This window comes from Bradyrhizobium sp. JR4.3 (genome assembly GCF_040547695.1).
In the GTDB taxonomy this organism is placed as follows: domain Bacteria; phylum Pseudomonadota; class Alphaproteobacteria; order Rhizobiales; family Xanthobacteraceae; genus Bradyrhizobium; species Bradyrhizobium canariense.
Genome location: NZ_JBEPQF010000017.1, coordinates 113,658 through 171,328 on the forward strand (window position 1 = coordinate 113,658; position 57,671 = coordinate 171,328).

42 protein-coding genes (2 of these 42 cut by a window edge) are annotated in these 57,671 nt (G+C 64.5%); 20 read left to right on the forward strand and 22 right to left on the reverse strand.

The window, feature by feature from the left end:
* Together ABIB91_RS25275 and ABIB91_RS25280 are read right to left on the reverse strand one after the other, a co-directional pair.
* Positions 1-684, reverse strand: partial view of a PrkA family serine protein kinase gene (locus ABIB91_RS25275; RefSeq protein WP_007595704.1) — the 5' end (the start) only. The gene continues 1,260 nt to the left of window position 1, outside the view; the window shows 684 of its 1,944 coding nt (coding positions 1-684); its start codon is at positions 682-684; its stop codon lies beyond the left edge, outside the window.
* Positions 685-983: 299 nt separating this feature from the next.
* Positions 984-1,613 (reverse strand): hypothetical protein, encoded by a 630-nt coding sequence (locus tag ABIB91_RS25280; protein WP_007595706.1) that lies wholly within the window; start codon positions 1,611-1,613, stop codon positions 984-986.
* 330 nt (positions 1,614-1,943) lie between these two features.
* Here ABIB91_RS25280 and ABIB91_RS25285 point away from each other — a divergent pair, with 330 nt between their 5' ends.
* The 6 genes from ABIB91_RS25285 to ABIB91_RS25310 are packed head-to-tail and all read left to right on the forward strand — an operon-like array spanning position 1,944 to position 9,447.
* On the forward strand, positions 1,944-4,793 hold the full coding sequence (locus tag ABIB91_RS25285) for a bifunctional transaldolase/phosoglucose isomerase (RefSeq protein WP_354168253.1): 2,850 nt from the start codon (positions 1,944-1,946) through the stop codon (positions 4,791-4,793).
* 13 nt (positions 4,794-4,806) lie between these two features.
* Entirely contained in the window at positions 4,807-5,805 is a 999-nt protein-coding gene (gene gnd, locus ABIB91_RS25290) for a phosphogluconate dehydrogenase (NAD(+)-dependent, decarboxylating) (RefSeq protein ID WP_219685521.1), read from the forward strand.
* Between the two features lie 28 nt (positions 5,806-5,833).
* A complete protein-coding gene (zwf, locus tag ABIB91_RS25295; RefSeq protein ID WP_219685522.1) occupies positions 5,834-7,345 on the forward strand; it encodes a glucose-6-phosphate dehydrogenase in 1,512 nt (503 codons plus the stop codon).
* A 5-nt stretch (positions 7,346-7,350) separates the two neighbouring features.
* A complete protein-coding gene (gene pgl, locus ABIB91_RS25300) occupies positions 7,351-8,094 on the forward strand; it encodes a 6-phosphogluconolactonase (protein WP_354127279.1) in 744 nt (247 codons plus the stop codon).
* Positions 8,081-8,611: a gluconokinase gene (locus ABIB91_RS25305; protein ID WP_354168256.1), complete on the forward strand. Its 531-nt coding sequence runs from the start codon at positions 8,081-8,083 to the stop codon at positions 8,609-8,611. The genes pgl and ABIB91_RS25305 overlap by 14 nt, the downstream gene beginning before the upstream one ends.
* Before the next feature lie 23 nt (positions 8,612-8,634).
* A complete protein-coding gene (locus tag ABIB91_RS25310) occupies positions 8,635-9,447 on the forward strand; it encodes an HAD family hydrolase (protein ID WP_354168258.1) in 813 nt (270 codons plus the stop codon).
* 312 nt (positions 9,448-9,759) lie between these two features.
* On the opposite strand, the gene ABIB91_RS25315 is transcribed toward ABIB91_RS25310, so the two are convergent.
* A complete protein-coding gene (locus tag ABIB91_RS25315) occupies positions 9,760-11,559 on the reverse strand; it encodes a glycoside hydrolase family 15 protein (RefSeq protein ID WP_354168260.1) in 1,800 nt (599 codons plus the stop codon).
* Between the two features lie 43 nt (positions 11,560-11,602).
* Positions 11,603-13,564 carry a 4-alpha-glucanotransferase gene (gene malQ / locus ABIB91_RS25320; protein ID WP_354168262.1) on the reverse strand — a complete coding sequence of 654 codons (1,962 nt, stop codon included), beginning with the start codon at positions 13,562-13,564 and terminating at the stop codon, positions 11,603-11,605.
* A gap of 204 nt (positions 13,565-13,768) precedes the next feature.
* Between malQ and ABIB91_RS25325 the strand changes: the two genes are divergently transcribed.
* Genes ABIB91_RS25325 through treY form a run of 6 tightly spaced genes read left to right on the forward strand, consistent with a single transcriptional unit; the run spans position 13,769 to position 27,772 of the window.
* Complete coding sequence (locus ABIB91_RS25325) at positions 13,769-15,715, forward strand: maltotransferase domain-containing protein (RefSeq protein WP_354168264.1); 1,947 nt, start codon at positions 13,769-13,771, stop codon at positions 15,713-15,715.
* 11 nt (positions 15,716-15,726) lie between these two features.
* Positions 15,727-19,020, forward strand: a complete 3,294-nt coding sequence (gene treS / locus ABIB91_RS25330; protein WP_354168266.1) for a maltose alpha-D-glucosyltransferase — start codon at positions 15,727-15,729, stop codon at positions 19,018-19,020.
* Positions 19,013-21,151 (forward strand): 1,4-alpha-glucan branching protein GlgB, encoded by a 2,139-nt coding sequence (gene glgB / locus ABIB91_RS25335; RefSeq protein ID WP_354168268.1) that lies wholly within the window; start codon positions 19,013-19,015, stop codon positions 21,149-21,151. Before treS ends, glgB begins: the two co-directional genes overlap by 8 nt.
* Before the next feature lie 3 nt (positions 21,152-21,154).
* Positions 21,155-23,233 (forward strand): glycogen debranching protein GlgX, encoded by a 2,079-nt coding sequence (gene glgX / locus ABIB91_RS25340; protein WP_007595729.1) that lies wholly within the window; start codon positions 21,155-21,157, stop codon positions 23,231-23,233.
* On the forward strand, positions 23,230-24,984 hold the full coding sequence (gene treZ / locus ABIB91_RS25345) for a malto-oligosyltrehalose trehalohydrolase (RefSeq protein ID WP_354168270.1): 1,755 nt from the start codon (positions 23,230-23,232) through the stop codon (positions 24,982-24,984). Before glgX ends, treZ begins: the two co-directional genes overlap by 4 nt.
* 1 nt (position 24,985) lies before the next feature.
* A complete protein-coding gene (gene treY / locus ABIB91_RS25350) occupies positions 24,986-27,772 on the forward strand; it encodes a malto-oligosyltrehalose synthase (RefSeq protein ID WP_354168272.1) in 2,787 nt (928 codons plus the stop codon).
* 3 nt (positions 27,773-27,775) lie between these two features.
* Here treY and ABIB91_RS25355 read toward each other — a convergent pair whose 3' ends face one another.
* Positions 27,776-28,093, reverse strand: coding sequence for a polyhydroxyalkanoic acid system family protein (locus tag ABIB91_RS25355; protein WP_007613819.1), 318 nt, complete (start codon positions 28,091-28,093; stop codon positions 27,776-27,778).
* Between the two features lie 184 nt (positions 28,094-28,277).
* On the opposite strand from ABIB91_RS25355, the gene ABIB91_RS25360 reads away from it, so the two are divergent.
* Positions 28,278-28,442, forward strand: a complete 165-nt coding sequence (locus tag ABIB91_RS25360) for a DUF3309 family protein (RefSeq protein WP_007595743.1) — start codon at positions 28,278-28,280, stop codon at positions 28,440-28,442.
* A gap of 94 nt (positions 28,443-28,536) precedes the next feature.
* Here the strand turns inward: ABIB91_RS25360 and ligD are convergent, their stop codons facing one another.
* Positions 28,537-31,215 carry a DNA ligase D gene (gene ligD / locus ABIB91_RS25365; RefSeq protein WP_354168317.1) on the reverse strand — a complete coding sequence of 893 codons (2,679 nt, stop codon included), beginning with the start codon at positions 31,213-31,215 and terminating at the stop codon, positions 28,537-28,539.
* A 117-nt stretch (positions 31,216-31,332) separates the two neighbouring features.
* Here ligD and ku point away from each other — a divergent pair, with 117 nt between their 5' ends.
* Entirely contained in the window at positions 31,333-32,217 is an 885-nt protein-coding gene (gene ku, locus ABIB91_RS25370; RefSeq protein ID WP_354168275.1) for a non-homologous end joining protein Ku, read from the forward strand.
* Between the two features lie 143 nt (positions 32,218-32,360).
* On the opposite strand, the gene ABIB91_RS25375 is transcribed toward ku, so the two are convergent.
* The 6 genes from ABIB91_RS25375 to ABIB91_RS25400 all read right to left on the reverse strand — a co-directional run bounded on the left by ABIB91_RS25375 (position 32,361) and on the right by ABIB91_RS25400 (position 40,505).
* Positions 32,361-33,050, reverse strand: a complete 690-nt coding sequence (locus ABIB91_RS25375) for a response regulator (protein WP_354168277.1) — start codon at positions 33,048-33,050, stop codon at positions 32,361-32,363.
* Positions 33,047-35,770, reverse strand: coding sequence for a DUF4118 domain-containing protein (locus tag ABIB91_RS25380; protein WP_354168319.1), 2,724 nt, complete (start codon positions 35,768-35,770; stop codon positions 33,047-33,049). The genes ABIB91_RS25375 and ABIB91_RS25380 overlap by 4 nt, the downstream gene beginning before the upstream one ends.
* Before the next feature lie 37 nt (positions 35,771-35,807).
* Positions 35,808-36,410, reverse strand: coding sequence for a K(+)-transporting ATPase subunit C (locus ABIB91_RS25385; RefSeq protein WP_354168279.1), 603 nt, complete (start codon positions 36,408-36,410; stop codon positions 35,808-35,810).
* A 106-nt stretch (positions 36,411-36,516) separates the two neighbouring features.
* Positions 36,517-38,631: a potassium-transporting ATPase subunit KdpB gene (gene kdpB, locus ABIB91_RS25390; RefSeq protein ID WP_354168281.1), complete on the reverse strand. Its 2,115-nt coding sequence runs from the start codon at positions 38,629-38,631 to the stop codon at positions 36,517-36,519.
* A gap of 49 nt (positions 38,632-38,680) precedes the next feature.
* Positions 38,681-40,384 (reverse strand): potassium-transporting ATPase subunit KdpA, encoded by a 1,704-nt coding sequence (kdpA, locus tag ABIB91_RS25395; protein ID WP_354168283.1) that lies wholly within the window; start codon positions 40,382-40,384, stop codon positions 38,681-38,683.
* A 31-nt stretch (positions 40,385-40,415) separates the two neighbouring features.
* Positions 40,416-40,505 carry a K(+)-transporting ATPase subunit F gene (locus ABIB91_RS25400; protein WP_018454042.1) on the reverse strand — a complete coding sequence of 30 codons (90 nt, stop codon included), beginning with the start codon at positions 40,503-40,505 and terminating at the stop codon, positions 40,416-40,418.
* A 484-nt stretch (positions 40,506-40,989) separates the two neighbouring features.
* Between ABIB91_RS25400 and ABIB91_RS25405 the strand changes: the two genes are divergently transcribed.
* The 3 genes from ABIB91_RS25405 (at position 40,990) to ABIB91_RS25415 (ending at position 43,905) form a co-directional block, all read left to right on the forward strand.
* Complete coding sequence (locus ABIB91_RS25405; protein WP_354168286.1) at positions 40,990-41,457, forward strand: hypothetical protein; 468 nt, start codon at positions 40,990-40,992, stop codon at positions 41,455-41,457.
* A 192-nt stretch (positions 41,458-41,649) separates the two neighbouring features.
* Complete coding sequence (gene upp, locus ABIB91_RS25410; RefSeq protein WP_354127265.1) at positions 41,650-42,285, forward strand: uracil phosphoribosyltransferase; 636 nt, start codon at positions 41,650-41,652, stop codon at positions 42,283-42,285.
* Between the two features lie 33 nt (positions 42,286-42,318).
* Positions 42,319-43,905 carry an AMP-binding protein gene (locus tag ABIB91_RS25415; protein ID WP_354168288.1) on the forward strand — a complete coding sequence of 529 codons (1,587 nt, stop codon included), beginning with the start codon at positions 42,319-42,321 and terminating at the stop codon, positions 43,903-43,905.
* A 61-nt stretch (positions 43,906-43,966) separates the two neighbouring features.
* Here ABIB91_RS25415 and ABIB91_RS25420 read toward each other — a convergent pair whose 3' ends face one another.
* The gene (locus tag ABIB91_RS25420; protein ID WP_354168290.1) at positions 43,967-45,133 is read right to left on the reverse strand and encodes an acyl-CoA dehydrogenase family protein; all 1,167 of its coding nucleotides are present in this window, start codon (positions 45,131-45,133) and stop codon (positions 43,967-43,969) included.
* Positions 45,134-45,357: 224 nt separating this feature from the next.
* Between ABIB91_RS25420 and ABIB91_RS25425 the strand changes: the two genes are divergently transcribed.
* Together ABIB91_RS25425 and ABIB91_RS25430 are read left to right on the forward strand one after the other, a co-directional pair.
* On the forward strand, positions 45,358-45,810 hold the full coding sequence (locus ABIB91_RS25425; RefSeq protein ID WP_211399565.1) for a MaoC family dehydratase: 453 nt from the start codon (positions 45,358-45,360) through the stop codon (positions 45,808-45,810).
* Positions 45,810-46,661 (forward strand): HpcH/HpaI aldolase/citrate lyase family protein, encoded by an 852-nt coding sequence (locus ABIB91_RS25430; protein ID WP_354168293.1) that lies wholly within the window; start codon positions 45,810-45,812, stop codon positions 46,659-46,661. The genes ABIB91_RS25425 and ABIB91_RS25430 overlap by 1 nt, the downstream gene beginning before the upstream one ends.
* A gap of 99 nt (positions 46,662-46,760) precedes the next feature.
* Here the strand turns inward: ABIB91_RS25430 and ABIB91_RS25435 are convergent, their stop codons facing one another.
* Positions 46,761-47,558 carry a fumarylacetoacetate hydrolase family protein gene (locus ABIB91_RS25435; protein ID WP_354168295.1) on the reverse strand — a complete coding sequence of 266 codons (798 nt, stop codon included), beginning with the start codon at positions 47,556-47,558 and terminating at the stop codon, positions 46,761-46,763.
* Positions 47,559-47,760: 202 nt separating this feature from the next.
* Here ABIB91_RS25435 and ABIB91_RS25440 point away from each other — a divergent pair, with 202 nt between their 5' ends.
* Positions 47,761-48,660, forward strand: a complete 900-nt coding sequence (locus ABIB91_RS25440; protein WP_027519799.1) for a LysR substrate-binding domain-containing protein — start codon at positions 47,761-47,763, stop codon at positions 48,658-48,660.
* A 3-nt stretch (positions 48,661-48,663) separates the two neighbouring features.
* On the opposite strand, the gene ABIB91_RS25445 is transcribed toward ABIB91_RS25440, so the two are convergent.
* The 8 genes in view from ABIB91_RS25445 to ABIB91_RS25480 are tightly spaced (at most 55 nt apart) and all read right to left on the reverse strand, a layout consistent with a single transcriptional unit that may run on beyond the window.
* Positions 48,664-50,151, reverse strand: coding sequence for an amidase (locus tag ABIB91_RS25445; protein WP_354168297.1), 1,488 nt, complete (start codon positions 50,149-50,151; stop codon positions 48,664-48,666).
* A gap of 16 nt (positions 50,152-50,167) precedes the next feature.
* The gene (locus tag ABIB91_RS25450; RefSeq protein WP_354168299.1) at positions 50,168-50,965 is read right to left on the reverse strand and encodes an FAD binding domain-containing protein; all 798 of its coding nucleotides are present in this window, start codon (positions 50,963-50,965) and stop codon (positions 50,168-50,170) included.
* A gap of 11 nt (positions 50,966-50,976) precedes the next feature.
* The gene (locus tag ABIB91_RS25455; RefSeq protein ID WP_354168301.1) at positions 50,977-53,364 is read right to left on the reverse strand and encodes a xanthine dehydrogenase family protein molybdopterin-binding subunit; all 2,388 of its coding nucleotides are present in this window, start codon (positions 53,362-53,364) and stop codon (positions 50,977-50,979) included.
* 2 nt (positions 53,365-53,366) lie between these two features.
* Positions 53,367-53,858, reverse strand: coding sequence for a (2Fe-2S)-binding protein (locus tag ABIB91_RS25460; protein ID WP_354168303.1), 492 nt, complete (start codon positions 53,856-53,858; stop codon positions 53,367-53,369).
* Between the two features lie 21 nt (positions 53,859-53,879).
* Positions 53,880-54,986 carry an ABC transporter ATP-binding protein gene (locus ABIB91_RS25465; protein ID WP_007595769.1) on the reverse strand — a complete coding sequence of 369 codons (1,107 nt, stop codon included), beginning with the start codon at positions 54,984-54,986 and terminating at the stop codon, positions 53,880-53,882.
* 7 nt (positions 54,987-54,993) lie between these two features.
* The gene (locus ABIB91_RS25470; RefSeq protein WP_354168305.1) at positions 54,994-55,884 is read right to left on the reverse strand and encodes an ABC transporter permease; all 891 of its coding nucleotides are present in this window, start codon (positions 55,882-55,884) and stop codon (positions 54,994-54,996) included.
* On the reverse strand, positions 55,881-56,810 hold the full coding sequence (locus ABIB91_RS25475; RefSeq protein WP_354168307.1) for an ABC transporter permease: 930 nt from the start codon (positions 56,808-56,810) through the stop codon (positions 55,881-55,883). Before ABIB91_RS25475 ends, ABIB91_RS25470 begins: the two co-directional genes overlap by 4 nt.
* A gap of 55 nt (positions 56,811-56,865) precedes the next feature.
* A protein-coding gene (locus ABIB91_RS25480; RefSeq protein WP_354168309.1) for an ABC transporter substrate-binding protein crosses the window boundary here: on the reverse strand, positions 56,866-57,671 show its 3' portion. 544 nt of this gene lie beyond the right edge of the window; the window shows 806 of its 1,350 coding nt (coding positions 545-1,350); its start codon lies beyond the right edge, outside the window — the gene reads right to left on this strand; its stop codon occupies positions 56,866-56,868.

Sequence of the window (57,671 nt, forward strand, 5' to 3'; positions counted from 1 at the left end):
CAGCGAGGAGATGTCCTGGTTGTTCTCGTCACCCGGCTCGGTCTTGGCGATCCCGATCTGGCGCAGCCGCGACGGCTGGATTTTTGCGACCCGAAACTGGGAAATGTCGCCGCCGAAGGCTTCCAGCCGCTTGTAGCACCACGGGCTCATCAGGCCGGTGAGACGGCGGCGTGGAATGCCGTATTTCTCTTCCAGCATCGGGCCGAGCTGATCCGGATCGAACAGGCTGAGCGGACTTTCGAACACGGGCGAGAGCTCGTCGCCAGCCTTGAGCACGTAGATCGGATGCACTTCCATCAGCGACTTCAGCCGCTCGGCGAGCGAGGATTTGCCGCCGCCGACCGGACCGAGCAGATACAGGATCTGCTTGCGCTCTTCGAGGCCCTGCGCCGCGTGACGGAAGAAACCGACGATGCGCTCGATGGTTTCTTCCATGCCGTAGAAGCCGGCGAAGGCCGGATAGGTGCGGATCGTGCGGTTCAAAAAAATACGGCCAAGGCGTGGGTCCTTGGCCGTGTCAATCGTCTGGGGCTCACCGATCGCTGCTAGCAGTCGTTCGGCCGCGTTCGCGTATTTCATGGGATCGCTTCGACACGATTCCAGATATTCCGCCATCGACATGTCGTGTTGGCTTCTCGCCTCGAACGACTTAGCGAAAGCGTTGAATAGAGAATCGTTGTACATGATCCCTCTCCGCGTGAGTTCCGCTACACAATTGAACGAAAGCAGCGACCGGACCGTTCCTTAGCGCCACTCTCGAATCAGCGTGAGCACATGACGATCATTCGACACCCGGGCGCCTTCTCGGCGCAACGCACAACGTAGGCACAGGGTGAGTTACGAACAGGCACCTGCCTGATATTTGAGCGAATCTTTGTCTATATTGGCTCATTTCCAGAAAATGTCACTCGCTCGCAACATCCGGGCGTTACCGGGGATGCGTTCGTCCGGCCCCGCATCATAGCGGTCTGCGAACGGCGATCTTATGACGCTTGTGCGGCGAAGCCTTGCGTGCCGCGTTCATCTTCCTGCTGCAATGCGGTGCGCGGACCGCCGGCGGCGTGATAGTCGCGGCAAGCGCGCAGCAGTGTATCAAAATCGGTCGCCAGGCCCTCCGACCGGATGACGATGCGATCGTCCCTCACGGAGCGGGCCAAGCCGCGGATGCTGCAGAGCTGCCGCTGCAAGGCCGGCGTCGGCGTCAGCACGATCACCTTGCGCCCGCGGCGTTCTTCAGCCGAAATCTCCGCGATCGAGTCCCACAGCAGAAATTCATTGCCGATGCGGAGATCGCGGATGCCATAGGGGGTGACGATCACCACCGATCCCCGCTCGGCGGGGAGCATCCAGATCAGCCGACCGGTCATCACGGCGAACACCACCACGCCGGCAGAGCCGACCGTCGCGTCGTAATCGCCAAAAGCGCTCGACCAGCCCAAGGCGAGCGTTGCGCTGAGCAGCGTCATGGCGAAGCCCGCTACGACCAGCAGCCGCGTTTGGGTCGTACACGGACCGATTTCGAGATCGTGGGACGCATCGACGCATCCGGTCGACGTGACCGACTGGGGGCTGTCTGTGACAGCGAGCGCCAGACGGTCATGATGTGCTTGCATGCTTTGCCCCAGCATGGCCATTCGCGACCGAGCCACGATGCATCAGCCGGACCGGAATCCGCTGATGAGTACTCCGCGCAGCCGCTAGCGGCGAGGCGAGACAGCTGGCGTTACACAACAAGGGCCCGACCGATTCCTCACGGCCAACGACCTTTTTACGCAACTCGGCTCCCTTTACGCGGATCGCCATGATCGCGACGGAGTTACACTGGAGGATATGACGCCCATACCCTTGATTGGTTCCCTCAAGGAAGCATGTAAGCTAGAGGATAGCGCGTCAGGACCGGCGCGGAAACCCCTCGCCCGCAGGCTTGGAGATAAATTAGCATCATGAATCCCGTCAAAGAACTGGAAAAGCACGGACAAGCCGTCTGGCTGGACTTCCTGGCCCGCGGCTTCATCGCCAAGGGCGACCTGAAGCGGCTGATCGACACCGACGGCGTCAAGGGCGTCACCTCCAACCCCTCGATCTTCGAGAAAGCGATCGGCAGCTCGGACGAGTACGACGCGCCGATCGGCAAGGCGTTGAAGCGCGGCGATCGGTCGGTCGCCGACCTGTTCGAGGCCGTCGCGGTCGAGGACATCCAGAACGCCGCCAACGTGCTGCGCCCGGTCTACGACCGCCTCAAGGGTGGCGACGGCTATGTCAGCCTTGAAGTCTCGCCCTATCTGGCGATGGACACCGCCGGCACGGTCACCGAGGCGCGGCGGCTCTGGAAGGACGTCAACCGCAAGAACCTGATGGTGAAGGTGCCGGCAACGCCGGAGGGCCTGCCGGCGATCGAGACCCTGATCGGCGACGGCATCAGCATTAACATCACGCTGCTGTTCTCCAGGGACGTCTATCTGCAGGTTGCCGAGGCCTATCTCGCCGGTCTGGAGACATACGTCGCAGGTGGCGGCGACCCCTCGCACGTGGCGAGCGTGGCGAGCTTCTTCGTCAGCCGCATCGACTCGGTGGTCGACAAGCAGCTCGACGAGAAGATCGCTCGCGCCAACGATCCGTCCGAGAAGGAGCGGCTGGCCGCGCTGAAGGGCAAGGTCGCGATCGCCAATGCCAAGGTCGCCTATCAGGATTACAAGCGCCTGTTCTCGGGTCCCCGCTGGGACAAGCTCGCCGCCAAGGGCGCCAAGCCGCAGCGCATGCTGTGGGCGTCGACCGGCACCAAGAACAAGGACTACAGCGACGTCCTCTATGTCGAGGAGCTGATCGGCCCCGACACCATCAACACCGTGCCGCCGGCGACGCTCGACGCATTCCGTGACCACGGCAAGCCGCGCGACAGCCTTGAAGAAAACCTCGACGACGCCTGCCGCGTGCTGGAAGAGCTGGAGCGCTCCGGCGTCTCGCTCGATGCCATCACAGAGGAGCTCGTCAAGGACGGCGTCAAGCAGTTCGCCGACGCCGCCGACAAGCTCTATGGTGCGGTCGCCCACAAGCGCGCCACCGTGCTCGGGCCCGCGATCGACCGCCAGCTGCTCTCGCTCGGCGACGGTCTCGGCAAGGCCGTGGCCAAGAGCACCGAGGAATGGCGCGCGTCGGCCAAGATCCGTAGGCTGTGGCAGCGCGACAAATCGGTCTGGACCGGCACTGACGAGGACAAATGGCTCGGCTGGCTCGACAGCGCCGCCAAGGCCGATGTTGCCGACTATGAGGACTATGCCAGTCGCGTGAAAGGCCAGAAATTCTCCGACGCCGTCGTGCTCGGCATGGGCGGATCAAGCCTCGGGCCGGAGGTGCTGGCCGAGACCTTTGGCAAGAAACCCGGGTTCCCGAAGCTGCACGTGCTGGATTCCACCGATCCGGCGCAGGTGCGGGCGATGGAGGCCAGGATCGACATCGCCAACACCGTTTTCATCGTCTCAAGCAAGTCCGGCGGCACCACCGAACCGAATGCGATGAAGGATTATTTCCACGAGCGCGTCACGCAGGCGGTCGGGCCGAAGGTCAAGACCGGCCATCGCTTCATTGCGGTCACCGATCCCGGATCGTCGCTGGAGAAGGCGGCGAAGACGCTGAGCTATGCGCGCGTCTTCCACGGCGAGCCCTCCATCGGCGGACGCTATTCGGTGCTCTCGCCGTTTGGCCTGGTGCCGGCGGCAACCGCGGGCATCGATATCAAGACCTTCGTCAAGCATGCGCTGGCGATGGCCCGCTCCTGCGGACCGGACGTGCCGCCGGCCGAGAACCCCGGCGTGCAGCTCGGCCTTGCCATGGGCCATGCAGCGCTCGAAGGCCGCGACAAGGTGACGATCCTGTCGTCGAAGAGGATCGCCGATTTCGGCGCCTGGGCTGAGCAGCTCATCGCGGAATCGACCGGCAAGGATGGCAAGGGTCTGATCCCGATCGACGGCGAGCCGCTGGGCGAGCCCGCAGTCTACGGCAATGACCGGCTCTTCATCGACATCCGTATCGAGGGCGAAGCGGACGCCGCCCATGACTCGCAGCTTGCTGCGATCGAAGCGGCCGGTCATCCCGTCGTGCGCATCGTGATGAAGTCGATCGATCATCTCGGCCAGGAGTTCTTCCGCTTCGAGATGGCAACGGCGGTGGCGGGCAGCATCCTCGGCATCAACCCGTTCGACCAGCCGGACGTGGAAGCGGCCAAGATCAAGACCCGAGAGCTCACCGCGTCGTTCGAAAAGACCGGCGCGCTGCCGGCCGAGCAGCCGGTGGTCAGCACCGCCGAGGCCGATCTCTACACCGACGAGGCCAATGCCGCGGCCCTGCGCGCCGCCGGCGCCAACGGCGACCTCACCTCATGGCTGAAGGCGCATCTGTCGCGCTCCAACCATGGCGATTATGTCGCCCTGCTCGGCTACATCGCGCGCGACAAGGCGACGATCGACGCACTCCAGACCATGCGGCTCGAAGTGCGCGAGAAGCGACATGTCGCAACCTGCGCCGAGTTCGGACCGCGTTTCCTGCACTCGACAGGACAGGCCTACAAGGGCGGCCCCGACAGCGGCGTGTTCCTCCAGATCACCGCCGACGATGCCAGGGACCTGCCGGTGCCGGGCCAGAAGGCCAGCTTCGGCGTCATCAAGGCCGCGCAGGCGCGCGGCGACTTCGACGTGCTCACCGAGCGCGGCCGGCGCGCGCTGCGGGTCCACCTGAAGGGCGGGCTCAAGAAGGGTCTCGCGGCGCTCAATGCCGCGCTCAACGACGCACTGAACTAAGGGAATTCCTCAAATGCAACTCGGCATGATCGGCCTCGGCCGGATGGGCGGCAACATCGTTCGCCGCCTGATGCGCCACGGCCATTCGACCGTGGTCTACGACAAGGACGCCAAGGCCGTCGCCGGCCTTGCCGCAGACGGCGCGGTCGGCTCGGCGACGCTCGAAGAGTTCATTGCGAAACTGGAGCGGCCGCGCGCGGCGTGGGTGATGCTGCCGGCCGGCCACATCACCGAGACCACGATCGACACGATCGCGGGCGCGATGCAGGAAGGCGACGTCATCATCGACGGCGGCAACACGTTCTGGCAGGACGACGTCCGCCGCGGCAAGGCGCTGAAGCAGCGCGGCATCCACTATGTCGACGTCGGCACCTCCGGCGGCGTCTGGGGCCTCGACCGCGGCTATTGCATGATGATCGGCGGCGAGAAACAGGTGGTCGATCGGCTCGATCCGATCTTCGCCGCGCTCGCGCCCGGCGCCGGCGACATTTCGCGCACGGAGGGACGTGAGGGCCGCGATCCCCGCATCGAGCAGGGCTACATCCATGCCGGCCCCGTCGGCGCCGGGCATTTCGTCAAGATGATCCACAACGGTATCGAATACGGCCTGATGCAGGCCTATGCCGAAGGTTTTGACATCCTCAAGAACGCCAACATCGAGGCCTTGCCGGCGGATCATCGTTACGATTTCGATCTCGCCGATATCGCCGAAGTGTGGCGGCGTGGCAGCGTGATCCCGTCCTGGCTGCTCGATCTCACCTCGACGGCGCTCGCCGACAGCCCGGCGTTGACGGAATATTCCGGTTTCGTCGACGATTCCGGCGAAGGACGCTGGACTGTGAACGCGGCGATCGACGAGGCCGTGCCGGCCGAAGTCCTGACCGCGGCGCTGTTCGCACGTTTCCGTTCCCGCAAGGAACACACCTTCGCCGAGAAAATTCTCTCAGCGATGCGAGCCGGCTTCGGCGGCCACAAGGAGCCGAAGCAGCCGGCTGCTTCGAAGCCGAAATAGCAATTAGCAGAGCGAAGGCCAATAGTTCGTGACAAAAGACCCGCAAGCCAAGCGCAAGCCGGAAAATTGCGCCTTCGTCATCTTTGGTGTCACCGGCGACCTCACCCATCGGCTGGTGATGCCATCGCTCTACAATCTGGCGGCCGAGCATCTGTTACCGGAAAAGTTCTGCGTGGTCGGCGTCGCCCGCCGGGGCCAGTCGGACGACGAGCTGCGCGACAGCCTGTTGAAGGGCTTGCGCCAGTTCGCGACCCGGCCGGTGGATGACGACATTGCCAAGAAGCTGCTGGAATGCGTGACCTTCGTCGAAGCCGACGCAAAGGATCCGCCATCCTTTGATCGCCTGCGCGAGCATCTGGATTCCCTGGAATGCGCGCAGGACACCGGCGGCAACCGGCTGTTCTACCTGGCGACCCCGCCGGCCGCGTTCGCGCCGACCGCGCGCGAGCTCGGCCGCACCGGCATGATGAAGGAGAACGGCGCGTGGCGGCGGCTGGTGATCGAAAAGCCGTTCGGCACCGACCTCGCCTCCGCGCGCGCGCTGAATGGCGAGCTGCTGAAGATCATGGACGAGCACCAGATCTACCGGATCGATCACTATCTCGGCAAGGAGACGGTGCAGAACATCCTGGTGCTGCGCTTTGCCAACGGCATGTTCGAGCCGATCTGGAATCGCAACCATATCGACCACATCCAGATCACGGTGGAGGAAAAGCTCGGCGTCGGCCATCGCGGCGGCTTCTACGATGCCACCGGCGCGCTGCGCGACATGGTGCCGAACCATCTGTTTCAGCTGATGTCGCTGGTCGCGATGGAGCCGCCGGCGCGTTTCGACGCCCATTCCGTGCGCTCCGAGAAGGCCGAGATTCTGACCTCGATTCAGCGCCCGAGCGAAGAAGAAGCGCTGAAGAGCTCGGTGCGCGCCCAATATCTGTCGGGGCGCATCGGCGACGATGAGATCCCGGACTATCGCAAGACCGAGGACGTCAAACCCGGCAGCACCACCGAGACCTATGTCGCGCTGAAACTGATGATCGACAATTGGCGCTGGGCCGGCGTGCCGTTCTATTTGCGGACCGGCAAGGCGCTCGGCCACAAGCGCACCGAGGTCGCGATCAAGTTCAAGCAGGCGCCGCTGTCGATGTTCTCAGGCACGGCTGTCGATCGCCTCTCCCAGAACTTCCTCACGATCGGCATCGCACCGACGGAGACCATCGAGCTCCAGTTCAACGCCAAGATCCCGGGGCCGAGCGTCACTATCGACGGCGTCGAGATGAAGTTTCGCTATGGCGACTATTTCCGGGCCGATCCCTCGACCGGCTACGAGACGCTGATCTACGACTGCATGATCGGCGACAACATCCTGTTCCAGCGCGCCGACGGCATCGAAGCCGGGTGGCAGGCGGTGCAGCCGTTCCTGGACGCCTGGAAGAACGCGGGCAGCAACGGCATCGAGACCTATCAAGCCGGCAGCGACGGCCCCGCCTGCGCCGATGAATTGCTCCGCCGCGACGGCCGAAGCTGGCGTAAGTTTTCGTGACGGCGATGGCCGGACAGCCGAAGCTGATCGTCGCGGCCGACGCCGAGGCTCTCGCCCGGGCCGCGGCCGAACGGGTGATGGCGCGAATCGCGGCCAATCCCGGGCGCATCGCGATCTGCCTGACCGGCGGCTCCAGCCCGAAGAAGCTCTACCAGCTGCTGGGCAGCGAGGCCTGGCGCGAAAAAATCCCGTGGGAGCGCGTGCACTGGTTCATCGGTGACGAGCGCTTCGTGCCCGAAAGCGATCCCCTCAACAACATGGCGGTCGCGCGCGCGACCTTTCTCGATCGCAACGCGCCCTCCGGCCATGTTCACCCGATCCCGACGACGGCTGACACCCCCGATCAGAGCGCCGAGGCCTATGCGCGCGAGCTGCAGGCTTTCTACGGCGCGGAAAGCCTGGATCCGGCACGGCCGCTGTTCGACATGGTTTTGATGGGCGCAGGCCCGGACGGCCACACCGCTTCGCTGTTCCCGGGTTATCCTGCGATCGAGGAGACGAGACGCTGGGTGGTCGGCGTCCCCAAGGCCAATGTTGCCCCCTTCGTGCCGCGGGTCTCGCTCACCCTGCCCGCGCTGGCGTCCTGCCGCGAAATGCTGTTCGAGATTGCGGGGCACGACAAGCAGCCGATCTTGACGCGCCTCCTCAATGGCGAGACTCTGCCGGCTGTACGCGCGCGCTCGAATGGCGAGACCGTCTGGCTGGTCGACCAAGCCGCGCTTCCGGGGGGAATTCGTGACGGGCGTTGAAGCACCTTGTGCATTGATCGTGATGGGCGTGTCGGGTTCGGGCAAGAGTACGGTTGCAAAAGCGCTGGGCGAGCGCCTCGGCTGGCGATTCGAGGACGGAGACAGCTTTCATCCCGCCAGCAATGTCGAGAAGATGCGGGCCGGCCATCCCCTCACCGACGAGGACCGCTGGCCCTGGCTCAACGCCATTGCCGACGAGATCGCGCGGGTCTGTGACAAGGGCGAGCACGTGATCATCGCCTGCTCGGCGCTAAAGCATACTTATCGGGACGTGCTGCTGCGCGGACGCGACGACGTCCGCTTCATATTCCTGCGGGGCACGAAGGAGCTGATCGCCGCTCGCCTTGCGCAACGCAAGGGGCATTTCATGCCGCCCGGCCTGCTGACGAGCCAGTTCAACACGCTGGAGCCGCCCGAGGCTGGCGAGCACGTGATCACCGTCTCGATCGACGAATCCGTGGAAGCGATCGTGGACGGCGCGGTGCGACAGCTGAAACTGGGCGGCGCGAAACGCTGAGGCCAAACACCCAAGGGATTGTCATGACAAAAATCTCGCTCGTCGTCTCCGACGTCGACGGTACGCTGCTGACGAAGGACAAGACGCTGACCGACCGCGCGAGGTCCGCGGTGCAGCGTCTGCACCAGGCCGGCATCGGTTTCACGATTACGTCGAGCCGGCCCGCGATCGGCATGCGCTTCCTGATCGAACCGCTGGCGCTCTGGCTGCCGGTCGGCCCGTTCAATGGCTCCTCGATCGTCGATCCCGAGATGAATCCGGTCGAGCAGCATTTGATTCCGGCGAGCGCCGCCGAGCGGTCCCTGCAAATCCTCCGGGACTTCGGCGCCGACATCTGGCTGTTCACCACCGACAAATGGCTGATCGACAAGCCTGATGGCCAATACGTCGCTCACGAGCAGCACACCATCCGCTCCGATCCCACCATCGTCACGGACTTTTCACCGTATCTCGCGAGCGCCTGCAAGATCGTCGGCGCCAGCGCCGATGCGGCCGGCCTCGAAGCATGCGAGAAGGTAATGCAGCAGGCGCTCGGCAGCGAGGCCACTGCTGTGCGTTCGCAAACCTATTACCTCGACATCACCCCGCCCGGTTTCGACAAGGGCACATTCGTGCAAGCCATGGCCAAGCGCCTCGGCATTTCAACAGACGCGGTCGCCACCATCGGCGACATGCAGAACGACCTCGCGATGTTCCGCGTCAGCGGCACCTCGATCGCGATGGGCAATGCGGCCGACAACGTCAAGGACCAGGCCACCCACGTCACCGCGTCCAACGAGCAGGACGGCTTTGCGGAGGCGATGGAGATGATCTTGAAGCGGAACGGGAGCGGGTGAGACCCGACGGGACGAGACTCGACTGGCGCCGCAATGGAAGTGCGTTCCCTCCCCCCTTGTGGGCGGGGAATCGCATATGGCGTTGTTGGAGGTCTGAGCGCGCGCCTCGTCCTTCGAGACGACCGCTTCGCGGTCTCCTCAGGATGAGGCTAAGCGGCATCGGTGCGCGTTGAAACTGCTGTCGCACATTCGGTCCTCATCCTGAGGGCCCGCCAACGGCGGGCGTCTCGAAGGATGGCCACAGAGAAATTGCCCCACATTCGATTGCCCCCTCCCCCATCCGGGGGAAGGGAACGGCAAATGCTACCGACCTCACTTCGACCGCTGCATCGCGGGCTTCTCGCTGCCCTGCCTTGCCGCCGACAGATTATGCGCGGTGTTGACCAGCGCGATATGAGTCAGCGCCTGCGGGAAATTGCCGGTCTGACGCTTGGCGCCTGAATCATATTCCTCCGCCAGCAGCCCGACATCATTCGCGATCCCGACCACGCGATCGAACAAGGCTTGCGCCTTGTCGAGATCGCCCGCCAGCACATGGGCATCGGCCAGCCACAGGCTGCAGGCGAGGAAGGCGCCTTCGAGCGGCGGCTGCCCCGCAGGCACCTCGCGGGGATCGTGCCGCAGCACGAAGCCGTCAGGCATCATGTGCTTTTCCATCGCCACTATGGTGCCGCGAATGCGCGGATCCGACGCTTCCAGGAAGCCGACGGCCGGCAGCAGCAGCACGCTGGCATCGAGCAGCTTCGAGCCGTAGGACTCCACGAAGGCATTCTCCTCCGTGTCGAAGCCCCGGTTGCAGACGTCGCGATGAATGGCGTCGCGCAAGGTGCGCCAGTGCAGCAGCGGCGCCTTGAAGCCGAAGGTCTCGGCGCTCTTGATGCCGCGGTCGAAGGCGACCCAGGTCATCACCTTGGAGAAGACATAGTGCTTCGGCTCTCCGCGCCGCTCCCAGATGCCGTGATCGGGCTGGTCCCAGACTTCGGCGAGATGCTTGAGCACGGCGCATTCCAGCGCCCAGCTCTCGTCGTCGAGCTTGAGCTTGGCCATCCGCGATTGGTGGAAGGCGTCGATCAGTTCGCCGTAGACGTCGAGCTGGAGCTGCGCATGCGCGGCATTGCCGACGCGCACCGGCTGGGCGCCCTCGTAGCCGTCGAGCCAACCGGCTTCCCATTCCAGCAGTCGCCGCTGGCCCCAGATGCCGTACATGATCTGCATGTTCGACGGTGAGCCTGCAGCCGCCCGCAACAGCCAATTGTGCCAGGCCGAGGCTTCCTCGGTGTAACCCGAGTTCATCAGCGCCAGCAGCGTGAAGGTGGCATCGCGCAGCCAGCAGAAGCGGTAGTCCCAATTCCTGGCGCCGCCGAGCTTCTCCGGCAAGGAGGTGGTCGGCGCCGCGACGATGCCGCCGGTCGGACCGAAGGTCAGCGCCTTGAGTGTGATCAGCGAGCGCACGATCAGGTCGCGATAGTCGCCATCGCGATTACAGTGGCTGCACCAGTCCTGCCAGAACTTTTCCGTCTCCTGCAGCGCGAGCTCCGGGTCGATCGGTGCGGGTGGCTCGAGATGCGAGGGGCCGTAGGTCAGCACGAACGGCACGGTCTCGCCCGCCTTCACCTCGAAATCGGAGACCGTGGTCAGATCCTCGCCGCGGGTCTTCGCGGGAGTCCGCAGCACCGTCATGTCCTGCCCGGCGACCGCCAGCAGGGAATGGTCGATCCGCCGCACCCACGGGATGTCGACGCCGAAGCCGAAGCGGATGACGAGCTCCATCCGCATCTTCACCGTGCCGCTGACGCCGCGGACCAGCCGCACGATATCGGAGGCCTTGCCGCGCGGCGGCATGAAGTCGATCAGCGCAACGGTGCCACTCTTCGTCTCAAAGCGCGTCTCGAGGATGAGGGTGTCGCCGAGATAGCGGCGCGACGTCGCGGTGACGTCCTCGCCCGGCGCGATCAGCCAGCGGCCGTTCTTGTGCGTGCCGAGGAGCGCGGCAAAGCAGGCGTCGGAATCGAAGGCCGGCCAGCACAGCCAATCGATCGAGCCGTTGCGGCCGACCAGCGCCGCGGTCTCGCAGTCGCCGATCAGCGCATAGTCCTCAATCCTCTGAGACAATGTCGTACGAGCCTTGAAAACGGCACCCTTGGAGCCCAGGCGATCAACGCCCGCCGGGCAACGAGCGTTCCCGTGTCGCGGCCTTCAAAGCCCCGAGATCGACTTTCGAGGCAATCTTGTCGAGCGTCACAGGCAGGCGCTGGCGCCAGTTCGGATGCTCGTCGATCGTACCGGGAATGTTGGGCTGGTCGATCACCCCGAGCAGATCCTCCAGCGACACCGCAAGCAGCCGCGACGGCGTGCGCGACAGGAAGGCGAGCACCGAATAGACATCATTGGCACGGATGCCGTTGGCGCGCAGGATCTCGTCGAGCAGGCCGAGCGCATCCCAGCGGGCCTGATCGTTCTCGCCGGGATCGAGCCCGAGCGAGCGCTTCATCCTGAGATCGCTGAATGAGCGCCAGCCGGCATAGGTCGACAAATCATGCGTGTTCAGCGTCACCAGCGCGTTGGGCCGGTAGTGATCGACGGGCCGGAAATGACCGGCATCGTCGCGCTCGAACATCATGACGAGGTAGGACCAGATGCCGAAATCCTGCATGGTCTCGCGAAAACCTTCCGGCACCGTGCCGAGGTCCTCGCCGATCACGATGCACTTATGGGCCGCGCTCTCGCGCGCCACAGTCGCCAGCAGCGCCTCGAACGGCATTTGCACATAGGCGCCGTTGTCGGGCTTGAAGCCGCGCGGCACCAGATAAAGTCGCTTCAGGCCCAGCACGTGATCGAGACGGATGGCCCCGGAATGGCGCATTGAAGCCGCGAGCATATCGGCGAATGGCACGAAGGATTGCGCCTCCAGGCCGCCGGCATTGAAGCCGGCGAGGCCCCAATCCTGGCCGATGGTATTGAGCACGTCCGGCGGCGCGCCGACGGCGAGATGACGGGAGATCGCCCCCTGCTCGTTCCAGGCATCGAAGCCGTTCGACTGCACGCCGACGGCAACGTCGAGATAGAGCCCAACCCGCATGCCGAGCTGGCCGGCCAGCTCCTTGGCGGCATGCAATTGGCTATCAGCCGTCCATTGCACGAATTCGACGAACTCGACCTCGTGCTTGTCCGGGCCATTGCGCAGCTCGGCGCATTTCGTTTCGTCCGGCTTTTGCCATTCCTCGGGCCATTCCCACCACGGCGCCGCGAAGCGATGACGGAGCACCTCGAAGCAGGCAAAGCGGGACAACAGCGGCGCGCGAGCCGCGCGGAAGGCGTCGAACTGGTTGCGGCGGACGCCGCTCGCGGTTTTGACGAAGCTGTCGAAGGCGGCGCAGAGGCCGAGCCATTTCAAGGCCGCCATGTCGGGATAGGGCACGCGATCGCCGTCGCGGAGCCGCGCGGCGGTCGCGGCCGCATCGGGGACGAGGTCGGGGGAAAATTCCGGGATCGCCTCGACGTCGATATAGAGCGGATTGAGAAACAGCCGGCTGTTCGGCGAATAGGGACTGCAATCGGCCGGATGGTCGTCGAACAACACATGCAGGGGATTGAGCCCGACGCCGTCGGCCCCCAACTGCTTGGCGAGCCGGACGAGACCGGCGAGGTCGGTGAAATCGCCGATGCCCCAATTGCGGTCCGAGCGGACGCTGTAGAGCTGCACGGCAAGCAGCCAGCCGCGGTCGAAATCGCCGCCAAAGGCCCGCTCCGGCGCCACGATCATCGGCACCTCTTCGGTCACGCCTTCGGCATCGATCAGCGTCAGGCGGTGATAGCCGAGCGGCAGGCCGCCGGGCCAGGCAATCACGGGCTCGCGCGTCTCACCTTGGGCGATCAAATTGCCGTTGCCGGTCATCTTCCATTTGAGCGGCGGCGCACCGATCGTCACCAATTCGGTGCGCGGATGGCCCAAGGCGCGTACCACGACGGGCCCGCTGACGAAGCGGTAAACCCGCTTTTCCGGCAGGGCGTCGAGGATGGATTTGAGGGCCACGGGATCGGTGACCCGCAGCTTTCCGAGGGCATCGACGAATTCGGATTGAACGCCCTTGATCCGGGCTTGAGCTAAAAGATCCATTCGGCACGCAGCTTGCAGGCCATTTTTTGGCCGGGGGCATCGATTTTAACGAGGTCGCGGAAGAGGTTAGTCAGGGTCAACTCGCAAGCCGCGCCTGCCGTTCCCCAGGGAACCAATGACACACAAGCGGCTTTCTATAGTGGTATCAAGCGTAGGTTCCCGGCAAGGGAAACGGGCTCCTGCTTTCTTGTCAATGGCATCACCGTGAACAAGACAATTCAAACTGTCGAGAGTGCCGCAGCGGGCAGCACTTTCCTCATCGAGGACGTCTATCCCCTGATCGACGGCGGGCGCTTCCCCGTGAAGCGGATCGCGCGCGAACCGGTCGAGGTCTGGGCTGACATCTACCGGGACGGCGACGCCGTGATCGGCGCAGCGCTGATCTGGCGACAGGAGCAGGACCGCGAATGGCAGAGCGAGCCGATGATCCCTCACGGCAATGACCGCTGGTCCGGCGCGTTCACACCGGTCGAGCCCGGCAAATATGTCTATGCGATCGAAGCCTGGACCGACGAGTTCGCGACGTGGTCGCACGCGGTCGCGCGCAAGCAGCGCTCCGGCGCCGATGTCACTCTCGATGCGATCGAGGGCGCGGGCCTCCTGACCAAGGCGCATGGCGCGCAGCAGGACGCCGCCGCCGTCATCGTCAGGCAATGCGAGGACTATCTTCAGACCGGCGACGTTGCCCCGCTGCTGGCAACCGAGCTCGGCGCAGCCATGGCCGAGAGCCAGTCGCGGCCTGATCTCACGCGCTCGGCGCTATTCCCACTGTTCGTCGACCGCGACAAGGCACGCTTCGGCGCCTGGTATCAGATGATGCCGCGCAGCCAGAGCGTGGTGCCGGGACAGCATGGCACGCTCCGCGACTGCATCGCGCGCGTGCCCGACATCGCCGCGATGGGCTTTGACGTGCTCTACTTCACGCCGATCCATCCCATCGGCCGCACCCGGCGCAAGGGCCGCAACAACACGCCGGTGGCGGCCGAAGGCGATCCCGGCTCGCCTTATGCGATCGGCGCCATCGAGGGCGGGCACGATGCGCTGCACCCCGAACTCGGCACAATCGAGGATTTTCGCGCGCTGGTCGCGACCTGCCTGGAATACGGCCTCGAACTCGCGCTCGACTTCGCCGTGCAATGCTCGCCGGACCACCCGTGGCTGACGCAGCATCCGGAATGGTTCAAATGGCGCCCGGATCGCTCGGTGCGGACGGCTGACGGGCCCTATTCCGATATCGTCATCCCCGATTTCACGTCCGTCGACCGGGCTGGACTGTGGAACGCGTTTCGCGACGCCATGCTGTTCTGGATCGACCACGGCGTCACCATCTTCGCCATCGACAATCATGACACCGCGCCGCTCGCCTTCTGGGAGTGGCTGATCCGTGACATCCGCCGCCGGCATCCCGAGGTGATCCTGTTCTCCAAGACGTTTGCGCGCCCGAAGCTGATGAAGGGGCTTGCCAAGCTCGGCTTTGCACAATCGTTCAGCTATTTCCCCTGGCGCACGGCGAAGTGGGAGCTGGAGCAATATCTCGGCGAGCTGACGCGCTATCCCGAACGTGATTTCTATCGGCCGAACCTGTTCGTGAATACGCCCGATCTCTTGCCCTATCATCTCCAGGGCGGCGAGACATGGGCGTTCAAATCGCGCCTCGCGCTGGCGGCGACGCTGTCCGGCAATTACGGCGTCTACAGCGGGTTCGAGTTGCTGGAGCATGACGCGATCCCCGGCCGCGAGGAATATCTCGATTCTGAGAAATACCAGATCAAGCAGCGCGACTGGAACAAGCCCGGCAACATCAAGGCCTACATCGCGGAGCTCAATCGCATCCGCAACGAGAATGCTGCGCTTCACCAGACCGCGAACCTGCGCTTCCTCGGCATCGAAGACGGCGAGACGATCGCCTTCGTGAAGGAGGCGACCGGCCCGGCCAACGTCGTCGTCGCCGTGGTTGCACTGTCGCGCCACGTGCGCGAATTCTGGTTGCCGCTCGGGGACGTCACGGTTGACGCCGGCGGGCAGCGACACCATGTGTCGGCACTCGAAAACCTCCTCACCGGCGAACAGGCCCGCATCGAATGGGGCGGGATCAGGTTGCGTATCGATCCCGAGCGCGATCCGGCGCTACTGTTCCGCTGCCTGGCGTAAGGGCGCACGCCATGAACGTATTGTCTTCCGTCGACACCAAGAAAGCCGAGGCTGCCGAGATCGTGGACGAGCTCTGGTACAAGGACGCCATCATCTATCAGCTCCACGTCAAGGCGTTTGCCGACAGCAATCAGGACGGCATCGGCGATTTCGCAGGGCTGACAGAGAAGCTGCCTTATCTCCAGGAGCTCGGCGTCACCGCGCTGTGGCTGCTGCCGTTCTATCCTTCGCCCGGCCGCGACGACGGCTACGACATCGCCGATTACGGAGCGGTCAATCCCGATTTCGGGACGATGAAGGATTTCAAGCGCTTCATCCAGGAAGCGCAGAAGCGCGGGCTGCGCGTCATCACCGAGCTCGTCGTCAACCACACCTCGGACCAGCACAATTGGTTCAAGCGCGCGCGCCGCAGCCCTCCGGGCTCGAGCGCCCGCAACTGGTATGTCTGGAGCGACACCGACCAGAAATACCAGGGCACCCGCATCATCTTCACCGACACCGAGAAGTCGAACTGGACCTGGGATCACGAGGCCGGCGCTTTCTACTGGCACCGCTTCTTCTCGCACCAGCCGGATCTCAATTTCGACAATCCACGCGTCGTCAGCGCCCTGATCCAGGTAATGAAGCGCTGGCTCGATGCCGGTGTCGACGGCTTCCGTCTGGACGCCATTCCCTATCTCTGCGAGCGCGAAGGCACCTCGAACGAGAACCTTCCCGAGACGCATGCCATCATCAAGCGGCTGCGCCACGAGCTGGATTCCTACTCCAAGGGCAAGCTGCTGCTGGCCGAGGCCAATCAATGGCCGGAGGACGTGCAGGAATATTTCGGCCGCGGCGACGAGTGCCACATGGCCTACCACTTCCCGCTGATGCCGCGCATCTACATGGCGATCGCCCAGGAGGACCGCTTCCCGATCACCGACATCCTGCGCCAGACGCCGGACATTCCTGCGAGCTGCCAATGGGCGCTGTTCCTGCGCAACCATGACGAGCTGACGCTGGAGATGGTGACCGACGTCGAGCGCGACTACCTGTGGACCACCTACGCCAACGATCCGCGCGCCCGCATCAATGTCGGCATCCGCCGGCGCCTCGCGCCGCTGATGGACAACGACCGGCGCAAGATCGAGCTGATGAACTCGCTGCTGCTGTCCTTCCCCGGAACGCCGATCATCTATTACGGCGACGAAATCGGGATGGGCGACAACATCTATCTCGGCGACCGCAACGGCGTGCGCACGCCGATGCAGTGGAGCCCGGACCGCAACGGCGGCTTCTCGCGCTGTGACCCGGCCCGCCTCTACGCGCCGCTGATCATGGATCCGGTCTACGGCTATGAATCGGTGAACGTGGAGGCGCAGTCGCGCAGCCTGTCGTCGCTGCTCAGCGCGACCAAGCGCCTGATCTCGGTGCGCAAATCGACGCTCGCCTTCGGCCGCGGCACCATGACCTTCATCCGCCCGGCCAACCGCGCCGTGCTGGCCTATGTCCGGCAGTACCGTGACGAGGTGATCCTCTGCGTCGCCAATCTGTCGCGCGCGGCCCAGGCGACCGAGCTCGATCTGTCGCCCTGGAAGGACCGCATCCCGCAGGAGATGCTCGGCCGCACGCGTTTTCCGGCGATCGGCGAACTGCCCTACATGGTCACGCTGGGGCCCTATGGCTTCTACTGGTTCCAGCTCACCGAGCGCGACAAGTCCGAGCCGGTGACGCCGCGCGCGGTACCGGAATTCGAGACGCTGGTGGTGCCGGTGAACTCGACCTGGGTGTCGCTGGCGCGCGAGCGGGGCGTGTTCGAGCACGAGGTGCTGCCGGGATTCCTGTCGCGCACGCGCTGGTATCCCGAGCACAATCCCAAGCACATCAAGCCGACGCTGACCTCGGCGGTGCCGTTCTGCGACATCGGCGACAACAGGCCTTGGATCGCGTTTTTCGAGGCGGCGCAGGGCGACGTCACCACGCGCTACGTGCTGCCGATGCAGATCGAATGGGTGCGCTTCGACCGCGAACGCTTCAATCCCAGGGCACTCGCCGCCGTACGTCAGGGTGCCCGCGAAGGGACGCTGCTGGATGTGGCAACCGAGCAGATCTTCATTGGCCTGTTCCTGCGCAATCTGTCGCAGAACCTGGTGGTGGAAGAAAACAATCTGCGGCTGGAGTTCAAGGCGACCAGCCGGTTTGCCGAGTACACCATCAAGGAGCCCGAACGCATCCGCGCGATCGAACAGTCGAACAGCACCGCGCTGGTCGACAATCAATATGTCGCCAAGATCTATCGCCAGCTCGAAGCCGGTATCAATCCCGAGATCGAGATCGGCTCCTACCTCACGGAAATCGCCCGCTTTGCCAATACGCCGGCACTGCTCGGCAGCGTCGAACTGGTCGAAGACGACCGTCGCAGCGCAGTCGGCGTGCTGCACGCCTATGTCGAGAACCAGGGCGACGGCTGGGGCGTCACTGCGGGCTATCTCGACCGCTATATCGACGAGCAGCGGGTGCTGCCACCGGGCGAGATGCCCCGCGAGACCCAGGAGCAAGCGCCCTATCTGCACTTCATTACGCAGATCGGTCGACGGCTCGCCGAGCTGCATGTGGCTTTGGCCGCCGCAAAGCCCGGCGATCTCGCGCCGGAGCCGATTGGCTCCGCACACATCAAGCGCTGGTCATCCGAGCTCAAGGCACGGGCCGAGCGGATTTTCGAGCGGCTGGCCGCCAGCACCGACGGCCTGCGAGAGGCAGATCGGCCGCTGATCAATCAGCTCGCCGCGGAGCGCGCGTCCCTGTCCGGCCGGCTCAGCGCGCTACTACCTGCCGGGATCGGCGGGTTGAACATCCGTCATCATGGCGACTTCCGCCTCGGGCAAACTCTGATCGTGAAGGACGATATCTTCATCATCGACTTCGACGGAGATCCGCGTTTGCCGCTGGCGGAGAAGCGGCGCAAGCTGCCTGCGGCGCGCGACGTTGCCGGCCTGATCCGCTCGATTGATCTTTCGGTTAACGCGGCGCTCCACCGCGCGCTCACGGGTGCTTCCGACGAACAGGGCCGGCTTACGGCTGCGCTCGACGAATGGCGCGAGCGCACCACCGCGACGTTCCTCACCGCCTACCGCGAAGCCATGACCGATCGGCGGCTGTGGCCGGAAGATCCGCAATCCGCGGCAGGCCTGTTAAGGTTTTTCCTGCTTGATCAAGCGTTCGAGGAAGTAGAGTACGAGCTGTCCCACCGGCCTGAGGGGCTCCATGCGCCGCTGTCCGGACTGCTTCGCATTCTGTCCAGTATCGAGAGCGAAGCCCATGCCTAAACTCCCTGCCGAGGCCTATGCGATCATCGAGGGTCGCCACTCCGATCCCTTCCACTATCTCGGGCTGCATCCCGAGGGCGACAAGAGCGTGGTGCGCGCGTTTCTTCCCGATGCTTCCAATGTCGAGGCGGTGGGCGAGCACGGCGAGGTGGCGAAGCTCGATCGCGTCCATGATGCCGGCCTGTTCATCGGCGCTCTGCCGAACGGCGCGAAGCACTATCAGCTCCGCGCGAAGTTCGGCGACAACGTCATCGAATTCGAGGACACCTATCGCTTTCCGCCGATCCTGACCGATTTCGACCTCTATCTGCTCGGCGAAGGCACGCACCAGCGCCTTTACGACAAGCTCGGCGCGCATCCGATGCGGCTCGACGGCATCGATGGCATCGGCTTCGTGGTGCTGGCGCCCAATGCCCGGCGTGTCTCCGTGGTCGGCGACTTCAATTTCTGGGACGGACGCCGCCATCCGATGCGGGTGCGCGGCGCGGGTTATTGGGAATTGTTCATCCCGCACGCCAAGGCGGGCGACCACTACAAGTTCGAAATTATCGGACCGCATGGCCATCTGCTTCCGCTGAAGTCCGATCCGATGGCCTTTGCAAGCGAGGTGCGGCCGAAGACCGCTTCCATCGTGTTCGACGAAGCACATCTGCCCCGGCCGCGACCGGCACCCGACGGCATCAACGCGTTGTCCGCGCCGATGTCGATCTACGAGGTCCATCTCGGCTCGTGGCGGCGCAAGAACGGCAATGAATGGCTGACCTATCGCGAACTGGCCGAGCAGCTGCCGGCCTACGCCCGCGACATGGGCTTCACCCATCTCGAATTCCTCCCCGTGAGCGAGCATCCTTTCGACGGCTCATGGGGCTATCAGCCGACTGGCCTGTATGCGCCGACCAGCCGCTTCGGCACGCCGGAGGATTTTGCCGCACTGGTCGATGCCTGCCACCGCGAGGGCGTCGGCGTGCTGCTCGACTGGGTGCCCGGCCACTTCCCGGACGATCCGCACGGGCTCGGCAGCTTTGACGGCACAGCGCTGTACGAGCACGCCAATCCGCTCCAGGGCCGGCATCTCGATTGGGGTACGCTGATCTACAATTACGGCCGCACCGAAGTCACGAACTTCCTGGTGTCCAACGCGCTGTTCTGGCTCGAGCGCTACGCGATCGACGGACTGCGCGTCGATGCCGTCGCGTCCATGCTCTACCTCGACTACAGCCGTCCGCCCGGCGCGTGGATTCCGAACCAGCATGGCGGCCGGGAGAACATCGAGGCGATCGCGTTCCTGCGCCGCTTCAACACCGAGCTGTTCGCACGTTTCCCGCAGGCGACCACGGCCGCCGAAGAGTCCACCGCCTGGCCGCAGGTCTCGCGCCCGGTAGAATTCGGCGGGCTCGGCTTCGGCTACAAGTGGAACATGGGCTGGATGCACGACACGCTGAACTACATCAGCAAGGATCCGATCCACCGCAAGCATCATCACGGCGACATCCTGTTCGGCCTGCACTACGCCTTCTCGGAGAATTTCGTCCTGCCGCTGTCGCATGACGAAGTCGTGCACGGCAAGCGCTCGATCCTCGGGCGTATGCCCGGAGACGAATGGCAGCGCTTCGCGAATTTGCGCGCCTATTACAGCTTCATGTTCGGCCATCCCGGCAAGAAGCTGCTGTTCATGGGCGCCGAAATCGCACAAAGCCGCGAATGGAATCACGACCAGTCGCTCGACTGGCACTTGCTCGAGTACAAGCCCCATTCAGGCATCCAGGCGCTGATCCGCGATCTCAACCGGCTCTATCGCGCGGTGCCGGCGCTGCACCAGATGGACTGCGAGCAGGCCGGGTTCGAATGGCTGATCACCGACGACGCCAACCGCAACGTCTTCGCATGGCTGCGCAAGGGATTTGACGAGCACGCCCGGTGCATGGTGATCGTCAACTTCTCACCCAACGTCTATCGCAACTACCGCGTTCGCGCGCCCCTCAGTGGCAAGTGGAAGGAAGTGTTCAACTCCGACTCCGCCCATTACGGCGGCAGCAATGTCGGCAATATCGGCGAAGTCCACGCCGTCAATGGCGAGCTCCGCCTCACCATTCCGCCGCTCGCCGCGATCTTCCTCGTTCCGGAAAGCTGAACGATGCGCCTGACTGCTGGATCGCCCGCACGCCTCGGCGCAAGCTGGGACGGACGCGGCACCAATTTCGCGCTGTTCTCCGCCAACGCGCAGAAGGTCGAGCTGTGCCTGTTTGACATGCAGGGCCGCCGCGAACTCGAGCGCGTCGAGCTGCCGGAGCGCACCGAGGATGTCTGGCACGGCTATCTCAACGACGTCTCGCCCGGCCAGCTCTACGGCTACCGCGTGCATGGCCCCTACGAGCCCGAACAAGGCCACCGCTTCAACGCCAACAAGCTCCTGCTAGACCCCTATGCCAAGCGGCTTTCCGGGCGGCTGGTCTGGAGTGACGCGCATTTCGCCTATCGCACCGGAAGCCCGCGCGAGGATCTGTCGTTCGACCGGCGCGACAACGCGCGCGGCATGCCCAAGGCTGTCGTCGTCGACGAGACCTTCAACTGGGGCCGCCGCGAGATCCGGCCCAACATTCCCTGGGAAGACACCATCATCTACGAGGCCCACGTCAAGGGACTGACACAGAAGCGCGACGACGTCCCGCCGAATTTGCGCGGCACCTATGGCGGCCTGTCCTCACCGGCGATGATCGAGCACCTGAAGAAGCTCGGCGTCACCACCGTTGAGCTCCTGCCGGTGCACAGTTTCGTCGATGACCGCATCCTGGTGGAGAAGAAGCTCGCCAATTACTGGGGCTACAACACCTTGTCCTTCTTCGCGCCCGAGCAGCGCTACGCCCAGGACAACGCCCTCGATTCCTTCCGCACCACCGTCGCACGCCTGCACGATGCCGGCATCGAGGTGATGCTCGACGTCGTCTACAACCACACAGCCGAGGGCAATCATCTCGGCCCCACGCTGTGCTACCGCGGCATCGACAACGCCTCCTATTACTGGCTGAACCGCGAGAACCCGCGCTACTACGACGATTTTACCGGCTGCGGCTCGTCGGTGAACCTCACCCATCCGCGCGTGCTGCAGATGGTGATGGATTCCCTGCGCTACTGGGTCGAGGTCTGCCACGTCGACGGCTTCCGTTTCGACCTCGCCACCACGCTGGCGCGCGGGCCGAACGGTTATGATCGCGGCAGCTCGTTCCTGACCGCGATACGCCAGGACCCGGTGCTGGCGAGCGTCAAGCTCGTCGCCGAACCCTGGGACCTCGGCCTTGGCGGCTACCAGGTCGGCGCATTTCCTTCACAATGGTCGGAGTGGAACGACCGTTATCGCAGCGCTATGCGCCGCTACTGGAGCGGCGAAGGCAGCCTGATCGGCGACATCTCCAGCCGCATGACGGCGTCCTCCGACCTGTTCAACCACGACGGACGGCGGCCGCGCGCCAGCGTCAACCACATCACCGTGCATGACGGTTTCACCCTCGCCGATCTCTTCAGCTACAACGAGAAGCACAACGAGGCCAATGGCGAGGACAATCGCGACGGCTCCAACGACAACCACAGCAACAATTGCGGTGTCGAGGGCCCGACCGACGATCCCCAAATCGTCAGCTTGCGCCGGCAGCTTCGCAAGAACGTACTGGCTTGCCTCATGTTGGCGCAGGGCATTCCGCTGATCCTCGCCGGCGACGAGGTCGGGAATTCGCAATCAGGCAACAACAACGCCTATTGCCAGGACAACGAGGTTGGCTGGGTCGGCTGGGACAATCTCGGCAAGGACGGCGACGACATGGTCGATTTCGTCGCCGAGCTCGCCGATATCCGCCGCCGGTTCTCGCAGCTTCGCAGCCATCGCTGGCTCGACGGCCGCCCCAAGGACGGCATCTCCTACGGCGCGCTGTGGCTGACGCCGGCCGGCGACGAAATGACGGAAAGCGACTGGAAATTCCCGGAAGGGCGGTTCCTCTCCTATGTGATGGGGCCGATGGAACCGGGCAGCGCCGCGATCTTTATCGTACTCAACGCAGCCCCCGAAGAGATCGCATTCAAATTGCCAAAATTGACCGAATACAAGAGCTGGCAGCAAATCCTGAACACGACCGACGCCAAGCTGAACACGGTCGACTTCCTGCCCGGAAGCGACAGCAAGGCGCCGCCGCGCTCCGTGCTCGCTTTCGCGGGGGCGCTATGAGGCCATCCTTCGGGGCGAGGCCGACGAAGGACGGCGTGTCGTTCCGGCTGTGGGCGCCTGCAGCGCGTCGTGTCGATCTCCTGCTCGACAGACGACACGCGATGCAGCGCCGGCAGGATGGCTGGTATGTCGCCGAGATTGCCAATCTGCCCGTCGGCAGCAACTACAAATTCAGGATCGACGACGAGATCGACGTGCCGGATCCGGCGTCTGCATTCCAACCCGACGACGTGTCCGGCCCGAGCGAGGTGATCGATCATGACGCCTTCGCCTGGCGCACGCCCGATTGGCGCGGGCGTCCCTGGGAAGAGACGGTACTGATCGAGACGCATGTCGGCACCTTCACTGCGGAAGGCACCTATCGTGCCATGATCGACAAGCTCGATCATCTCGTAGCGACCGGCATCACCGCGGTCGAGCTGATGCCGCTGGCCGACTTCGCCGGTCGTCGCGGCTGGGGTTATGATGGCGTGCTGTGGTACGCGCCCGACAGCGCTTATGGTCATCCCGATGATTTGAAGGCGCTGATCGACGAAGCCCATCTGCGCGGGCTGATGGTGTTCCTCGACGTCGTCTACAATCATTTCGGCCCCGAGGGAAATTACCTCGGCCGCTACGCGCCCGCCTTCTTCACCGACGCGCACACGCCATGGGGCAGTGCGATCGATTATCGCGTGCCGCAGGTTCGCGCTTTTGCCGTCGAGAACGCGCTGTCGTGGCTCAGCGACTATCGCTTCGACGGCCTGAGGCTTGATGCCGCCAATCACATCATGGCGATCCCCGGCGAGCAATCGATGCTGCAGGACCTCAGCGTCGCCGCGGGCGAGCTTGCCAAGGCCACGGGACGGCATATCCATCTCGTGCTGGAGAACGGCGACAACCGCGCGAGCCTGCTCGACGCCGCGCAGGAGCCTCCGAACGGCAAATATCGCGCCCAGTGGAACGACGACTACCACCACGTCTGGCACGTGATGCTGACGGGCGAGCTCGCTGGTTATTACGCGGACTATCAAACACCGCGCCTCGATCTCGCACGCGCGCTCGCCTCCGGCTTCGTCTATCAGGGCGAAATCTCTGAATTCTGGGGCAAGAAGCCGCGCGGCGAGAAGAGTGACGCGCTGCCGCCGGCAACCTTCGTCAATTTCCTGCAAAACCACGACCAGATCGGCAACCGGCCGCTCGGCGACCGGCTCGAAAGCCTGGCATCGCCCAAGCAGATCGAAGCAGCACTCGCGGTGACCCTGCTCGCGCCGATGGTGCCGATGCTGTTTCAGGGCGAGGAGTGGGGCTCCACCGTGCCCTTCCCGTTCTTCTGTGACTTCCAGGGCGGACTGGCTGATGCCGTCCGCAAGGGGCGCAGGCAGGAATACGCCTGGGCCTATGAAAAGTACGGCGACGACGTGCCCGACCCGCTCGATCCGGCAACGCTGCAATCGGCCGTGCTCGACTGGAGCGGCCACACGCCGGAGCAGGATGCACGCCTCGCGCTGGTGCGGGAGCTGCTCGCACTCCGCCACAAGGAGGTCGCGCCACGACTGAAAGGTGCGCGCTTCGGTGATGCCGCCGTGGCCGATAGCGGGCTGCTCACCGCACATTGGCACATGGGGGATGGCGCGACGTTGCGCCTCGTGGCCAATCTCTCCGACAAGGACGCCGCATATTCCGACGACGGTGTGGGGACCCCGATCTGGGGCGGCGCGACCGGCGATCGGCTTGCGCCCTGGTCGGTGGTCTGGCGCCTCGGAGGTTGACATGCCTCCAGCCATTCCTCTCGCAACCTACCGGCTTCAGCTCACCGCGGATTTCGATTTCGACAGGGCCGCCGCAGTCGTGCCCTACGTGAAGGCGCTGGGCATCACGCATCTCTACACCTCGCCGGTGATGAAGGCCCGCAAGGGCTCGACCCACGGCTATGACACCGTCGATCACAGCCAGTTCAATCCGGAGCTCGGCGGCGAGGCCGGCTTCGCGCGGCTGAGCGAAGCACTGACGCGACACGACCTCGGCCTCATCATCGACTTCGTACCGAACCATGTCGGCGTGCACTTTGCTGACAATCCCTGGTGGCTGGACGTGCTGGAATGGGGCCAGGCCTCGCCGCACGCCGTCTCCTTCGATATCGACTGGGATCAACTGGCTTTCCGCGCCCGTGGCGGCGTGCTGCTGCCGATCCTCGGAGCGTCCTATGGCGAAGCGCTCGAGAGCGGCGATATCGAGCTGCGCTACGATCCCGACGAAGGCAGTTTTTCCGCCTGGTATTTCGAGCATCGATTGCCGATCGCGCCGGAGCGCTATGGCGAGATGCTGCGGATGATCGTGAAGGACGCCGACGCCGCCGAAACCGAGGCCGGCAAGCGCCTGCTGTCGCTGGCGGCCCGCTACACGGGACTGCGCCGCCCCAACCGCAAGGAAGCGCCCGGCTTCAAGGCGGAGCTCAAAGAGATCGCAGGCAGCGCCGATATCATCGCGCGCGGCCTCGGCGCCTATCGCGCCGCCAAGGACCGCCCCGCGCAGACGCTGGCGCTGCATCATTTGCTGGAGCGCCAGCACTACAAGCTCGGGCACTGGCGGCTTGCCTCCAGCGACATCAACTATCGCCGCTTCTTCGACGTCAACGGGCTCGCCGGCATGCGGGTCGAGGATCCCGGCACGTTCGCCGCCACGCACAGGCTGGTGAAGCAACTCATTGCCGAGGGCAAACTGCAAGGCATCCGGCTCGATCATATCGACGGCCTGCGCGATCCCGCGCAATATTGCCAGCGTCTGCGTCGGCTGGTGCGCGACGCCCAGGGCACCACAAAGCCGTTCTATACGGTGATCGAGAAGATCCTGTGCGAGCACGAGCGCCTGCCGCATTTCGCCGGCGTCCAGGGCACCACCGGCTATGAGTGGATGAACGCCATCACTCACGTTCTGGTCGACGCCAAGGGGCTGGAGGCCCTGGACGAGACCTGGCGGCAGATCAGCAACCGGCCGCCGCGGCTCGCGCCTTATGTCAAGGACGCCAAACGGCGCGTGCTGGAGACGCTGCTGACCAGCGAATTCACGGTTCTGACGCGCCTGCTTGCGCGCATCGCCAACGGGCACTACTCCACCCGCGACTTTTCCGCCGACAGCCTGCGGCAGGCGCTCGAGCTCTACGTGCTGCATTTCCCGGTGTACCGCACCTATTTGACGACAAGCGCGCCGACCGCGAACGATCGCAAGCTGATCGACGACACCATCGAGCACGCTCGCCGGGAATGGTTCGCCGCGGACGAAGGCATTTTCGACTTCCTGCGCGACGCGCTCACCATGGATCTGCTCAAGCCTGGCCGTCCCCCGCACAGCGCCCCGCGCGTGCGCCGCTTTGCGCTGAAGGTGCAGCAGTTCACCGGGCCGATGATGGCGAAGTCGCTGGAGGACACTGCCTTCTATCAATTCCACCGGCTGCTCGCCCTGAACGAAGTCGGCGGCGATCCCGCGAGCAAGGGCCTCACCATTCCCGCTTTCCACGAGACCATGCAGGCCCGCGCCAGGGAATGGCCGCAAGGGATGACGGCGACCGCCACGCACGACACCAAACGTGGCGAGGACGCCCGCGCACGGATCGCTGCCTTAAGTGAAATTCCCGGCGAATGGACCAGCGCCGTGGCACGCTGGAAAGTCCTGAACGCGCCGCACCTCGCGCTCGACGGCAATCTGCGCGCTCCGTCGGCCACGTTCGAATACATGCTCTACCAGACCCTGCTCGGCGCCTGGCCGCTTGGGGAGTCGGCCGAAGCCGGCTTCGTCGCGCGTATCCAAGCCTATGCGCTCAAGGCCGCGCGCGAGGGCAAGGAGGAGACCAGCTGGCTCAACCCGCACGAGGCCTACGAGAGCGGCGTCAAGAGCTTCATCGCGAAGATCCTCGATCCCGCGCAATCAGGCGAGTTCCTGGAGGCGCTGCAAACCCTGGCTCGCCGCGTCGCGCTGCTCGGCGCGCTGAACGCGCTGAGCCAGCTCACGCTCAAAGCGACTCTGCCGGGCGTGCCCGATTTCTATCAGGGGACCGAATTCTGGGACCTGTCGCTGGTCGATCCCGACAACCGCCGCCCGGTGGATTTTTCCGCGCGACACGCGGCGCTGGGCACGCTGGACAATCCGGATTGGAATCACCTGATCAAGAGCTGGCCGGACGGCCAGCTCAAGCTGGCCTGGACGCGGCACCTGCTCAAGCTGCGCAACGAGTTATCCGACGTCTTCGCGCGAGGCGACTACCAGCCGCTTCAGGTGCGGGGCGCACATGCCGACCATGTCGTGGCCTTTGCCCGCCGCCACGGCCGCACCGCGGCAATCGTCGCGGTCGGGCGCCACTTCGCACCTTTCACGCAAGCAGGACGCGAATGGCCGGCGCTCGATGAGGCCGACGCCACCATCGACGTCACGGGCTACAGCATGCCGGGTTTCGCCGGCAACGATCTGCCGCTCGCGCAGGCGCTTCGCGGTTTTCCCGCTTCGGTCATCCCGGCGCGGCCCGTGGACGCGGCGAAACCGGTGCGACAGCGCACCCGCGCTTGAACGCTAGCTCTTCCCGTCTTTGCCCAACAGCAGCTGGCCGCGTTTGCGGATCGTGGCCTGCGCCATCTCGGCAAAGCGCTGCAACAGCCAGGGCAACACCACCTGCACCTTGACATGATCGTCGGCGACATCGACCTGGCCGCTCGCAATCTGCCCGAGCGCGCGGATGCGGAAATTCATGCTGTCGCCGTTCCAGCGCTCCTCCTCGACCTGCATCACCGGAATGCTGGCGGCAGCACGGCCGAGCCCGGTCTTGAGCCGGCGTACCGCCTCCTCGCGGCCGAGGCGGTGGGGAATAGAGACGACAAGCGGTGCTGACATGGCTCTGCCCCGTTAGTGATTGAACCTCACATAATCATGCCCACCGGTACCACAAAGGTTCCATGCAAGTTGAGCGTGCACGCCGTGTTTCATAGGCGGAACTATAAAACCTGCGGCAAGTTGCCCTGGCACAACGGGACAGGTTGCAAGAGACCCTTCAACGAAGGGCTGGAGGAGATTTGGCATGTCTATCGGTACGATCATTCTGATCATTTTGGTCATCGCGCTGCTCGGCGGCTTCAGCGGCATCGGCGGCGGCCCGTTCTACGGCACCGGCTATTACGGCGGCGGCGGTCTCGGGCTCGTCATCGTGATCCTGCTGATCCTGCTCCTGCTGGGACGGATCTAGCCGGGTTCGGTAGGGTGGGTTAGCCGCAAGGCGTAACCCACCTTTTTTCTCTCCGCGTCAACAGAAGTGGTGGGTTACGCTTCGCTAACCCACCCTACTTCGTTTTCCCCGCGAGCTTCTTGATCGCTGCCTTGATCGACACGGCCGCATCGTCATAACCATCCCACGCCTTCGACCGCGGCAGCAGCCCCGGCACCGCCCGCAGCGTATAGCGCTTCGGATCGAGATCGGTCTTCACCTGCGCCCAGGTGAGCGGCATCGACACGGTGGCGCCGGCGCGTGCACGCGGCGACAGAGGGGCCACCGCCGTCGACATGCGGTCGTTGCGCAAATAGTCCAGGAAGATCTTTCCGTTGCGCAGCTTCTTCGACATGTTGAGCAGATAGCGCTCGGGAGCGTCGTCCGCCATCCACTGGCAGACGCCTTGCGCGAAGGCCTTGGCCTCTTTCCAGCTCACCTGGTCGCGCGCGCCATGACGCAAGGGCACCACGACGTGCAGGCCCTTGCCGCCGGTGGTCTTGCAGAAGCTTTCCATGCCGATGTCGGTCAGCCGCTGCCGCATCTCCTTGGCGGCCTCGACGACCTCGGCGAAGACGACGTCGGGCGCCGGATCGAGATCGAACACCAGCCGGCCCGGGGTATCGTAGGCGTAGGGCGCGCAATTCCAGGGATGCAGCTCGACACCGCCGATCTGCGCCACCGCGGCGAGCCCCTCGATGCGGTCGATCTGCAAATAGGGTTTGCGATCGCCGGAGACCCTTGCGAGCTCCAGAAGATTCGATGTCCCCTGCATGGCGTGACGCTGGAAAAAGCATTCGCCCTTGATGCCATCGGGGGCGCGGATCAGCGAGCACGGCCGACCCTTGAGATGCGCGATCATCCATTCGCCGACGGCTTCGAGATAGCGCGCGAGGTCCAGCTTGGTGACGGGATCGCCATTGCCATCGTCCGGCCAGAGCTCCTTGTCCGGCTTGGAGATGACGACTCCCATCACTTCGGCACTGCCGCCGGCCTGGGCCGTTCGTGCGCCGGTCTTCGCTTTCGCGCGCGGCTTCGTCGAGGGCTCGGCAAGCTCGGTATCGACCGGTGTCTCAGCCTCCACCTCCTCCGCCGGCTTGTCCTGCCGCAGACCCTTGAAGGCGGCCTGGCGGATATTCCCGTCGGCGGTGAAGCCGGCGAACTCGATCTCGGCCACGAGCTCCGGCTTCAGCCAGTGCACCTCGCGCGTCTTTTTCGGTGCATTCTTGCCGCCAAAGGGGCTTTGCTTCGCCTCCATGGCCTTCAAGGACGGCATGATGCGCTTGACCTTGTCGGCGCCGAAACCGGTGCCGACCATGCCGACGAAGGCGAGATGGTCACCGCGGTGCACGCCGGCCATCAGCGAGCGGAATTTGCCATTGGTGGTCTTGTAGCCGCCGATCACGACCTCATGGCCGGCGCGGCATTTTGCCTTGGTCCAGCTTTCCGTCCGCCCCGAACGATAGGGCGCGTCGAGCTTCTTCGACACCACGCCCTCGAGCTCGAGCTTGCAGGCCGATTGCAGCACGGCGTCGCCGCCGCTTTCGAAATGCTCGACATAGCGAATCTGGCTCGATTTGCGCTTGCGCGCCTCCAGCAGCTCCTTCAACCGCGCCTTGCGCTCGCCGAGCGGCAGCCGGCGGTAATCGAGACCCTCCGCAAACAGCAGGTCGAACGCAAAGAAGATCAGCTCCTCGGTCTTGCCGTCCGACAGCGCCGCCTGGAGCGACGAAAAGTTCGGTGCCCCATTATGGTCGAGCGCGACGATCTCGCCGTCGATCATCATGTCCGGTAACGCGCCTGCTTCTTTCGCGATGCTCGCGAATTTTTCGGTCCAGTCGAGGCCTTTGCGCGTCTTCAACGTCGCCTTGCCGCCCTCGACCCGCAGCTGCACGCGGTAGCCGTCGAACTTGATCTCGTGGCACCAGCCATCGCCGCCCGGCGGGCGCTCGACCGACGTGCAGAGCTGCGGCGCGACGAAGTCCGGCATCTCCGCCGCGTTCTTCGCGGTCGTTGCGGTCGTGGCTTTCTTCTTTGCCGTCCTGCCGGCCTTCAACGCCGCGCGCGGCGCCGGCTTGACCGTGCGCCCTTTCGCCTCGTCCGCCCGATCGGACTGCCAGACCGCGTCGGCCTTGGCCTTGGTGCCCTTCGCCAGCATGAACGGTTTTGGCGCGCGCCCCTTGCCTCCGGCGATCTGCTCCATCGCGCGCCCTGAGGCGACCGACTTGTCCTCCTCGAGAATGTCGTTGTCTGCGCCCTCGCGAACATATTCGTCGCGATGCTTGATCAAGAGCCAATTGGTCCGTTTGCCGCCGGTGCGATCGTTGCGCATGCGCACCAGGACCCAGCTGCCGTGCAGCTTCTCGCCATGCAGTGTGAATTTCAGATCGCCCTTCTTGAAACCGCGTTCGGGATCTTCGGATTCCCAGGTGCCGCGGTCCCACAGCATGACCGTGCCGCCGCCGTACTGGCCCTCCGGAATCGTGCCCTCGAAGTCGCCATAGTCGAGCGGGTGGTCCTCGACCTCGACGGCCAGCCGCTTGTCGTGCGGATCGAGCGAGGGCCCTTTTGTCACCGCCCAGGACTTGAAGACGCCATCGAACTCGAGCCGCAGATCGTAGTGCAGCCGCGAAGCGTCATGCTTCTGGATCACGAAGCGCCGTTGCTTCGATGGCGCCACCGCGGCCTTGCCCGACGGCTCCGGCGTCTTCTCGAAATCACGTTTCTGTCGATACTTGGAGAGCTTTTGCAGCACGACTGGTCCCGGATTCTCTTTGGCGTGAAAGCCTATCACGGCCCGCATCCCACCCGGAACCAAAACCCCGCGGGACGGTTGGGGTTCCAAAATGACTCGCAGACGCTGGAGAACGGAATGGCACCGCGCGCCTATTGGAAGGGAACGTTGAAGCTCTCGCTGGTCAGTTGTCCCGTTGTGCTTTATCCGGCGACCACCGCGGCCGAGAAGACGCGGTTTCACATGATCAACCGCGAGACCGGCAACCGGTTGAAGCAGCAGATGATCGACGCCGAGACCGGCGACGTCGTCGAGAGCGACCAGAAGGGCCGCGGCTACGAGCTGCGCAAGGGCAAATATGTCGAGATCGAGCCAGAGGAGCTCGAAGCGGTCCAGATCGAGAGCAATCACACCATCGACATCGAGAGCTTTGTGCCGAGCGACGAGATCGACCAGCGCTACCTCAGCCATCCCTACTACATCGCGCCCGACGGCAAGGCCGCGGTCGATGCTTTTGCCGTGATCCGCGACGCCATGAAGGACCAGGATCGCGTCGCGCTGGCCAAGATCGTGCTCACCAATCGCGAGCACATCATCGCGATCGAGCCGCTCGGCAAGGGCCTGCTCGGCACCACGCTGCGCTTCCCCTACGAACTGCGCGACGAGGACCAGTTCTTCGACGACATCAAGAGCCCGAAGATCACCAAGGACATGGTTGAGCTCGCCGGCCATATCCTCCAGACCAAGGCTTCCCATTTCGATCCCAGCAAGTTCAAGGACGACTACGAGAACGCGCTGAAGGCCCTGGTGAAGCGCAAGGCCAGCGGCAAGACAATCGAACTGCCGGAGCCTGAAGAGAAGCCAAGCAACGTCGTCAGCCTGATGGATGCGCTGAAGCAGAGCTTGAAGGGACGCGGCGGAAAGAAGACGGCGGCGAAGTCCCATGCGCGCCGGGCATCGGGGCGGCAGCGCGCCACGAAGAAGACGCACCGACCGACGGCGCGGCAGAGGAAGGCGGGTTAGCTCTCCGCCGCGCACTTCGCTCTCTTCCCTCATGGTGAGGAGGCGCGAAGCGCCGTCTCGAACCATGCAGGCCTCGCCCCTGCAGTCGGGCCTTCATTCTTCGAGACGCGCGTTCCGCGCTCCTCAGGATGAGGGATACAGCGTCAATCCCCCGCCTTCAACCGATAGCCGATGCCCGTCTCCGTCAGCACATATTGCGGCCGTTCCGGATCGGCCTCGATCTTCTGCCGGAGCTGGCGGACATAGACGCGCAGATATTGCGCGTCGGTCAACTCGTCCCAGAGCTCCCTCAGCAGGAAGCGGTGGGTGAGCACCTTGCCGGCGTGCTGCACCAGCACACGCAGGAGGTCATATTCCTTCGGCGACAGTTTGACGTCGCGCTCGCCGACTTTGACGATCCGGCGCACCAGATCGACCGAGAGATCGCCGGCACGAAACACCGGGCGTTCGCCCTGGATCTGAAGCTGGTGCCGCAGCGCGGCGCGCAGGCGCGCCAGCAGCTCGTCCATGCCGAACGGCTTTGTCAGGTAATCGTCGGCCCCGAGATCCAGCGCCTCCACCTTGCCGACCTCGTCGCCACGGCTCGACAGCACCACGATCGGCACAGCTTCGTTGCGGGCGCGGATGGTGCGCAGCAGCTCATGGCCCTGGATGTCGGGAAGGCCGAGATCGAGGATGATCAGCGCGGGACCCTCGCTGAGCTTCTCCAGCGCGGTCTTGCCGTTCGACGCCTCCAGTATCTCATAGCCTTGCGTCGAGAGCCCCATCCGCAGCAATTTGCGGATCGGCGGCTCGTCGTCGATGACCAGCACCTTGATCGGGGCTGCGCTCATGCGGCGGTATCCAATGCGTGGGTCGGGGCCGGAATGGGCAGGCGGATGGTCAGAACCGCGCCGCTCCGGTCGCTGCGATTCGCGGCCGAGATCGTGCCATGCATCGCCTCGACGAAGCCGCGGGAGATGGCGAGCCCGAGCCCGGTGCCGGGACGGACATGGTCGCCCTTCTGCGCGCGATAAAACTTGTCGAACACGCTCTCGAGCTCCTCGGACGGAATGCCGTCGCCCTCGTCGGCAATCTGGAGCACCACATGATCGCTGTCGCGCCGGCTGCGAATCGAGACCACCGCGTGGGGCTGCGAATATTTGGCGGCGTTGTCGAGCAGGTTGAACAGCACCTGCTCGAACAGCACCGCATCGAGCTGGAGCATAGGCAGGTCTGCGGCCAACTCCAACTCCACCTTGTGGGCGGTGAGGATCTTGGCTGCCCGCCGGAGCGCGCTGCCGACGATCTCTCCGAGATCGTGCAACGCCGTGTTGGGCACGATGGCCCCGGATTCGAGCTTGGTCATGTCGAGCAGATTGGCGATGAAGCGGTTGAGCCGTTCGGATTCGTCGATGACCGTCGCGAGCAGGTCGCGCTTCTCGGTGTCGGAGAGCGCGCTGGCGAGATCGCGCATGGTCGAGGCCGCACCTAGCACGGATGCGAGTGGCGTCTTCAGGTCGTGTGAAATCGACGTCAACAATGCGGAACGCAGCCGCTCGGATTCGACGGAGCGCTTGACGCGATCGACGTCCTCGACCAGCAGCACGCGCTCGATCGCCAGCGCGCCCTGGTCGACCAGCGCATCGAGCAGCCGGCGCTGGTCAGGCGTCAGCAAGGGACCGGTGCGGTCGTCGTCGATGCCGATCACGCCGATCGGGCCGCGCCCGGTGCGCATCGGCAGGAACAGCCGTTTTGCGCCAGGCAGGGTGTCCGAGCCGCGGCCTGCAGGGCGGTCGTTGCTCCAGGCCCAGTTGGCGGCGGCAAGATCGGCCTGATCGAGATCGTCTTCGGGGGGATAGCCCGACTTCACCGTGAGCAGGCCGTCCTCCGGCAACAGCAGCACCACGCGGACTTTCAGCATCAGCGCGATCTGGTAAGCGGTCGCCCACAGAACGTCGTCGAGCGTGCCGGTGCCGGCGAGCTTGCGGCTGAAAGCATAGAGCTGTTCGGTGGTTCGGATGCGGCCGATCGCAGCATCGGCCTGGGTTCGGACCCGTCCCGCGACGTTCGACACCACGAACGCAATCAGCATGAAGAAAAAGAACGCCGCGACATTGGTCGGATCGGTGATGGTGAAGGTATAGACCGGCGGCAGAAAGAAGAAATTGTAGGCGAGCGACGCCGCGACACTCGCAAGCAACGACGGCCACAATCCGTAGCGCACGGCAACCGTCACCACGGCGGTCAGAAACATCAGGTCGACGTTCTCAATGCCGAAATACGGCTTGATGGCCACGGCAGCAGCGAGGCCAAGCGCGGTGATCCCGAGCGCCTTCAGATAGGGCCTGGCATCGAACGGGTCCGATCGCGTTGCGGTCTGCACCGTCGTCTTCGGCGCCGGCTCGCTCGTGAGTTCGTCGCCAGGAATGACATGCACGCTGATATTGCCGGCGCGGCGCACCAGATCGTGCACGACGGAGCCGCGCGTCATCTCGAACCAGAGCGAGCGCGTCGACTTGCCGATCACGATTTGGGTGACGTTGTTGCCCTGCGCGAAGTTGACGACGTCGTCGGCGAGGCGGCGGCCGACGCCCGGAATCGTCAGCGCCTCACCGCCAAGCGATTCCGCGAGCCGCAGCGTATCGGCCAGTCGGTCGCGCTGCTCGTCGGAGAGCTGGAGCGAGCGCCGCGTCTCGATCGAGACCGCGATGAACGGCGCGTGCAGCCGGTCGGCCAGCCGCTTGGTGTAGCGCACGAGGCTGGCCGCACGCGGATCTTCGCTGACGCAGACGAGGATGCGCTCGCCTGCGGCCCAGGGACCCGCGATCGCATTCGCCTGCATGTGGGTGAGCAGCTGCTCGTCGACCCGCTCGGCCGTGCGCCGCAGCGCGAGTTCGCGCAGCGCGGTCAGGTTGCCCGGCGAGAAATAATGCTCCAGCGCCCGCTCGGCCTGCCTGGAGACATAGACCTTGCCCTCTTTCAGCCGCTGGATCAGGTCGTCCGGCGTGAGATCGATCAGTTCGATGGCGTCGGCGCGGTCGAACACCGAATCCGGCACGGTCTCCCGCACCCGCACATGGGTGATCTGCGCAACGACGTCGTTCAGGCTCTCGATGTGCTGAATATTGACGGCGGTGTAGACGTCGATGCCATGGGACAGCAGTTCTTGGACATCGAGATAGCGTTTTGGATGGCGGCTGCCGGCGGCATTGGTGTGGGCGAGCTCGTCGACCAGCGCGATTTTCGGCCGGCGCGCGATCACGGCGTCGAGGTCCATTTCCTCGACAGTCTGGCCGCGATAATCGAGCTTCTTGCGCGGGATCACTTCCAGCCCGCGCACCAGCGCCTCGGTCTCGGCCCGGCCATGGGTCTCGACGAAGCCGACCACGACGTCGATGCCTGACTTGCGCCTGGCGTGGGCGCTTTGCAGCATCTCGCAGGTCTTGCCGACGCCGGGAGCGGCGCCGACGAAGATCTTCAGCTTGCCGCTCACGCCCTCCTCCCGGCGCGCGGCTTCCAGCAGCGCCTCGGGCGAAGGACGTTGTTCGGGATCGCGGCGCTCTCGGACCATCACGTCAATATAATCATCCGCGCGGACCTAGCCTAGACTACTTCGTGGCACGATCGAGCGCGAGATTGAGAGCCAGCACGTTGACCCGGGGCTCGCCGATCAGGCCGAGCAGGCGGCCCTGGATGTTGGAAGCCACCATTTGCTTGACCTGATCCTCCGGCACGTTTCGCGCCTTCGCTACGCGCGGCACCTGGAATTCCGCCGCTTCCGGCGAGATATCCGGATCGAGGCCGCTGGCCGAGGTCGTCACGAGGTCGACCGGCACGGCGACATTGGGGTTCTCGCTCTTGAGCTTGTCCACATCTTCCTTCAGCCGGTCGGCGAGCGCCTTGCTGGTCGGGCCGAGATTGGAGCCACCCGAATTGGCGGCGTTGTAGGGCGCCGGCACCGTCTTGGTCGAATCGTTCGGGTCCGGCGCTACCGTCGCGGAGGGACGGCCGTGGAAATATTTGTCGTCCTTGAACTCCTGCCCGATCAGGGCGGAGCCAATCACCTTGCCGTCCTTCTCGATCAGGCTGCCCTGCGCCTGCGCGGGGAAGATTGCGCCGGCAATAGCGGTCATCGCGAGGGGATAGGCCAAGCCAGTGACGGCGGTGAGCACCAGCAGCAGGACGATGGCGGGGCGGATTTCTCTGAGCATGTGTTTCTCCTATTTCTCGGTCATTGCGAGCGAAGCGAAGCAATCCAGAATCTTTCCGCAGAGGCAGTCTGGATTGCTTCGTCGCTTCGCTCCTCGCAATGACGGGTTAAGCCAGGTGCAAGGCAACGACCACGAGATCGATCGCCTTGATGCCGATGAAGGGAATGACGATGCCGCCGAGGCCGTAGATCAGCAGGTTGCGCCGGAGCAATGCGCCGGCCCCGACCGCGCGATAAGCGACGCCCTTGAGCGCCAGCGGGATAAGCGCGATGATAACAAGCGCGTTGAAGATGATCGCCGACAGGATAGCGCTCTGCGGGCTCGACAGGTTCATGACATTGAGCACGTTGAGCTGGGGGTAGAACGCCAGGAACATCGCCGGGATGATCGCGAAATATTTCGCGACGTCGTTGGCGATCGAGAACGTGGTCAGCGCGCCGCGCGTCATCAGCAGCTGCTTGCCGATCTCGACCACCTCGATCAGCTTGGTCGGGTTGGAGTCGAGGTCGACCATGTTGCCGGCCTCGCGGGCTGCCTGCGTGCCGGTGTTCATGGCGACACCGACGTCGGCCTGAGCGAGCGCCGGCGCGTCGTTGGTGCCGTCGCCGCACATCGCCACCAGCTTGCCCTTGGCCTGCTCGTCCCGGATCAGCTTGAGCTTGTCCTCCGGGGTTGCCTGCGCCAGGAAGTCGTCGACGCCGGCTTCCGCTGCAATCGCGGCGGCCGTCATGGGATTGTCGCCGGTGATCATGACGGTGCGGATGCCCATGCGCCGCAGCTCGGCAAAGCGCTCGCGGATGCCGCCCTTGACGATGTCCTTGAGCTGGATGACGCCGAGCAGCCTACCGTCCCTGGCGACCGCCAGCGGCGTGCCGCCGGCCTTCGAAATGTCGTCGGCAATGGTCTGGATCTCGCGACCGATGTCCGAGAGCCCGGCGGGCTGGATGGAACGAGCCGTGTTGCCTGAGGCGACCACCAGCGGTGCACCACCACCGACATAGTTGAGGATGGCATCGACCGCGCCCTTGCGCACTGACGAGCCGCCGGCGTCGACGCCGCTCATGCGGGTCTGCGCCGTGAACGGGATGAAGGTGGCTCCCAACTCGGCCATGTCGCGGCCACGGATGCCGTATTTCTCCTTGGCCAGCACCACGATCGAACGGCCCTCCGGGGTCTCGTCGGCAAGCGAGGCGAGCTGGGCCGCGTCCGCGAGCTCCTGCTCGGTGACGCCGCGCACCGGGCGGAAGGAGGTCGCCTGGCGGTTGCCGAGTGTAATCGTTCCGGTCTTGTCGAGCAGCAGCGTGTCGACGTCTCCGGCGGCCTCGACGGCGCGGCCGGACATCGCCAGCACGTTGAAGCGGACCAGGCGGTCCATGCCGGCGATGCCGATCGCCGACAGCAGTGCGCCAATCGTGGTCGGGATCAGCGTCACGAACAGCGCGACCAGCACAACCACCGAAATCGAGCCGCCGGCATACGCCGCGTAGCTCGGGATGGTGACGGTTGCGAACACGAAGATGATGGTGAGGCCGGCCAGCAGGATGTTGAGCGCGATCTCGTTCGGGGTCTTTGCTCGTTCAGCGCCCTCGACCAGCTTGATCATGCGGTCGATGAAGGTCGAACCTTGCGCTGCCGTGATCCGCACGCGAATCCAGTCGGACAGCACCTGGGTGCCGCCGGTCACCGCCGAACGGTCGCCGCCGGATTCGCGGATCACGGGTGCGGACTCGCCGGTGATGGCGGCTTCGTTGACGGAAGCAACGCCCTCGATCACCTCGCCATCGGAGGGGATGGTATCGCCGGCCTCGACCAGCACGATGTCACCAACCTTGAGGCTGGTCCCCGGCACGAGATTGAAGGCCAGGCCGGCGCCGGTCAGCAGCTTGGCCTGGCTCTCGGTGCGGGTCTTGCGCAGCGATTCCGCCTGCGCCTTGCCACGGCCTTCGGCCACCGCTTCGGCGAAGTTGGCGAACAGCACCGTGAACCAGAGCCAGACGATGATCTGGAAGGTAAAGCCGAGATTCCCACCGCCCGTGACGAGATCGCGCAGGAAGATCACAGTGGTGAGCGCGGCCACGATCTCGACCACAAACATCACGGGATTCTTGATCATCAAGCGCGGATCGAGCTTGGCGAAGGACGCGCGGATCGCAGGCACGACGATCTTGGGATCGAGCATCGCCGAGACGGACGCGCGTTTTTGCAGTTTCATGGTATCCATGGAGGTCACTCCGAACAGTCAGAAGGCGGTCGATCAGAACACTCGCTGGTCAGAACACTTGGCCGGCGTTCATCGCGAGATGCTCGACGATGGGACCGAGAGCGAGGGCCGGGAAGAAGGTCAGGCCGCCGATGATCAGAATCACGCCGACAACGAAGCCGACGAACAGCCCGCCCGTGGTCGGGAGGGTGCCCGCGGACGGCGGGATCGATTTCTTGGCGGCCAGCGAACCCGCAATCGCCATCGCCGGGATGATCATGAAGAAGCGGCCGACGAACATCGCGCTTGCCAGCGTGAGGTTGTAGAAGAAAGCGTTGCCGGTGAGGCCTGCGAAGGCCGAGCCGTTGTTGCCGGTCGCCGAGGTGAAGGCGTAGAGCACCTCGGTGAAGCCGTGCGGCCCGGCATTCGCCATTGAGGCGACCGCCGCCGGATAGACCACGCCGACCGCGGTCCAGCCGAGGATCATCAGCGGCAGCACCAGGATCGCGAGCATCGCCATCTTGACCTCGCGCGCCTCGATCTTCTTGCCGACATATTCCGGCGTGCGGCCGACCATCAGGCCCGCCACGAAGATCGCGAGGATGACGAACAGCAGCATGCCGTACATGCCGGCGCCGACGCCGCCGACAATGACTTCGCCGAGCTCGATGTTGATCAGCGGAATCATGCCGCCGAGTGCGGTGAAGCTGTCATGCATGGCGTTGACCGCGCCGCAGGAGGCGGCCGTCGTGATCACGGCGAACAGCGAGGACGCGACGATGCCGAAGCGGACCTCCTTGCCCTCCATATTGCCGCCGGTCAGCCCGAGCACGTGCATGGTCGAAGTGCCGCTGGCTTCCGCCCAATAGGTGACGGCGACCCCAGCGACGAACAGCACGCCCATCACGGACAGGATTGCCCAGCCCTGGCGCTGGTTGCCGACCATGCGGCCGAACACGTTGGTCAGCGCCGCGCCGAGCGCGAAGATCGACAGCATTTGCACGAAGTTCGACAGCGCGGTCGGGTTCTCGAAGGGGTGCGCGGCGTTGGCATTGAAGAAGCCGCCGCCATTGGTGCCGAGCATCTTGATCGCGACCTGCGAGGCGACCGGGCCGACCGCAATGGTCTGCTTGGCGCCTTCGAGCGTTGTCGCATCGACATAATCGCCAAGCGTCTGCGGTATGCCCTGCCAAACCAGAAACAGCGTGTAGACGATGCAGATCGGCAGCAGGACGTACAATGTGCAGCGGGTGACATCGACCCAGAAATTCCCGACGGTGCGCGCCGACGCACGCGAGAAGCCACGGATCAGCGCCACCGCCAGCGCGATGCCGGTCGCCGCCGACAAGAAATTCTGGTGCGTCAGGCCGAGCATCTGCACGAGATAGGAGATCGTGCTCTCACCACCGTAGTTCTGCCAGTTGGTGTTGGTGATGAAGGAGATCGCGGTGTTAAAGGACAAGTCGGCGGCGACCGCCGACTGCCCGGCTGGATTGAACGGCAATACATCCTGAAGCCGCATCACGCCGTAGATGATGAGAAAGCCACCGACGTGGAACAGCAGCATGGCGACCGTATAGGTCAGCCAATGCTGCTCGCGCTTCTCGTCGACGCCGGAGAACCAGTAGATGCCGGCCTCGATCGGACGCAGCACCGGCGACAGGAAGGTCCGCTCGCCGTTGAACACGCTCGTCATGTACCAGCCGAGCGGCTTTACGAGCGCGACGATAATGACGCAAAAGAGAATGATCTGGAGCCAACCGATCATAGTCATGAAATCAACCCTTCAGGCTTCGTGAGCACGGTCAGAATCGCTCGGGCCGCAGCAGCGCGTAAGTGAGGTAGAACAGGAGGCCGAGCGAAACGGCACCGGCGAGCGAATAATCGAAGATCATGGTCCGCTCCCTCAAAGCCGCTCGCAGGCGTAGGTGTAGCCGATCGCAAGGGCGAAGAAGCCGAAGCCCAGCGCCAGCATCAGAATGTCCATCATGGAGATACTCCTCGTTGCGCCCTTGATTTCGGCGCAACCGTTTCTCGGGAGACCCGGTCGGCGCGTGAAAGGAAATGCCGGTGCATTCCACGGCGCCTACCGGGACTTTTGACCGTGCTGAAGTGCCACCGCGGGCATAGGTTTTCGAGACGAAGGCCGTGGCGAAGTTATAGGAATCTCATAAAGGGCCGGGGCTGACGGCGTGGTCGGACAACGCTCGCGAGGCACATCACATCGTCGTCCCGGCGAAGAATGGCGCGCCACCGCCCCATCCCACACTTATGAAATCCCTATATCTCCCGCCCCGCCCCCATATCGTTTTCAAATGCCATATTCGCCATCTTGGAGAGGCCGGCCGACTGACCGACGCCAATTCCAGGAGGCCTGACATGACCGCCGCACGCCGACACCACGAACTGCCGTCACTCAGCGACCGCTTGCGCAACACGCAGGTGATGACGCGGCCGTTGATGCTCGACATCATCGCGCACGTCTGCCGCCGCTTCCCTTCGCTTGGACCAAGCGAACGCACCGCACGCATCATGCGCCTGATCGATGTCGAGGCCTGGGCCGATGCCACGCTGGCGCTGGTAGAGCTGGAGCTGCCGCTATGGCAGGTCCGCCGCATCGCCTATGACGAGGGCGAATGGCACTGTGCGCTCTCGCGCGAACGCGAGTTGCCGGACTGGCTCGACGCCGCGGTCGAGGCCAGCCACGTCGATCTTTCGCTGGCGCTGCTGTCGGCTTTCATCGAGGTCGAGGCATTGGCCCTGGAAGTTTCGCGTCCGAGCGTTCCCACTGTTCGTCCCGCGTCTGACCCGCTCTATGAGCCGGTCGGCTGCGAAAATTTCGGCTAGTCCGCCGCTTGTCATCACAGTCGTGGCGCGCAGCCTCGGAGCATAAGCCCTCAGGCGCATCGACCGCGAATTGACCATGGCTGCCCACGGGGCGAGCAACCGGCTCCGTGGCCAAGAGGCACGGCTAAAAGGCGTGGCCAAAAACACTCGGCCGATCTGGCGCAGTTTCACGGAACCGTGTAGATCGGTTTCATGAGCATCAGCAACGTCAACGTGGTCGCCCATCCCCTGGTCCAGCACAAGCTCTCCCTGATGCGGGAGAAGGACCGCTCGACCAAGAGCTTTCGCGAGATCCTGAACGAGATCGGGATGCTGCTCGGCTACGAGGTGACGCGCGACCTGCCGCTGGAGCTGGTCGATATCGAGACGCCGATTTCGCCAATGCGGGCGCCCAAGATCGCCGGCAAGAAGCTCACGCTGGCGCCGATCCTGCGCGCCGGCGTCGGCTTCCTCGACGGCATGCTGGCGTTGATGCCCTCGGCGCGCATCGCCCATATCGGGCTCTACCGCGATCCCGAGACGTTGCAGGCCGTGGAATATTACTTCAAGGCGCCGCAGGACCTGTCGGACCGCACCGTGATCCTGATGGATCCCATGCTGGCGACCGGTAACTCGGCCTGCGCCGGCGCCTCGCTGCTGAAGGCGCGCGGCGCCCGCGACATCCGCTTCGTCTGCCTTCTGGCCGCGCCTGAAGGCATCGCGCAGTTCCAGAGCGAGCATCCCGACGTTCCGGTCTGGACCGCCGCGATCGACGAGCGGCTCAACGACCACGGCTACATCGTGCCGGGGCTGGGCGACGCCGGCGACCGGATGTTCGGCACCAAGTAGACAGGTTCGCGCGATCGGGTTAGTCCGGTTGCCATGAGCGCTAACGAATTTTCGCTGCAATCGCTGATCCAGACCGAAGCCGCCGCCGACCCGGCCTTCGTGTTCGACGGCACGCCGGTCTCGCGCGCGGAATTCTCGGAAAAGATCGAGCAGACCGCCGCCTGGCTTGCCGCGCGCGGTATCGGCAAGGGCGATGTCGTCGCGGTCTGGCTGGTCAACCGGATCGAATGGATCCCGCTGCTGTTCGCGGCCGCCCGGCTTGGGGCAATCGTCGCCGCCGTCAATACGCGCTACCGCAGCGCGGAGGTCGCGCATCTCCTGAAGCTGTCCGGCGCCCGTCTGATGGTGATCGAAGCCGCGTTCCGCTCGATCGACTTTGTCGCTATTCTCGCCGACATTGCGAAGGACGAGGTGCCTGCGCTGCGAGAGATCGCGGTGGTCGGCGCGGATGAGATTCCCGCCCAATGGCCCTGCGTGCGCCTCGATGCCTTCGAGAAGCGCTATCCGCCTGCCCCGCCTGCTCAGGATGATTTCGATCTGCCGGTTCTGCTCTACACGACATCGGGCACCACCAAGGGACCGAAGCTTGTCGCGCATTCGCAGCGAACGTTGGCCACGCACGCCGCCTCCGTTGCCAAGGCGCTCAAACTCTCGCCACAGCGCCATGCGCTGCTGGCCATGCTGCCGTTCTGCGGCACTTTTGGCATGACGAGCCTGCTCGGCTTCGTCGCAGCGGGCGCGACCGTCCATGCGCTCGACGCCTTCGAGGCCGCGCCGGCGCTGAAGCTTCTCCGCGAGTGCGGGATCACGCATGCCTTTGGCTCGGACGAGATGTTCCGCCGCATCCTCGCCCTCACCGAGGCGCCGCATCCGTTTCCGCATCTCGAACCCTGCGGCTTTGCCGCGTTCCAGCCCGGCTGGCGCGAGCTCGCTGCCGAGGCCGAGGCGCGCGGCATGCCGTTGCACGGCCTCTACGGTTCGAGCGAGGTTCAGGCGCTGTTCTCGATCGCACGCTCGAGTGACGCCTTCACAGATCGCATCGAGGGCGGCGGCTGGCCGATGTCGCCGGAGGCCAAGGTCCGTGTGCGCGACACGGAGAGCGGCGAACTTGCGGCTCCTGGTGTATCCGGAGAGATCGAGATCCGGGCGCCGTCACGCTTCCTCGGCTACTACAACAATCCCGATGCGACGCGCGACGCCATCACCGCGGATGGCTTCTTCCGCACCGGCGATATCGGCCGGCTGCGCGGCGACGGCTCCTTCGTCTACGAAACCCGCGCGGGCGATGCCATGCGGCTCGGCGGCTTCCTGGTTGCGCCCGGCGAGATCGAGGACGAGCTCAAATCGTGCGCTGGCGTGGCCGATGCCCAGGTCGTCGCGGTCGATTTGAAGGGAAACGCCCGCTGCGTTGCCTTCGTGATCCCCGCCCGGGAACCCCACCACGAGCCGCCGCAGCAGGACGCGTTGATCGCGCGTCTGCGCGAGCGGCTGGCCGGCTACAAGGTCCCGGCGCGGATCTATGTCGTGGAAGCTTTCCCCGTCACCGACAGTGCCAACGGCGTCAAGATCCAGCGCGCCCGGCTTCGAGCCATGGCGATGGAGCGGATCGCTGCCGAATAACGTCTATGGGCTTCGCTTGGAGGCGACCATCGCAGCGCCCCACAATGGTGCGCGCTCAAGCCTAGTATGACTTGGCCAGCCCCAGCACCTTTTCCGCAATGAAGCTGAGCGCAAGCTGCGGGCTGACCGGTGCGATGCGCGGGATCAGAACTTCGCGCAAGTAGCGCTCGACGTGGAACTCCTTGGCATAGCCGAAGCCGCCATGGGTCATCACCGCCTGCTCGCAGGCGTGATATCCGGCCTCACCCGCAATGTATTTCGCGGCATTGGCGGCGCCGCCGCAAGGCATGCCCTTGTCGTATTGCCAGGCCGCCGACATCACCATCAACCAGGCCGCCTCGAGCTCGACCCAGTTTACGGCCAGCGGATGCTGAATGCCCTGATTCTTGCCGATGGGCCGGTTGAACACGACGCGGGTCTTGGCGTATTCGGTGGCGCGCGACAGCGCGAGCTTGCCGAGGCCGACGGCTTCCGCCGCGATCAGGATGCGCTCCGGGTTCATGCCTTCGAGGATGTACTGGAAGCCTTTGCCTTCTTCGCCGATCCGGTCTTCCATGGGAATCTCGAAATCCTCGAAGAACAGCTCGTTGGAATCGACGGCCTTGCGGCCCATCTTCTCGATCTCGTGGACCTTGATCCTGTTGCGATCGAAGTCGGTATAGAACAGGCTCAGCCCATGCGTCGGCGAGCGCACGTCCTCCAGCGGCGTGGTGCGCGCCAGCAGCAGGATCTTGTGCGCGACCTGCGCGGTCGAGATCCACACCTTCTGGCCGTTGACGATGTAGCGGTCGTTCTTGGCCACCGCCCGGGTCTTGAGCTGGGTGGTGTTGAGCCCGGTGTTGGGCTCGGTGACGGCAAAGCACGCCTTCTCGCGGCCCTCGACCATCGGCGGCAGCATGCGCTTGCGCTGTTCCTCCGTGCCGAACACGACCACGGGATTGAGACCGAACACGTTGATGTGCACCGCTGACGCGCCGGACATGCCGGCGCCGGATTCCGCGATGGTGCGCATCATGATCGCGGCTTCGGTGATGCCGAGCCCGGAGCCACCGTAGGCCTCCGGCACGCAGATGCCGAGCCAGCCGGCATCGGCGAGCGCCTTGTGGAAGTCGTGCGGAAAGCCGCCGTCGTGATCCTTCTTCAGCCAATAGGCATCGGGAAAGCCTTCGCAGATCTTCGCGATAGTGTCGCGAATGGCTTCCTGCTGATCAGTGAGCGCGAAATCCATGATGGTCTCCTTGCTGGGAGCCGCGAGCGCGCAATCTCCCTCCTCTTCGCGTTTCCCACGCGAAGGCCTTGGCTGATTGCCGTGCCCCGACGTGCCCCGCGTTCTTTAGCTCGAAAAGCCGGCTTCAGGTACGTGAATTTTCCTGTCAAGTGTGTGTACCATGCATAGGATCATGCGGCGCGACGGTGTGAGCGCGCGGTTATTTCGCAGGGAGGAAGAGCGCAATGGCCGGACTTTATTTCGAAGACTTTTCCGTTGGCCAGGAGTTCAGGCATCCCCTGACGCGGACCGTCACGGAGATGGACAACACCATGTTCAGCCTGCTGACCCTCAATCCGCAGCCGCTGCACATCGACGCGCATTTTTCGGCCCAGACCGAGTTCGGCCAGCGCATTTTCAACAGCCTTTACACCCTCGGCATCATGATCGGCATGACGGTCTATGATACGACCATGGGAACCACCGTCGCCAATCTCGGCATGACCGACGTCACTTTTCCGAAACCGGTCTTCCATGGCGACACTTTGCGGGCGACGACGAAGGTGCTTTCGTTGCGGGAATCCAAATCGCGCCCCAAGGCGGGCATCGTCGAGTTCGAGCACCACGCTCTCAACCAGAACGACGAGATCGTCGGAAAATGCCGCCGCATGGCGATGATGCACAAGAGGCCGGTCTGATGCGTTCGATGCTGTTCGTGCCGGGCGACTCCCCGCGCAAATTCGAGAAGGCCAGCGAAGGCAACGCCGACGCGCTGATCATCGATCTCGAGGATTCCGTCGTCACCGACAAGAAGCCGGAGGCGCGCGGATTGACGCTGGCGATGCTCAACGGCCGCAACAAGCCCCATCAGCTCTATGTCCGGGTCAACGCGCTCGACACCGGCATGACGCTCGCCGATCTCGCGGCGGTGATGCCGGGCAAGCCCGACGGCATCGTGCTGCCGAAATCGCAGGGCGGCGACGACGTGCGGCAGGTCGCGACCTGGCTGGAAGCTTTGGAGGCTGCGGCTGGCATCGCCATCGGCGCAACGCGCATCGTCTGCGTCGCGACCGAAACCGCAGGATCGATCTTCGGGCTCGGCAGCTACAAGGGCTGCTCTCCTCGCCTCGCGGGCCTGATGTGGGGCGCGGAGGATCTCTCGGCCTCGCTCGGTGCGACCGAGAAAGCGTCAGGCGGCGTGTTCCACAGCCCTTATCGCCTGGCGCGCGATCTCTGCCTGATGGCGGCCGCCGCGGCCGAAGTCGCGCCAATCGACACCGTCTATACCGAGATCGACAATCTCATCGGGCTCGAACAGGAAACGCGCGCGGCGCGGCGCGACGGTTTTTCGGCGAAAGCGCTGATCCATCCTAAGCACGTCGACGTGGTCAACGCGGCGTTCGAACCGACCGAGGCCGAGCGCAATTGGGCCGAGAAGGTGATCGCAGCATTCGCGAGCAATCCGAACTCCGGCACGCTGCGCCTCGACGGCCAGATGATCGACAAGCCGCATCTTCGTGCTGCGATGAAGATTCTCGGCCAGAGCTAGATCAGGAACGGAATAAACTGAACTCGCGGAGAGTCCCCCTCACCCGGAATTTGCTCGCGCAAATTCCGGCCTCTCCCCGCACGCGGGGAGAGGCCAAGATCAGACGATCTTGATCGACATGTCCGGCAAGCCGTCGAGCTTGCACAAGAGCACGTCGCCCTTCACGACCGGACCGACATTCTCCGGCGTGCCGGAATAGATGATGTCGCCGGCCTTGAGCTCGAACGCTTCCGACAGTTTTGCGATCTGCTCGGCCACGCTCCAGATCATCTTGCTGAGATCCGAGCTCTGCTTCACGGTGCCATTTATCGCCAGCGAAATGGCGCCTTTGTCGAAATGACCGGTCTTGCTGGCCGGGTGGATCGGGCCGAGCACCGCGGCGTGGTCGAAGCTCTTGCCGATCTCCCAGGGCTTCTTCTCCGCGGCCATGCCGTTCTGGAGATCGCGCCGGGTCATGTCGAGGCCGAGCGCGTAACCATAGACGTGGTCGAGCGCCTTCTCGGCCGGGATGTTGCTGCCGCCGGATTTCAGCGAGGCGACCAGCTCGACCTCGTGGTGATAGTTCTTGGTCAGCGACGGATAGGGATGATCGGCGACCTCGCCGATCGCGACGTTCTGGATTGCGTCGGTCGGCTTCTGGAAGAAGAACGGCGGCTCGCGGTTCGGGTCCGAGCCGCGCTCGATCGCATGCGCCGCGTAGTTGCGCCCGATGCAGTAGATGCGTCGGACCTGGAACACCTGGGTTTCGCCGACGATCGGGATGGTGACCATCGGCACTGGAAAGATCGGCTTCGGCCCGGTCTGCGCCGCAGCCGGCGCAACTTCCGCGATCGAAACAGCACCTGCGGCCGCGGCAATTGCGAGCAGCTCTCGTCGCGTTGGTGAGATCTCTTTCATGTTTTGTGCTCCCTTTTTATGTTCGTTGGGCGCATCATGCGCGCCGACCCGCCTGATAATCAATATTCAGTATGCCAGCAATGCTGCACCGGCACGTCCTCTGATCGACGAGAACAGGCCACCTGCAGCCGCGCCTTCCAAACCGGCTCCCTTTCGCCACTAGCATGGAACTTGCATAAATTCTGGGCGACATGGATGCCGCATGAACCTCATCAGCCTCGATATCCGCATGCTCCGGTCGCTGATCTCCGTGGTCGAGACCGGCAGCATTACCGAGACCGCGCGGCGGCTGGGCCGCACCCAGCCGGCGATCACCCTGCAATTGCAGCGGCTGGAGGAGCTCACCGGGAAACAATTGTTCGAGCATGCCGGCCGCCGGCTGACGCTGAGCGAGGACGGCACGACGGTTCTCACCTACGCCAAATCCATCCTCCGGTTGCATGACGAATTGATTTCGCAACTGGCGTCGCAGGAGATCGAGGGGCAGGTGGTGCTCGGCACGCCCGACCTCTACGCCGCCTTCATGCTGCCGCAGATCCTCAGCGTGTTCCGAAAATCCTTCCCGCGCGTCCAGGTCGAGCTCAATTGCGCGCTCTCGACGCCGCTGGTGGGCCTGGTCAAGCGCGGCGATGTCGACATCGCGCTCGTCACCCGCATGAACGATTTTACGGGCGGCCAGGTGGTACGGCGCGAGCAACTGGTCTGGATGACCGGCGAGCAGTCCGCCGCGCACCAGGAACGGCCCATTCCGCTGGCATTGCTACCGCCGGGCAACATCTATCGCGACTACGCGATCGACACGCTGGAACGCGCGAATTTGCGCTGGCGCATCGCTTGCGTCAGCGAAAGCGTCGGCGGCCTCCAGGCGGCGGCCTTCGCCGGCATGGCCGTGACTGTACTTGGCCGCAGCGCGCTGGTGCCGGCGATGCGCGAGATCGGCCCGAACGAGGGCCTGCCGCCGCTGCCGAAGATCGAGCTGCTGCTCTACAAGTCGAGCGGCGCGACCTCGAAGGCGGCGACCGCCTTGCACGACTATCTCGCGCACTATCTGCGCCTCGACGAGGAACTCAGCGGCCGCGGCGATCCGATCGAGCTGTCCTGAGCTTCATGCCTTCGCGCGCGCCGGCTTTTCGCGGAGCGCCAGTGACGGCCAGAACGCTGCCCAGGGCTGCGCCGCTTCGAACGCAGCGGCGATGCGGAAGATCGTGGGCTCGTCGAGCCAGGCAGCGACGATCTGCAAGCCGATCGGCATTCCCTCGCGATCGAAGCCGCAGGGCAGCGTCGCGGCCGGTAGGCCGGCGAGGTTGATCGGCCAGGTGAAGGGCGACCAGCCGAGATGCGGATCGACCTTGCCGCCGTCGATCGTCTCGACGCCGAGACGGCCGGCCTCGAACGCAGTCACCGCCACGGTCGGCGTCACCAGCGCATCGACGCGCTCGAAAAGCTTCAGGAAGCCGCTGCGAGCCTGGCCGCGGCGATACCCCGCTTCGATATAGTCCGTGCCGCTGTAGCGCCGGCCGGCACTGATGACGTCAAGATAATCTGCTTCGGAGCTGGCGAGATCGGCCGTGGTCTTGCTCGCGACAGCCGCCGCCTGTTCGGTAAAGGCGATCGGCTTCAGCGTGTGCTCGAGGATGCCGGGATCGAGGCCCGGACCATCCATGGTGACCTGCGCGCCGCAGGCATCGAGAATGGCCAACGCCTTGCCGAACGCCGCGCGCACATCGGGGCTGACAGCGGCGTAGCCGAGATCGACGCTGGCGCCGATACGAATGCCGTTCAACGGCGCGGCCTTCGTATCGAACCGCCGCGCCGCCACCGGCAGGCTCGCGGGATCGCGCAGATCGTAGCCGGCGATGATCTCCAGCGTCAGCGCGGCATCCGCAACCGTGCGCGTGATCGGCCCGGTATGTGCGAGCGAGCCCCAGGACGGTGGCGAGAAGCCGGGCGAACGCGGCACCAGGCCAAAGGTCGGCTTCAGGCCAAACACACCGCAGAAGGACGAGGGCACGCGGATCGAGCCAACGCCATCGGTTCCGATCGCGATCGGACCGCAGCCGGCGGCAACGCCCGCCGCCGCGCCGCCGCTCGATCCGCCGCTGGTGCGACCGGCGTTCCAGGGATTGCGCGTGGTGCCAGTGACCGGGCTGTCCGCCGTCAACTTGTATCCGGACTCGCAGGTCGTGGTCTTGCAGGTGACGATTGCACCCGCCTCCTTCAGCGCCGAGACAACGGCCGCATCGGCATCGGGCACGAATGCCTTGTTCATCGGCGAGCCGCCATAGGCCGGCACGCCTGCGACAAAGACCAGGTCCTTGATCGTCACAGGTATACCGGCGAGCGGCCCCTTGGCCTCGCCGGCACGCATCTCCCTGGTGAGACGATCGGCCTCCGCCCTCGCCTGCTCGTACATCGGCGTCACCACCGCGTTGCAGGCCCCATTCGTCACCTCCAGGGCGGCAATGGTGTCGTCGACGACATCGCGCGGAGTGAACGCCTTGCGCCGGTAGCCGGCCAGGATCTCGGTTGCGGAAAGCGAGCCAAGGCCAGTCAGCGCCGGCGGGAAGGCCGTTCGGCCAAAACCATCAGTCATCATCAACCCTAAAGTGCTAGCTGAGCGCCGCGTCGACGGCGCGCTTGGCCATGACCGTGACGAGATGCGCACGGTAGTCGGCTTCGGCATGGATGTCGGAGGTGAGACCCTCGGTGTCGATCTTGATCGCCGCGATCGCGGACGGATCGAAACTTCGAGACAGCGCATCTTCCATCGGGGGAACGCGGAATACGCCGGAGCCCGCTCCGGTCACGGCCACGCGAACGCCATCGGCGAATTTCGCGACGAACACGCCGACCAGCGCATAGCGCGACGCTGGCGCCTTGAACTTGGCGTAGCCCGCCTTGAGCGGCACCGGAAAGCGGATCGCCGTGATGATCTCGCCAGGCTCGAGCGCGGTCTCGAACAGGCCGCGGAGGAACCCGTCGGCCGCGATCTCGCGCGTGCTGGTGACGACGGTCGCGCCAAGACCGAGCACACCTGCCGGATAATCGGCCGCTGGATCGTTGTTCGCGACGGAGCCGCCGATCGTGCCGCGAATGCGCACGGCGGGATCGCCGATCATCGACGCCAGCGCGGCGAGACCGGGAATCTTTCCTTGCACCAGCTTGGAGGCGGCCACCACCGCGTGTGGCGTCATCGCACCGATGGTGATGGTGGCGCCGCCGTCGGTGATGCCCTTCAGATTCCCGAGCTTCGACAGATCGATCAAGGCAGGCGGGCTCGCCAGCCGCTGCTTCAGCGTTGGGATCAGCGTCATGCCGCCGGCGACGAGCTTGCTGTCCTCGATCGAGGTCAGCAGTTTGGCAGCGTCGGGAATCCGGTCCGGCTGGTGATAGGCAAACGGTTTCATGATTGTCCTCCCTATTCCGCAGCGACCGGCAGCGATGCATTCTGAAGCAGGCGCCAAATCCGGTTCGGCGTCGCCGGCATGTCGACATGGGTGACGCCGAGATGCGACAGCGCATCGACCACCGCGTTGATCACCGCGGCCGGCGAACCGATGGTGCCGACCTCGCCGCAGCCCTTCACGCCCATCGGCGTGTGCGTGCACAGCGTCGAATGGGTCGAGATGTTCATCATCGGCATATGGTCGGCGCGCGGCATGCAGTAGTCCATCAGCGAGCCCGATAGCAGCTGGCCCGAGCCCTCGTCATAGACCGCGTTCTCGTACAGCGCCTGACCGACGCCCTGCACGATGCCGCCGTGCAACTGGCCCTCGACGATCATCGGGTTGATGACCGTGCCGACGTCGTCCACCGCGGTGTAATTGACCAGCGTCACCGTGCCGGTTTCCGGGTCGATCTCGACCTCGGCGATGTGGCAGCCGCCGGGATAGGTGAAGTTGACGGGATCATAATAAGCCTGCTCTTCCAGTCCCGGCTCCAGCACTTCGAGCGGATAGTCGTGCGGCACGTAAGCGGCGCCCGCGATCTCCTCGAACGTCTTCATGCGGTCGGTGCCTGCGACCGAGAATTTTCCGGCCTCGAACTGGATGTCCATCTCGGCCGCTTCAAGCAGATGCGCCGCGATCTTCTTGCCTTTCGCGACCACCTTGTCGGTCGCCTTCGACAGCGCCGCGCCGCCAACCACCAGCGAACGCGAGCCATAGGTACCCATGCCGAACTGCACGCGATCGGTATCGCCAAACACGATGTCGACATTGTCAAACGCGACGCCGAGCTTTTCCGAGACGATCTGCGCGAACGTCGTCTCGTGGCCCTGGCCGTGATTGTGCGTGCCGATCATGACCGTGACCTGGCCGGTCGGATGCACCCGCACCGTGGCGCTCTCATAGAGCCCGCCGCGCGCGCCCAATCGTCCCGCGAAGCGCGACGGCGCGAGGCCGCAGGCCTCGACATAGGTCGAGTAGCCGAGCCCGCGGAGTTTGCCCCTGCGCGCCGACTCCGCCTTGCGGATACCGAAATTCCTGACGTCGGCCGCGACAAGAGCGCCGTCGAGACATCCCATCGGATCGCCGGAATCATACTGCACCAGCACCGGCGTCTGGTAGGGATAGGCCTCCTTCGGGATCATATTGCGCCGGCGGATCTCGACGCGATCGATGCCCATCTCGCTGGCTGCGACGTCGACGATGCGCTCCAGCACGAAGGTCGCCTCGGGACGGCCGGCGCCGCGATAAGCGTCGACCGGAACGGTATTGGTGAACACCACCTTCACGTTGCAGTAGATTGCCGGCGTGGTGTAGACGCCGCCGAGCAGCGGTCCGTAGAGATTGGTCGGGATGTTCGGCCCGAAGGTCGAGAGATAGCCGCCCATATTGGCGAGCGTGTTGACACGGAAGGCCAGGAACTTCCCGGTCTCGTCCAGTGCAAGCTCGGCCTCGGTGACGTGATCGCGGCCGTGACGATCGGAGACGTAGCCTTCCGACCGGCTCGCGACCCATTTGATCGGCCGCATCACGCGCTTGGCGGCCCAGGTGATCACGGCCTCCTCGCCGTAGTGGAACTGCTTGACTCCAAAGCCGCCGCCGACATCGGGCGCGACCACGCGCAGCTTGTGCTGCGGAATGTTCAGCACCAGCGCGCCCATCAGGAAGCGTACGACATGCGGGAACTGGCTGGTGGTCCACAGCGTGAAGCGATCCGTGCCGGGCTCATATTCGGCGATCGCCGCGCGCGGCTCCATCGGGTTGCCGATCAGCCTGTTGTTGACGAGGCTGAGCTTTGCGACATGCGCCGCTTTCCGGAACGCAGTCTCGACCGCGGCCTTGTCGCCGAGCTCCCAATCGCAACAGAGGTTGTTCGGCACGTCGTCGAACAATTGCGGCGCGCCGGGCCGCACGGCTTCGAGCACGCCGACCACTGAGGGCAGCACCTCGTAATCGACCGTGAGCAGTTCGGCCGCCGCGCTGGCCTGCGCCGGCGTCTCCGCGACGACGAAGGCCACCATGTCGCCGACGAAGCGCACCTTGCCCTGCGCCAGCATCGGGAATGGGGGCTCCTTCATCGGCACGCCCTTGGCATCCGAGATACCCCAGCCGCAGGGCAGCGATCCCAGCTTGTCCGCGGCGGCATCCTCGCCGGTCAGGACCGCGATGACGCCGGGCGATGCGAGCGCCGCACTCTTGTCGATGCCGCGCAGGATCGCGTGTCCGTGCGGCGAGCGCACGAACACACCCGCCGTCATGCCGGGACGCTTGATGTCGGAGACGTAATTGCCGCGGCCGGTGAGGAAGCGCTGGTCCTCTTTCCGTTTGGGTGAAGCGCCGATCCCGATCACATTGCCCATGGTCACTCTCCCCTCGCGGTGTTCATGGCGGCAGCGCCAGCCATGACCGAGACGACGATGTTCTGATAGCCGGTGCAGCGGCAGATATTGCCTTCGAGGCCGTGACGGACGTCGGCTTCCGTCAGGTCCGGCTTCTCGGTCGCGAGCGCCACCGCTGTCATCAGCATACCGGGCGTGCAAAAGCCGCATTGCAGGCCGTGATGCTCGCGAAACGCTTCCTGCATCGGATGCAGCTGGTTCGAACCGGGCGCTCCATGAAGCCCTTCGATAGTGAGGAGCGTCGCGCCGTCGAGCGCGGGCGCGAGCAGCGTGCAGCTCTTCACCGGCAGGCCGTCGAGGTGCACCACGCAGGCGCCGCACTGGCTGGTGTCGCAGCCGATATGGGTACCGGTGAGGTTGAGCCGCTCGCGCAGCAGCTCGGCGACTAGCATCGCCGGTTCGACATCGACAGTGGTCGGCCGTCCGTTGAGTGTGAAGGATATCTGCACGATCATACTCCTGTGCGCGACGGGTCTTTAGGCGAGTGGAAGCGCGCTGCCGGTGGCCCATGTGGCCATCACGACGTCGCCGACGGTGAAGGGATCCGCGAAGAAGGTCTTTTCCGGCACGTAGGCCACGAACGCGTCGTCCGGCACCGTGTCGAGCATGACCTTGACGAAATATCCCTGGTATTCGATCGCGAGCACACGACTCGGCAGCAACGTGGTGCAGCCCGGCGGTAGTTCCCTGCCCGGCCGGACCAGCGCGACATCGTCGCGGCGCACGGCGATATCGATCTTGTCACCGACGCTCACCGTGGACCGCGCCTGAAGCGGGACCTCGATGCCATCAGGCGCGGCCTGCGCGAGCGTAAAGGTCGAACCGTTGACCTTCTCGACCCGCCCCGACAGCACGTTCTGCCCGCCCATGAACTCAGCGACGTAACGATCGTGCGGATGGGCATAGACGTCGCGGGCCGCGCCCGCCTGCTTGATCCTGCCCTGCTCCATCACCACCACCAGATCGGCGAGCGCGATCGCCTCGAGCTGGGTATGGGTGACGTGGATGAAGGTGATACCGAGCTCCTGCTGCATCCGCCTGAGCTCCTGGCGCATCTGCACGCGGAGCTGCTCGTCCAGGGCGGACAGCGGTTCGTCGAGCAAGAGTACCCTCGGCTCGGTGATCGCGGCGCGCGCCAGCGCCACACGCTGCTGCTGGCCGCCGGAGAGCTGCGCCGGCAGGCGGTCGGCGAATTGCGTCAGCCGCACCTTCTCGATCATGGCATCCGCAGCGCGCAGGCGGTCAGCCTTCGACATGCCGCGCACGCGCAAGGCGAACGCGATGTTGTCGCGCACGGTGAGATGCGGGAACAGCGCGTAGGACTGGAACATCATCGCGGTGCGCCGCTGCACCGGCGCAAGACCGACGACGTTCTGCCCGCCGATCACGATCTCGCCGGCGGTCGGGTCCTCGTGGCCGGCGATCATGCGCAAAATCGTGGTCTTGCCGCAGCCGGAGGGACCGATGAAGCAGCAATAGGCGCCGTCGGCGATCTTGAGATTGACACCGTCCACCACATTGGTGACGCCGTCAAAGCTCTTGCAGACGCCCGCCAGTTCGATATCGCCGCGATCACTCTTCATTCTCAGCTCAACCCTTTGTGCTGCTGCCGCGCTTTTTCTGGATCAGCACGATGCTGCCCAGGCTTGCGCCGATCACGATGAAGGAGACGATCGTCGTCACCGTCCCGAGCGCATAGAGTGAGGGGGACGTGACGTTCAGCGTCATGCTCCAGATCTCCAGCGGCAGCGTGTTCAGTGAGCCCGCGGTCTGGAGGCTGCGCGCAAACTCGTCGTAGGAGAGCGTGAAGCCGAACAGCGCGACCGCGACGAGGCCGGGCGCCAGCACCGGAATCATCACCAGCCGGATCGATTGCCAGCGGCTGGCGCCGAGGTCGTAGGCCGCCTCCTCCCAGACATGGTTGAAGCGCGACATCACCGCGAACATCACGAGCACGCCGAACGGCAGCGTCCAGGACAGTTGCGCGCCGAGCGCCGAGGTGTACCAGCTCGCATTGAGCCCGAGCGCCTGGAACAACAGACCGGTGCCGAGGCCGAGCACGAGACCCGGCGCGACCAGGCTGCCGATCATCATGTAGAACACGACGGTGTCGCCGCGAAAGCGCTTGCGAAAACCGAGCCCGGCGAGGAACGAGACAACCACCGTGATGACCGTGACAATGACGGCGAGCTTGATCGAGCGGTCGAACGAGCCCTTGACGTCGCCGGTCCGCACCTGGGTGAAGAGATCGACGAACCAGTGTAGCGACTGTCCCTTCATCGGGAAGACGAGGCCGCCGCGGATGTCCTGGAACGACAGGACGTAGATACAGAACATCGGGCCGTACAGCGCCAGCACATAGAACGCAAACAGCGTTGCCAGCGCGTAAAACGTCCACGGCCGGCCGCCTGTGTTCGGCGCGATCGCCTTGGTAGTCGCGGGAGCAACCGTTTCGGGCATGTCGGCGAGAACCGCGCTCATCGCGTGATCTCCTGCCTGATGTCGACGGTGCGCAGGATCAGCGAGACGATCGCGACCAGCACCAGCGTCAGCAACACTGCGCTGGCCGCCGCGGTCGGATATTGCAGCACGCCGACGTCCTCGTAGAACGCGCTCACCACCGAAGCCGAGCCGCCGCCGGACATCACCTTGACCACGAAGAAATCGCCCATCACGATCGAGACGACGAAGATGGTGCCGAGGGCGATGCCGCTCTTGGACATCGGCACCACGATCAGGCGCATGATGTCGAAACGGCTGGCGCCGGCATCGATCGCGGCCTCGATCAGCTTCTTGTCGATCCGTGCCATGGAATTGAAGATCGGCACGATCATGAAAATGGTGAGCTGATGGACATAGGCGATGACGACCGCCAGGTCCGAGAACAGCAGCACTTCCAACGGCTGGCGGATCACGCCAAGCCCCAGCAGCGCCTGGTTGATCAGGCCTTCCTTGCCGAGCAGCGGAATCCAGGAAATCATCCGGATGATGTTCGAGGTCCAGAACGGCACCGTGCAGAGCAGGAACAGGCCAATCGCCAGCAACTGGTTGCGGACGTGGAACACCAGGAAGTAGGCGACGAAGAAGCCGATGATCAGTGTGAAGATCCAGGTCAGCACCGTGAATTTGATGGTCGCGAGATACAGCTTCAGCGTCAGCGCCGAATGCAGCACCTCGACATAGCTTGCGAGCGTGAAGCCCGGCGTCAGCCCGCCAAAGCCGTCGGTGGCAAAGAAGCTCGCGGCCAGCACGACCAGGATCGGCGCCACGAAGAATGGCACGAGCACCAGCACGAGCGGAGACACGTAGAGCCAGCCGGCGAGATTTGCGCGTGGTGAGGTTTGAGCTGGACTAAGAGCTGGACTAAGGCTTGGCTGCATGTCGGCAAACGCCTCGAACTCGGTCATTTGGCACCGGCGCATCGCCACGCCGGCGCTTCGTTCACGTCAGGAAAAGCAGGTTTCAGGCCACCTTGAAGTCGTTCCAGCGCTTGTTCATGTAGGCGGCTTCGTCCATCAGCGTATTCCAGCAGGAGATGTTCTTGACGCGGTCGAGGAACGAACCGCCGTCGCGCTTGGTGCCCGCCTTCTCCATCGCAACGCCATAGGGATCGTTGACCACCTCCGGCGCGGGCTGGCCCTCGTACCAGAACGCCCATTCGGCCGGCGTGAGGAATTTCTTCGCAGTCGAAGGCACCGGGCTGTAATAGCCGTAGCGCGCGACGAAGCCGCCCTGCCAGCCCGACAGATACCAGTTGAGATATTCGTAGGCCGCGTCCAGCTTCTTGCCGGAGAGATGCTTCATCAGGCCCATGCCGTTGCACCAGCCGCGATAGCCTTCCTTGCCGTTCTTGATGTTGACCGGCGCGTAGACGCAGGGGATTTCTTTCACGCGCACCGCGGCAACCGCCGGCGACCACATCGACTGGATGACCGCTTCGCCCGCCGCCATCAGTTGCACCGACTGGTCGAAGGTGGTCCAGGTCGCGCGGAACTGGCCCTGCTTCTTGAGCTCGATCAGCTTGTTGCAGGTGAAGTCGATCTCCTCCTTGGTCATGTTGCCCTTGTTGCCGTACTTGATCAGCCCGGCGCTTTCGAAGCAGAGCGCGGCGTCCATGATGCCGATCGCGGGCACGTCGAGGATCGCGGCCTTGCCCTTGAATTTCGGATCGATCAGATCCTTCCATTCCGTGACTTCATGGCCGACGAGGTCGGGGCGGTAACCGATGGAGTCCGCGTTGTAGACCTGCGGCAGGAAGGTCGCCCATT

Bases quoted from the DNA above. Each gene is read 5' to 3' on its own strand.
- ABIB91_RS25405 (WP_354168286.1), top strand. From the start codon at position 40,990: ATGACCGCCGCACGCCGACACCACGAACTGCCGTCACTCAGCGACCGC.
- ABIB91_RS25375 (WP_354168277.1), bottom strand. From the start codon at position 33,050: ATGAGCGCAGCCCCGATCAAGGTGCTGGTCATCGACGACGAGCCGCCG.
- treS (WP_354168266.1), top strand. From the start codon at position 15,727: ATGAACGTATTGTCTTCCGTCGACACCAAGAAAGCCGAGGCTGCCGAG.
- gnd (WP_219685521.1), top strand. From the start codon at position 4,807: ATGCAACTCGGCATGATCGGCCTCGGCCGGATGGGCGGCAACATCGTT.
- ABIB91_RS25465 (WP_007595769.1), bottom strand. From the start codon at position 54,986: ATGAAGAGTGATCGCGGCGATATCGAACTGGCGGGCGTCTGCAAGAGC.
- ABIB91_RS25310 (WP_354168258.1), top strand. From the start codon at position 8,635: ATGACAAAAATCTCGCTCGTCGTCTCCGACGTCGACGGTACGCTGCTG.
- ABIB91_RS25385 (WP_354168279.1), bottom strand. From the start codon at position 36,410: ATGCTCAGAGAAATCCGCCCCGCCATCGTCCTGCTGCTGGTGCTCACC.
- ABIB91_RS25425 (WP_211399565.1), top strand. From the start codon at position 45,358: ATGGCCGGACTTTATTTCGAAGACTTTTCCGTTGGCCAGGAGTTCAGG.
- ABIB91_RS25470 (WP_354168305.1), bottom strand. From the start codon at position 55,884: ATGAGCGCGGTTCTCGCCGACATGCCCGAAACGGTTGCTCCCGCGACT.
- glgX (WP_007595729.1), top strand. From the start codon at position 21,155: ATGCGCCTGACTGCTGGATCGCCCGCACGCCTCGGCGCAAGCTGGGAC.
- pgl (WP_354127279.1), top strand. From the start codon at position 7,351: ATGGCCGGACAGCCGAAGCTGATCGTCGCGGCCGACGCCGAGGCTCTC.
- ABIB91_RS25415 (WP_354168288.1), top strand. From the start codon at position 42,319: ATGAGCGCTAACGAATTTTCGCTGCAATCGCTGATCCAGACCGAAGCC.
- ABIB91_RS25460 (WP_354168303.1), bottom strand. From the start codon at position 53,858: ATGATCGTGCAGATATCCTTCACACTCAACGGACGGCCGACCACTGTC.
- ABIB91_RS25475 (WP_354168307.1), bottom strand. From the start codon at position 56,810: ATGACCGAGTTCGAGGCGTTTGCCGACATGCAGCCAAGCCTTAGTCCA.
- treY (WP_354168272.1), top strand. From the start codon at position 24,986: ATGCCTCCAGCCATTCCTCTCGCAACCTACCGGCTTCAGCTCACCGCG.
- ABIB91_RS25400 (WP_018454042.1), bottom strand. From the start codon at position 40,505: ATGATCTTCGATTATTCGCTCGCCGGTGCCGTTTCGCTCGGCCTCCTG.
- ABIB91_RS25360 (WP_007595743.1), top strand. From the start codon at position 28,278: ATGTCTATCGGTACGATCATTCTGATCATTTTGGTCATCGCGCTGCTC.
- malQ (WP_354168262.1), bottom strand. From the start codon at position 13,564: ATGGATCTTTTAGCTCAAGCCCGGATCAAGGGCGTTCAATCCGAATTC.
- ABIB91_RS25450 (WP_354168299.1), bottom strand. From the start codon at position 50,965: ATGAAACCGTTTGCCTATCACCAGCCGGACCGGATTCCCGACGCTGCC.
- kdpA (WP_354168283.1), bottom strand. From the start codon at position 40,384: ATGACTATGATCGGTTGGCTCCAGATCATTCTCTTTTGCGTCATTATC.
- ABIB91_RS25355 (WP_007613819.1), bottom strand. From the start codon at position 28,093: ATGTCAGCACCGCTTGTCGTCTCTATTCCCCACCGCCTCGGCCGCGAG.
- treZ (WP_354168270.1), top strand. From the start codon at position 23,230: ATGAGGCCATCCTTCGGGGCGAGGCCGACGAAGGACGGCGTGTCGTTC.
- ku (WP_354168275.1), top strand. From the start codon at position 31,333: ATGGCACCGCGCGCCTATTGGAAGGGAACGTTGAAGCTCTCGCTGGTC.
- ABIB91_RS25420 (WP_354168290.1), bottom strand. From the start codon at position 45,133: ATGGATTTCGCGCTCACTGATCAGCAGGAAGCCATTCGCGACACTATC.
- ABIB91_RS25285 (WP_354168253.1), top strand. From the start codon at position 1,944: ATGAATCCCGTCAAAGAACTGGAAAAGCACGGACAAGCCGTCTGGCTG.
- ABIB91_RS25455 (WP_354168301.1), bottom strand. From the start codon at position 53,364: ATGGGCAATGTGATCGGGATCGGCGCTTCACCCAAACGGAAAGAGGAC.
- ABIB91_RS25440 (WP_027519799.1), top strand. From the start codon at position 47,761: ATGAACCTCATCAGCCTCGATATCCGCATGCTCCGGTCGCTGATCTCC.
- ABIB91_RS25380 (WP_354168319.1), bottom strand. From the start codon at position 35,770: ATGGTCCGAGAGCGCCGCGATCCCGAACAACGTCCTTCGCCCGAGGCG.
- kdpB (WP_354168281.1), bottom strand. From the start codon at position 38,631: ATGGATACCATGAAACTGCAAAAACGCGCGTCCGTCTCGGCGATGCTC.
- ABIB91_RS25280 (WP_007595706.1), bottom strand. From the start codon at position 1,613: ATGCAAGCACATCATGACCGTCTGGCGCTCGCTGTCACAGACAGCCCC.
- glgB (WP_354168268.1), top strand. From the start codon at position 19,013: ATGCCTAAACTCCCTGCCGAGGCCTATGCGATCATCGAGGGTCGCCAC.
- upp (WP_354127265.1), top strand. From the start codon at position 41,650: ATGAGCATCAGCAACGTCAACGTGGTCGCCCATCCCCTGGTCCAGCAC.
- ABIB91_RS25445 (WP_354168297.1), bottom strand. From the start codon at position 50,151: ATGACTGATGGTTTTGGCCGAACGGCCTTCCCGCCGGCGCTGACTGGC.
- ABIB91_RS25430 (WP_354168293.1), top strand. From the start codon at position 45,810: ATGCGTTCGATGCTGTTCGTGCCGGGCGACTCCCCGCGCAAATTCGAG.
- ABIB91_RS25435 (WP_354168295.1), bottom strand. From the start codon at position 47,558: ATGAAAGAGATCTCACCAACGCGACGAGAGCTGCTCGCAATTGCCGCG.